Source organism: Polaromonas vacuolata, assembly GCF_012584515.1.
Taxonomy (GTDB): Bacteria; Pseudomonadota; Gammaproteobacteria; order Burkholderiales; family Burkholderiaceae_C; genus Polaromonas; species Polaromonas vacuolata.
The window spans coordinates 1,282,598-1,340,268 of the sequence record NZ_CP051461.1; the positions used below are offsets into that span (position 1 = coordinate 1,282,598).

The window sequence follows — 57,671 nt, forward strand, 5'->3', positions numbered from 1 at the left end:
AAAGCGCCTGATTTACTGTTGGGCGCAGCATCTAACGTGGTTGTGACTGACGGCGCTAATGGTGCTTTCGCTTATTTAAATGGTCGCCATGTCAGCTGCTCTGGCGTGCCGGTTATGGCGCGAGATTTCACCGGCGCCGGTGACGCTTTTTGTGCTGGTTTACTAAATTATTTAATCCGCCACCCGCTGGGTGATAACGCCTTGGCTTACGCCTGCGCGGTTGCCAGTAGGCTGCTCACGCAGGCCGGCGGTGTGGTGGAAAACCCGGCTGTTTTAGCCGGGCTGGAAATGAAATAAAACTAGGAAAGGTATTTATAAATGGTTACTTCAATTAACGACAAGAAGCCGGCGACACCAAGACCTGCTGTTAAAGAATTTGTAATTTTGGGCGGCGCTAGCGCCTATGCACCGGGCTTGCTGCAAGCGCTGATTGCACAGGGCAATGAACTGGGTTTAAAGCGCGTGCGTTTATATGACACGCATGCAGAAAACCTCGAACTAGTCGGACGTTTAGGCCAAGCCATGGCTAAAAGCGCTGGTGCCAGTTTTAACGTTGAAACTTGCAGCACACTGGCTTTGGCTTTGGCCGGCGCAGATGTGGTTCTCAATAGCACTCGCCCTGGTGGTTTTGAAGCTCGCCGAATCGATGAGACGTTACCCTTAGCGCTTGAAATCCCGGGCCAAGAAACCGTTGGACCAGGCGGATTTTTCTTTGCGTTGCGTTCTGTTCCCGAAGCTCTACGTGTGGCCCAAACATTGGCCAGCGTCGCGCCCGATGCACTGCTTTTAAATTACACCAACCCGAGCAATATCGTGACCCAAGCGCTGACTGACCGCGGCAACGTGCGCTTGCTAGGTTTGTGCGACCAGTCGGATGAAGACTTGGAATCTCTGGCGCACGCTTTAGGGCGAGAGGGTGAAAAAATCTCCTTCACCTGTAACGGCCTGAACCATGCCACTTGGTATAGCGACTTGCAGATTGACGGCGAGGCTTTGCCTCTGCCACTGACGCGCCATTTGGCTACGCCTGAAGGAATGAACCGCGAGCATCAGTTGCGCTTTGAGCTGTCGCAGGAAATGGCATTGGAGACGCCGGGTTATTGGCCAAATTCTTATTTGCCTTACTACACCGCACCGGATAAATTTGTCCGCCTGGCCAGAGAGCAGGGGCCGCGCAGCGACACCATAGTTGCCAAGTTGCCTAGCTACTACGCACACTTTCGCGAGGAAGCTGCCAAGGAAACGCCTAATTTGCAGCACCACCGCGGCACAGCAGGCTTTGGTGATCTTGCGGTGATGGTGATTCAAGCGCTCAAGACGACGGCGGGTAAGTCGCTGGTGCTCAATGTTGCTAACCGGGGTACGACAGATTTATTTGCAGAAAATACCGTGATGGAAGCGTACGGCCAACTCAGCGCCAATGGCTGGCAACGTCAGGCAGCGCCGGCTATTCCCAAGGCTAGATTGGCACTGCTCAAACAACTTGAAAGCTATCAACATCTGGCCGCATTGGCTGGCCGTACTGGTCAAACAAATGACATTCTTGATGCGCTTGAGGCCAACCCATTGGTCGCAAGCAGAGCAAAAGCACAGACGCTGTGGAAGCTAGCGCAAACGCAATACGGTGCGTTATTGCCGCAATTGGCGTGAAGCCCGTCAGAGCCGTGAAGAACGCAATGACCGCCAAGGCCTTATCCCTAAAGGATGCCTATGCGTGGGATGACATTGAGCGGGTGGTGATTTTGTCCCCCCACCTTGATGACGCGGCACTGAGCTGTGGCGGCTTGCTTAATTTTCTCAATGGGCGTGAGGCCTCACCTTTGGTGATTAGTATTTATGGTGGCAATCCAACGCCTATCAAGGCCAAGGACGGCAGCTTGCGCGTGCCGCAGCGCAAAGGCCATGTAAACCCGCGCCTGCGGCGCCGCGAAGATGTGGCCGCCATGCGGGCTGCGAATGCTGACTTTGTGCATCTGGGCTTTGCCGACGGTATTTATCGCCGCAGTCCGCTGAGTAATGCGTTTATTTATCGCCATGCACGAGAGCGTTGGGAGTCCCCGCGTATTGATGATCTCGGTCATGTGGAGGAGTTATTCCTCGTGCTTAGCCGCTTGTGCCTTGGCTTGGGCCGCATTTTGCTGGTCAGCCCCATGAGCATAGGCCGGCATGTCGATCACCACATAGTGGCCCTTGTCGCGCTGCGGCTGGCTGAGCAAGGCGTGTCCTTGATCTTCTACGAAGACTTTCCTTATGTAGTGGACCAAGACGTAGGCAACGGCACAAAAGATGATCCCTCTGGTGCGCTCAAACGGCTTGGACTAGAGCCAGCCGCAAGCCTGTTTATGCCGGTAGACGTTATCGCCAAAGCCAGCTTGATCAGCAAATACCATTCACAAATACCCGCACTGTTCGACGACGCGCAGGGCTTGCTTACCGCCTTACAAGGGCGTCGGCACGAAGGAGAGCCCTGCGAGTTTTACTGGAAGGCCCGTAAGCCCACCACCAACACTGAAAAGGAATAAATCAATGAATCAAACCCATATGTTGCGCGAGATACTGGAGATTCCGGCCATGCTGCGCCGTGAAGCTGGCAACTGGCAAGCGCAAGCAAAAGAGATTCAAACACTGCGCAGCAATCGTCCGAATGTGACCTTGTTAGGCCGCGGTAGTTCTGGCAATGCCTGCACTTTCGGCAGCTACCTCTTTACTTTGCAAACCGGCCGGCAACCGGTTGAATTTCGGCCATGGCTCACCACGCAAGCATTGCCCGATGCCGATTGGAGCGATAACGTTGCCATGGCGTTTTCTGCCTCTGGTCACAGCACCGATGTCACCGAAGCCTTGCGCTGGTTAAAACAGCGCGGCGCTTTAACGGTAGCGGTGACTGGTGCTGACGGTGCTTCGCCGCTAGCCGATTTGGCCGATAAGGTGTTTCGACTACGCTGCGGACCCGAGCTAGCCGTGCCTGCCACCAAAAGCTTCGTGGCCCAATTGTTTGCCGTCGCAGCACTGGCAAATTACCCAGTTATCGAGGCCGCAGAGCAGACCGCTACCGCCATGGAAAGTTTGCTCAAAAGCGATACTGTGGATAAGTTGGCGACTTTTTTACACGGCGCGCAAACCACCGCTTGGGTGGCACGCGGCCCATCGTATGCAGGCGCTTTAGACGCTGCGCTGAAAACCCAAGAAAGCTTGGGTAAAACAACCGTGGCTTATTCCAGTGCAGAGTTTTTGCACGGCCCCATCGCCATGTTTCATCCCCAAGATCGGGTGGTGATTTTCTCTGATGCCGATGAAACCATGGCCAGCAAGCAAGCCGTCGTCACCACGCTGCTGGCGCGAAAAGTGCCTTTCATCACAATAGGCAGTGATGCCACGCATGAAGCTGGCCTACCGTTGGAGTTGCCTAAGCAGCGCTGGGCACGCACGGCGATATTAGCCATATTGTCAGAACTCGTATGCGAAGAGTTAGCCAAGCGCATGGGCTTGGATGCAGATGCTCCGGCTGACTTAAACAAAGTGACTCTGACGATGTAGTAGTCGCCACTGCGGTGCTTTGGCCGCACCGCAGTGCGTGATTTTGGAATTTAAAACTTTACGAGTGTTTGTCACAGCACTGACACCTTGGCTGCATAAGATCACTTTTTTTAGTTGTCTAGCCCAAAGGATTGTCCGTGCGTAAATTACTTGTGAATAGTTTGCTAGCCGCCGCCATCAGCGCGTGCGTGAGTCCTGTCATTGCTCAAGACATGACAACTTTGATCGCTGCGGCGAAAAAAGAGGGCACGGTTAACAGTCTCGGTATGCCTAACGACTGGGCAAACTGGAAAGACACTTGGGCGCAGATCACCCAGAAGTACGGCATTACCCACATGGATAACGACATGAGCTCGGCCCAAGAAGTGGCCAAGTTTGAAGCCGAGAAAACCAATGCGTCGGGCGATATCGGTGATGTTGGCCAAGCCTTCGGCCCCATCGCCAAGAAAAAGGGTTTGACACTGGCCTATAAGCCCACGACTTGGAAAGACATACCCGCTTGGGCCAAGGACGAAGAAGGTCATTGGGCCGTGGCTTACACCGGCACCATGGCTTTTATCAGCAACAATAAATTGGTGAAAAATCCACCCAAAAATTGGGACGATTTGCTCAAGGGCACGTACAAGGTTAGCGTAGGTGAAGTCGGCGTTGCGGCCCAAGCCAATAGCGCTTTATTAGCCGTTGCCATTGCCAAAGGTGGCAGCGAGAAAAACTTAGAACCAGCGTATAAATTTTTCGCCGAGTTGGCCAAGCAAGGCCGTCTGGCAAATATTGATCCAACCACTGCATTGTTAGAAAAAGGCGAAGTTGAAGTCGGTCTGATGTGGGACTTTAATGCGCTCGGTAAGCGAGCCATCATTGACCAAAAAATGTTCACTGTATCTATTCCACTCGACGGCAGCGTCAGCGCAGGTTACGCCACCATCATCAATAAATTCGCAAAGAACCCAAATGCCGCCAAGCTCACGCGTGAATATATTTTTAGCGATGCAGGTCAGATCAACTTAGCCCGTGGTTACGCCCGTCCTATACGCAGCAATGTGGTGTTGCCGCAAGACGCGAAAGACAAAATGCTGCCAGTCGCTGAATATAAAAACGCCAAACCGATTGAGGACTTTGCCGCTTGGGAGGCAACAACCAAGACCATAGCGCGTCAGTGGCAAGAACAAGTGATGGTCTACAAGAAGTAAACCCGGCGTGAATGTGATCAGTGCGACGGTGTTTGCGGACGCTGTGGTTTCAGTTAAAGCAAAGGGGCAGCGGTTTCGCCATTGGCGCGCCGTGTTGATACTGCTGCCATTTGTTTTACTGCTCACTGTGTTTTCTCTGGCGCCTAGCGCATGGCTAATTGTTAACAGTTTGAAAGTCGACGGCGACTGGTCGCTGGCAAACTTTTCTGATATTTTGGGTTCCGTTTTTTACCGCCAAGCCTTTGGCAATAGTTTGTGGATTTCAGTTTGTTCCAGCCTTGCTGGTTTGGCTTTGGCGCTGGTGACAGCTGCTAGCTTGCGCCGCGTTGACTGCACGCTGCGCGACATCACGGTTGCCTTTACCAATATGACGGCCAACTTAAGCGGCGTGCCGCTGGCTTTTGCTTTCATCATTGTTATGGGTACCAACGGCGCGGTGACACTGCTGCTGCGAAAAGCTGGATGGCTGGGTGGGTTTGATCTTTACTCGCAAACTGGCTTGATTCTTATCTACACGTATTTTCAAATTCCTTTGGCGTTGCTACTGCTTTATCCGGCGTTTGACGCACTAGAAGACGACTGGCAAGACTCTGCAGCCCTGTTGGGCGCGAGTCGAATGACTTACTGGCGCTGTGTTGGTCTGCCCGTATTAATGCCGGCTTTGTTAGGCACTTTTGTCTTGTTGCTGGCGAATGCCTTGGGTGCTTACGCCACGGCTTATGCGCTGATGTCGTCTAACTACAACTTGGTGACGATTCGAATTTCTAGTCTGGTGGTGGGTGATATTTCACTCGAACCCAATCTTGCCGCAGCGCTGTCTTTAATGCTCACTGCCATGCTGGTATTAGTGGTGTTGGTGAATCAATATTTGCTGGGGAAAAACCATGCAAAATAAGCCGCAAAAAAATCTAAACACTACGCAGCGCTATCACCGCTCAGTGGTTTTTACTTTTATGACGGTAATGATTTTTCCGGTGTTGGCAACGCTGCTGTATTCCTTGTCGCAGCGTTGGGGCGCAACTGTCTTGCCAGACAGTTTGACCTTTGATTGGTATTTGCAGCTTTGGCAAGATGCGCGTTTTCTGCATGCGTTTGGAAATTCTTTGCTCTTGGTACTAGGCACTTTGGTACTTTGCACAGTCGTGATTGTGCCGACAGCTTTTGTGGTGTTTTATTATTTTCCCAAGCTTGATCGGTGGATGAATATTCTTATCCTTATGCAGTTTGCCGTGCCGCCTGTGGTCTCGTCCGTAGGCTTATTACAACTTTATGCCGATGGCCCAATCCCTATGGTGGGCACGCCTTGGGTATTGGTGGGTTGCTATTTCACGATTGCTTTGCCGTTTATTTACCGTGCGCTGGCCACTGGTTTGCAAGGCTTGAATGTGCGGGACTTGATGGATGCTGCGCATTTGTTGGGCGCGAGTACACCGGCAGCTTTCTTGGCTATTATTTTGCCGAATATTCGTAAAGGTTTAATGGCTGCGCTGTTCTTGTCCATGTCATTTTTACTTGGTGAATTCGTGTTTGCCAACATGTTGGTAGGCAGTCGATTTGAAACTCTCAACGTTTATTTGTACTCGGTACGCGGCACCAGCGGACATTTCACCAGCGCTATTGTGATGAGTTACTTTTTGTTCACTTTGTTCGTGACATGGCTGGCCAGCCGTTTGAGTCGTTAGGTTTAAGGAGGATTTTAAATGGGTTTTCTTGAAGTCTCAGGCTTGGCTAAAAGTTATGGCCAAACACGCGTTTTCTCAAACATTAATTTAAATATTAAGGAAGGCGAGTTGGTGACTTTGCTCGGGCCCAGTGGCTGCGGTAAATCAACTTTGCTGCGCTGTATTGCCGGGCTGACAGATTTAGACCAAGGCAGTATTTCAGTCTTGGGCCAAGACATTACAAGCTTGGTGCCGCAAAAACGCGGTATCGGTATGGTGTTTCAGAGTTACGCGCTTTTCCCCAACTTAACGGTAGCGGGCAATATTGCTTTTGGTTTGAAGATGCAAGGCTTGCCGGCTCAAGAGTGCGAGCAGCGCGTGGCCGATGCAGTAGCACTAGTCGAGTTGCAAGGTCAGGAAAATAAACCTGTGCAGCAACTCTCCGGTGGTCAACGCCAACGTGTAGCGCTGGCGCGAGCTTTGGTCGTCAGACCGCGTATTTTGCTGCTCGACGAGCCGCTCTCGGCGTTGGACGCACGGATACGAAAAAACTTGCAAGAGGAAATTCGACGGATTCAATTACAACTCAAACTGACCACTATCTTTGTCACCCACGACCAAGAAGAAGCCATGCTTTTATCTGACCGGATTTTTTTAATGCATGGTGGCCACATCGTGCAACACGGCAGTGCTGAGTCCGTCTATACCCGTCCGGCCAGCGCTTTTGTTGCGGGTTTCATGGGCAGCTATAACCTTTTAGGTGTTAGCCAAAGCCGCGCATTGTTAGGCCTTGAAATCAAAGGCCAACTGGCGATACGACCAGAGTCGATTTATCTAGTCCGTTCGGGTCAACTTGGTTTGCCAGAGCTCGGTCAGCAATATCCGGCGACGGTGCGGCATCACCAATTGCTGGGTAATGTGATTCGCTATCACCTCGACGTAGAAGGCAGTAGCGAGCGCTTGATGGTCGATGAGCTAAACCGTAGTTCAGCTTATTTATTGCCTGCTGGCGCAGCAGTTTCATTGCAGTTCAACAGGCAAGAGTTGCAAGAAGTTCAATGATGAAATTGACGACTTCAATCAGTGCTGAAAATTAAATTGTCTATCGGCAACACAGCTTCACAAAAGGGAAAAATTGAGAATGAATCAAAGCGCGCAAAACAAAGTTATTTTGGTCTTGATTGATGGTCTGGCTTGGCAGACGGCCCACGACGGTATGGGTTTTTTGCAAGGACTTTGCGAGGCGGGGCGGGCCACGCTTTATAAACTCAATTGCGCATTGCCTTCCATGTCTAGGCCGCTTTATGAATGTGTGCTGACCGGTGCTGCGCCGGTTGATAGCGGCATTGTTCACAACAATGTGAGTCGCTTATCGAATCAACAAAGTATTTTTCATCTGGCGCGCGATGCGGGTTTAAGCACAGCGGCTGCGGCCTACCACTGGGTGAGTGAGTTATATAACCGCAGTCCTTACGAAGCCCAGCGCGACCGTTTTACTAATGACCAGAATTTACCGATTCAACACGGTATGTTTTATCACGTCGATGACTACCCAGATTCTCATTTGCTGTTAGATGCAGAAACTTTGCGGTTACGCCATGACCCAGACTTTTTATTAATTCACCCTATGAATACAGACGACACTGGTCACCGCTTTGGCTACGACAGTCCGCAGTACCGAAACTCTGGGCGGCGTATAGATGGCTTGCTGTCTATGCTGCTACCGACTTGGATGGCGGCCGGATACCAAATCATAGTCACCAGTGATCACGGTATGAATAATGACAAAAGCCATGGCGGTGTTTTGCCAGAAGAACGGCAAGTGCCGCTGTTTACTATTGGAGACGGCTTTTCACACGAGAAAGCTGTGCCCTTAGAACAAACGCAAATTTGCGGCATCGTCGCCGACTTACTCGGCATACAGCATCAAAAAGCTAGGCAAGCAACTTTACTGGCATAAAAAAAAGACGCTGCCTTTTGCATATTGCAATTGGCAGCGTCTTTTTTAAGACGTGGCGATTAACGGAGTTAATCGCTAAGACTTTTACGTTTTACGTTTTACTTTTTACTTTTTACCAGCCAGCATGGCTTGTGCAATCCAGCCGTCAAAAGTGGCTTGGTGGGCTTTGATCCAACCATTGGTGTGGCGTTCGATGTCGGCAGCTTTGTTCTCGCCATCATTCATGCGTGAGTTCTGAGCGTTCACGTCAGCCACTGGCAATTGCATGATTTCAAAAAGTTTGCCGGCAGCTGGATTTGCCTCTACGAATTTTTTGTTGGCAATAATTTGCTGCTTGTTAATCACGAAACCATAGTTCTTTCCGTTTGGCAGTTTGGTGTCGAGTTTAGATTGCTCGCCTGGCAGTGAGCTAAATGGCACTTCGAGCCACACCACGTCAATACCGGGGCGCATCACAGTGCTAACCCAGTACGGAGTCCAGGTGTAGTACAGAACCGGCTTGCCGGCTTTAAAGCGGCTGATGGTGTCTGCAATGATGGCTGCGTAGCTGCCCTGATTATGGGTAACAGTTGCGCGCAGTTTGTAGGCGGTGAGCTGATGCTCGATAACCGCTTCACAGCCCCAGCCTGGGTTGCATCCAGATAAGTTGGCCTTGCCGTCACCGTTGGAGTCAAACAACTTGGCGATCTTCGGATCGGCGAGTTGGCTGATGTTGGTGATTTTGTATTTGTCGGCAGTTTTCTTGTCGATCAAATAACCCTGTGCTGCGTTGGCAACATAAGTGCCAGTGCGCGAGATTTTCTCTGCACCGCCAGCGCTGGTGTAAAAATCAGCGTGCAGTGGATTCCAGTGGTCCGCCATGAAAGTAGCGTCGCCGTTAGCAATCGCAATATGCGCTGCAGCGTAGTCGATTTCCTTAATGCCTTCGACCTTATAGCCTAGCTTGCGCAGTGCTTTAGACACCAGCAAGGTTTGAAATGTTTCTTCTGCAATCGGTGTTTGCAGTGGGCTGACGGTTACGCCTTTGCCTGGCAGTGTTGCGGCCGATGCCATCATGCCTAGGCTTAATAGTCCGCTTACCAATAGGCTTCGAGTTAGGGTTTTTACACTTGTCTTCATTGGTTTAAATCCTTGATGAATGAGAAAAAAATGGGTGTGATGACATTCGCTGTTCTGGCTTTTATGGAAGCCGTCGCAATATGTTTTTTAGTTTGTCGCTAGCAGCGCGGCTGCGCCGGACTTGAGTCTGGGATTCTTGACAAGCTGCCGGCTGTTTTAACAGCGGCGCTGCAATGTGCAGTTTCTTGCACAGTGGTTGAAACACGCCGCGAAGTTCGCTGGGTTTTGACTATTGTTAACTTTTTTGCAAGCCGCAAGTCTATCAATGTGTAACTTGTAAGTCAACAGTAATCTTTATTGCTGCTTCTTTGTTACTTTGTCTTACAGCGCATTTGTAGAGAGCCTCACGGCTAGTCTTTTCGGCTTTTAAAGCTTTTTATAAATATTTTTTGGCGCTTTTTTTGCGTTTACCAACCGCTTAGCAGTCCCTCAAAATCTTCTAAATCGTTTTGATCATTGAGACAAAAAATGAGGGACTGATATTTTTAAAACGGTGCAGCGGGAATTACTGGCTTTGCATTGTTTGCATCATCAGCATCGGTCGATGATTCTGTGATCGGTGCATCAGTTGGAGTTGCTACAACAGGTGCGGCAACAGGCTTAGCACCGGCTTTTATGCGTGTCGACTTGAGCGTGGTCTTGGTCGCTGGTGCTGCTTGAACGGCATTTGTCGCGACGTCGCCATCGGATTTTTCTTGTGCTTGCTCGTTCGCTGCAATACGCACTTTTGCTTTATCGCCAGCATCTGCAAACTTACTGTATTTGCCCAATGTGCTAATCATTTGACCGTAGATGCGCGGGTTGCCGGCTACGCATTCGCCTTGGTGTAAAAATTCGCTTTGACCGGTGAAGTTGCCGACCAAGCCACCCGCTTCTGTGACCAGTAATGAGCCGGCGGCTACGTCCCATGGTTGTAGGCCGGCTTCAAAAAAGCCGTCGCTAAAACCAGCTGCCACATAGGCCAAATCTAAAGCGGCTGCGCCCGGGCGACGCACGCCAGCGCATTGACCAATGATTTCGCCCAACATGTTGAGATGGCTTTTGAGCTTATCGCCCGGACGGTACGGAAAGCCGGTGGAGATCAAGCATTCCTGCATGCGGGTGCGCTTGGCGACGCGAATGCGTCTGTCATTCATGTAAGCACCGCGGCCACGTGTGGCGCAGAAAATATCGTTACGGGTCGGGTCATAGACCACGGCTTGCTCTACCTTGCCTTTGTAGGCCATTGCAATGCTGACGCAGTAAACCGGAAAGCCGTGTATGAAATTGGTGGTGCCGTCCAGCGGATCGATGATCCAGACAAAGTCTGAATCTTGCGCGCCATGCTCGCTGCCCGACTCTTCGGCAAGAATACCGTGAGTAGGAAAGGCGGTGGTGAGGATTTCTATGATCGCCGCTTCGGCAGCTTGGTCGACCTCGGTGACGAAATCATTGGTCTGCTTGACCGAGACGCGCACGGCCTCAACATCAAGGGCTGCGCGGTTGATGATGGCGCCGGCGGCGCGTGCAGCCTTGATGGCCACGTTGAGCATGGGGTGTAGATTGCTGGACATAAATTTTTAAAACAGGAGCAAAGTAGGCCGCACGATCACGGTTGAATCTTCGCATTTTCTCACGAATCTTAGACTTGCCGACTTCTGCCATTAAGCAAGTGACAATCAAGCCCATGAAAACCCGTTTTGTATTGATCAATACCAGCCACGCCGGCAATGTAGGCGCTACTGCGCGCGCCATGAAGGTCATGGGCTTTGACGACTTGGTGCTGGTCGCGCCGCGCTGGCCCAACGTTTTGCGGCGTGAGGAAACCATTCAGCGGGCCAGTGGTGCGCTGGATATTTTAAAAAATGCACGCATTGTCGAAACCTTAGATGAAGCACTGGACGGTATGACGCATCTGTGTGCGACTGCCATGACGCCGCGCGATTTTGGTCCGCCCACTTTGTCACCACGAGAACACTTTAAGCAGCTTTTAAACGCTGCGCCTGCGGCTGCGCCGCCACCCGAGGGCGTGGCATTTTTGTTTGGTTGTGAGCGTTTTGGTATGAGTAATGAAGATGTTTACCGTTGCCATGCGGCGCTCTGCATTCCGACTGACCCGCATTTCAGCTCACTCAATTTAGCCGCTGCCGTGCAGTTGATTGCCTACGATTGGCGCGAAGCTTTGGGTGGTTACCCAGCGCCTGTCGCGAATGCTGAGCGTGGTTTGGCCGATGCGGCTCAAATCGCTGGCATGTTGGGTCATTGGGAGCAAGCGCTGACGGCAACTGGTTTTCTCGACCCCGCTGCACCTAAAAAACTCATGCCGCGGTTAAACCAATTATTTAACCGTGCAAATTTAAGCACAGAAGAAATTCACATCTTGCGCGGTATCGCCAAGGCCATGCAACACAACATGCCAAGCCAGCCTGCTCTAGCAGTGCCGGCGGCTCAGCAGTAGACTTATTTATGTTTTCTAGAATCCGTTCCGACATTCAATGCATTCTCGACCGCGACCCGGCCGCCCGCACCAGCTGGGAAGTACTCACTTGCTACCCCGGCCTGCATGCGGTGGTGATGCACCGCCGCGCCCACTGGTGCTGGAATAACGGCTTTAAATGGCTGGGTCGGTTTATCTCGCAGTTCACGCGCTTTTTTACCGGTATCGAAATTCATCCCGGCGCTGTCATTGGTGAACGGGTTTTTTTCGACCATGCTATGGGCGTTGTGGTTGGCGAGACCGCTGAAGTTGGTGATGACTGCACGATTTACCAAGGCGTCACGCTGGGCGGCACCTCGCTCTACAAAGGCTCTAAGCGGCACCCGACATTGGGCCGCGGTGTAGTCGTCGGTGCAGGCGCCCAAGTACTGGGTGGTTTTGCGGTGGGTGACGGTGCACGTATTGGCTCTAACGCGGTGGTGGTTAAACCGGTGCCAGCGGGGGCGACGGCGGTGGGAAACCCGGCCCGCATTATTCAGGCCGATACTGACGTGCGGCGCGAGGAAGCCGCCAGCCAGATGGGTTTTTCTGCCTACGGCGTGACCCAAAACGATGACCCGGTATCTCAAGCCATGCGCGGCTTGATAGACAACGCGGCGGCGCAAGAAAAGCAAGTTGCGTTGCTGTGGGCGGCGATTGAAATCTTGTCTGACTCTGCGGCCGAGATTCGCAAGAAATGCGTGCCGGCGGATGCGGCACGCAAGCAGACTTTTGCAGCCGATAAGCTCAACGAGTTAATCGGAAAATAATTAATATCAGTGCGGCAGACCGACGCATGAGTCGGCTTGCAGTTTAAAGTTGTTGGTTGGTTTTATGCCGGCTGAACTCGCCGCGCTGATTTAGGCCTAAAGGCCGTGCAGACCTCGTCCCGGGTCTCTAGGTAAGGCCCGCCTATCAAGTCAATGCAATACGGCACGGCGGCAAAAATACCGTTGACTAGCTGCGTTCCTTGCGCATCTTTTAAGCCTTCTAGCGTTTCTGCAATTGCCTTGGGTTGACCGGGTAGGTTGATGATCAAGCTTTTGTCCCGTAGCACAGCACATTGACGCGAGAGTATGGCGGTGGGCACAAACTGCAAGCTAATCTGGCGCATTTGCTCGCCAAACCCCGGCATGTCTCGGTGCGCCACCGCCTGAGTTGCCTCAGGCGTGACGTCACGCAGAGACGGGCCAGTACCGCCTGTGGTCAGCACCAACGAGCAGCCAGCGTCAACCAAGGCTATCAAAGCGGCACTGATGCCGTCCTGCTCGTCGGGGATCAAGCGCTCATCAAAACTGATCGGGTTGAGCAGAGCGCGTGTGAGCCAGTCTTTCAAGGCCGGCAGGCCTTGATCGACATACACCCCAGCAGAGGCCCGGTCGCTGACCGAGACTATGCCGATGCGGACCGCCTCATAGCGGACGGTGTCCTGACTCACTCTTGGCTTTCCTGGTTAGCGTTTTTCATGGTCTCTTTGACCAGTTGAAATACTTCGCGATAAGCCTTACCGTGACGCGGCGCTTCGCCTGGATTCTCAGGTTTGTAGTCTTTGCGGGTTTGCCGAATCAGCGCACGCAATTGTTGTGAGTCGGTCGCCGGGTAGGCGGTTAGCCAGTCCTGCAAGGCCAAGTCATCGGCCACCAGCTTGTCACGCCACTGCTCAGCTAAATGCAAAGCTAGCGTGAGCTGGGCAGAGCCGTTTAGCTGTTCATCTATGGCTTCGCGAATTGGATCACAGTCAAGCGGGCGCATTAGCTTGCCGATGAACTGCATCTGCCTGCGTCTGCCCTCGAAGTTAGTGATTTTTTTGGCGCTGGCGATAGCGTCACGTAATTTGTCAGGCAAGTCTAGGCGCGCCATTAAATCGGCGCGCAGGGTCAGCAGGGCTTCACCTAATGCCTGTTTTTCATCAGCTTCGGCTTTGAGCTGGGTTTTACTGGGCGGACCGACCTCTTCGGCAGCGATTTCTTCGGGTTTGACGAATCGGCCGTTGGACCAGTAGCCTTTGATAGCCTTGGGAGTCTTATTGTTCATAGCAGTCAGTATCATAGCTACCCATATGACCACAAAGACATCCCACAATACTTCTTCTCGCAAATCAATCGCTCCAGCCACCGCTATGCCTGAAAAAGGTTTTAGTTATAGCCGTGGTTTTTTTGAGGATCTGGTTGACAGCGCGATTGCACATGCCACCAAGCTAGGCGCTACCGATGCGGCAGCTGAGGCTTCTGAGGGCTGCGGTCTGTCCGTCAGTGTGCGCAAGGGCGAGCTAGAAAATGTTGAGCGTAACCGTGACAAGTCATTAGGCATAACGGTCTATGTCGGTAAAAAACGCGGTAACGCGGCAACCAGTGACTTTTCCCAAGGCGCCATTGAGCGCACGGTGCAGGCAGCTTTCGATATCGCGCGCTTTACCGCGGAAGATAAATTTGCTGGTTTGCCGGCAGCCCGCGACATTGCCAAGACGCACCCGGATTTGGATTTATTCCATCCTTGGTCAATTAATTCAGAAGATGCAGCACTGCTAGCACTGCGCTGCGAAGCTGCCGCCTTATCCACCTCGCGCCGCATCACGAATAGCGAAGGTGCTGGCGTATCAGCCCAGCAAAGCCATTTCTTTAGCGCCCATACAGCGGGTTTTCGCGGCGGCTATGCGAGCTCTAGGCACAGCATGTCAGTTGCACCGATCGCGTCTTCGCCCGGCAAAAAAGGTGATATGCAGCGCGATGCTTGGTATAGCTCTATGCGGGATGCGGCCGATCTGGCCAGCCCAGAGAGCGTCGGTCGCTACGCGGCTGAACGTGCACTCTCGCGTTTGAAAAGTCGCAAAATCAAGACCTGCCACTGCCCGGTTCTGTTTGAGTCGCCGCTAGCCGCAGGCCTTTTAGGCGGCTTTGTGCAGGCCATTAGCGGCGGTGCGCTTTATCGCAAGAGCACTTTTTTATTAGACAGTTTAGGTAAACCAGTTTTCCCCGATCACATTGACATCAGCGAAGATCCTTTCACGGCAAAAGGCAAAGGCAGCTCACCGTTTGATAGTGAGGGCGTTAAGGTCAAGGCGCGTCAAGTCGTCGATGCCGGCATAGTCCAAGGTTATTTTTTAAGCACTTACACAGCCCGCAAACTAGGCATGCGCACCACCGGCAATGCCGGCGGATCGCACAACTTAGTGATGAGCAGCCGTCAAACCGCCGCCGAAGATGATCTCGACGAAATGCTGCGCAAGCTAGGCACGGGTTTGTTCGTGACCGAGTTAATGGGCCAAGGCGTCAACTACGTGACGGGCGACTACTCGCGTGGCGCTTCCGGCTTTTGGGTAGAAAAAGGTGAGATCGCTTTCCCGGTCGAAGAAATCACCATTGCCGGAAACCTCAAAGACATGTTGATGGACATTCAAGCCGTGGGCTCAGATGTTTACAACTACGGTGCTAAATCTGTGGGGTCAATTTTGCTAAAGCGTATGAAAATTGCGGGGAGTTGAGCGCCAATAGTTAATCACTCAGCGATTTTTCAGTTTTGAAGAGTTGCTGATTTTTTGGACTCTTTAGCCTCAAACCACCCGACTCCTCGCCATAGGCGGATTACGCGCAAAGTACAGCTTAATGCCGCGCATCAAAGCATCAGCCAACTGCACTTGATAAGCTTCGCTGCGCAGTTTGGCTTCTTCGTCTGGGTTGCTGATGAAGGCTGTCTCGACTAACACGCTAGGAATATCGGGGGCTTTAAGCACTGCAAAACCGGCTTGTTCTACTTGGGCCTTGTGCAGCTTGCCGACGTTTCCAATCTCGCCCAGCATGGCGTTGCCTAGGCGCATGCTGTCGCGTATTTGTGCAGAGGTACTCATGTCCAGCATGGCTTTTTGGACTTGCTCATCTTTGGCTTGTACGTTGAGTCCGCCAACTGAATCAGCTGAATTTTCTTTGTTCGCCATCCAGCGCGCGGCGCTGCTTGATGCGCCTTTGTCGCTGAGTGCAAAAACGCTTGCGCCTTGCGGTCTGGCGGTGAAAAAGGCGTCTGCGTGAATGCTGACAAATAAATCGGCTTGAACTCGGCGGGCTTTTTGCACGCGTTGACCGAGTGGCACAAAAAAATCTGCGTCACGGGTTAGGAAGGCGCGCATATTTGGTTGCAGATTGATGCGGTCGCGTAGTCTTAGGGCAATTTGCAGCACCACATCTTTTTCTTGCGTGCCGCCCGGACCGATTGCGCCTGGGTCTTCGCCGCCATGTCCTGGGTCTAATGCCACGATGACTAAGCGGTCAGTTTTACTTGCAGCTTGGCTTGCAGTTAGTGGCTCTGCTGGTGTCTTGGTAATCGCTATTAGAGGTGCTAGAGGTGCCGCGATTGGTGCTGGCAACAGCGCCGGGCTTTTACCCGAGTGCTTAGCCATTAATTCATCGAGCATGTCGATGGGCGCTTTTCTTGCGGCCGATGCGGCGGCAACTGGTGCGGTTTGGGCTGGCTGGCTTTGCGCCAAATGCGCAGCAATCAACACATCTAGCGGATCCGGCGCTTGGGCTGGGTAGAGGTCTAACACCAACCTGTATTGATAACTTGCGACCGGTGTAAGAGTGAAGACCTGGGGCAATATGGCTTGCTTGAGATCAATCACTAGGCGCACCACGCCGGGTGAATTTTGACCTACCCGCATGCCCAAAATATTTGGATCGTCCGGTTTGACTTTGGCGACCAATTCTCGCAGCGCTGGTATCAAGTCTATGCCTTCCATATCAACTGCTAGGCGCGGTGGGTCGGCTAGAAAAAACTGGCGTGGCTTGATTTCGACGTCGGACTCAATCGTCAGTCGGGTGTATTCTTTTGACGGCCATGCGCGCACGGCGACTATCGATGCGCCATAGGCCAGATGTTGAGTGCCCAGCATCAACACCAGCGCACTTGAGCGCGCCAACAACTCGCGCCGGCTGAGTCGCTTGCCTGGGATTGGATTTGTCAGCGAATCTTGCATGCGCTTCATGACAGCAACGCTTGGCCGGTTGCGGTCAGGGCGCTTAAGGTCACGCTTCTCGATTCGTCATCATTGGTTTGGATTTTGATTTGCATGTCTGCGCGGGGTAAGTAAGGGCCCGCATTTTCAGGCCACTCTACCAGTTTGAGTCCGGTGCTGGCGAATATCTCGCGAAAGCCGGCGTCTTCCCATTCGTCTGGGTCGTTAAAACGGTAAAAATCAAAGTGCCAGATGTTTAAATCACGGCCACTGCTGATGCTCTCTAGCGAATAAGGCTCGACCACCGCATAGGTTGGACTTTTGATGCGGCCTTGCACCCCTAAAGCCTTGAGCAGATAGCGTACAAAGGTGGTTTTGCCCGCGCCTAAGTCACCGTGTAATTCCAGCATGGCTTGGCCTAATACGGGCTTGAGTGCCAGAGACTGCGCAAAGGCTTCGCAACCGGTTTCATCCGGCCACACAATAGTTTTTACAATCAGCGGGTGGTCCATATCAGTCATCATCTCAATTATCAGTTGGTCAGCCAAATTCAGCTCTGGGGGCGTGAGCTTGGATTTTCTCAAATCGGTATTGCCGATGTCGATTTGTCTTCCGCCGAATCCGGATTATCAGCTTGGTTAGAAGCGGGCTTTCATGGCGAGATGAATTACATGGCCGCGCATGGACTCAAACGTGCAAGGCCGGCTGAACTAGTGCCCGGTACTGTCAGCGTGATCACTGCGCGCATGAATTATCTTCCAGCGTCCACAGACACAGACGCCGGCCAGTGGCAGGCCACGGAATTAAATCGCTTGCAAAAACCGCAAGAAGCGATTGTCTCTGTTTATGCACGCGGGCGGGACTATCACAAGATTATGCGTAAGCGTTTGCAAAAACTGTCTGAGCGTATTGCACTCGAAGTCGGGCCGCTGGGTCACCGCGCTTTTACTGATTCTGCCCCGGTGTTAGAGGCTGAGTTAGCGTCCCGCAGCGGTCAGGGCTGGCGCGGTAAACACACGCTAATCCTCAATCGTGAGGCGGGGTCTATGTTTTTCCTTGGTGAGATTTATCTCGACTTGGCTTTGCCTGCGAGTGCGCCTGTCACGCCGCATTGCGGCAGTTGCACTTCTTGCATAGACATTTGCCCGACACAGGCGATCGTTGCGCCGTATCGGCTCGATGCACGGCGTTGCATCTCTTACCTCACTATCGAACATAGTGGCCCGATTCCACTGGACTTGCGCGCACTCATTGGCAACCGAATTTATGGCTGCGATGACTGCCAATTGGTTTGCCCGTGGAATAAGTTTGCAAAGCGCAGTGCTTTGCCTGATTTTGATGAACGCAAAGGTTTGAGTGGTCAGCAATTAATCAGTTTGTGGAGTTGGAGTGAAGCGGATTTTTTGCGTTTTACTGAAGGCAGCGCAATTCGCCGCATAGGCCATGAGCGCTGGCTGCGCAACATCGCTTTGGCCATGGGTAATGCCTTGCGCTCACTGAGTTTGCAAGCCCAAGATGAGGCGGTAGCGACGGCGATCAGAGCCTTGCGTCAAGCCCTAGCGCAACAGACGGCGCACGCTAGCGGCGTGGTTCAAGAGCAGGTGGCTTGGTCGCTGGCGCAGTCATCGCTTTAGTCTTAGCATAGGCCTGTCACCCCAGCAATGACAAGGCAAACGGCAAACTGAGTAGACCTAGTAGCGTCGATAAGGTGACCAGACCAGCGACATAGCCGCCGTTGTAGCCCATGCGCGCTGCTAGCACATAGGCGCTTGAAGACGTTGGCATGGCAGAAAACGCTAGCAATATGCTGGCCTGAGGCAGAGTTAGTTCAAATATTTTTGACAGTCCTAGGGCTACTAGCGGTATAAAAAAGTGGCGTATGGATAGCAACGAGACGCTCAGACTTTTGCTGCGCGCCATATCACCAAACTGCATGCCTGCACCGGCCGCCATCAGGCCTAATGCCAACGCCGCTGCGCCTATGCGCGAGACGGCCGGCTCTAACCAAGGCGTTATTGAAAAGCCCAGCAGATTGGCCAGCAGTCCCGAGAGGGTCGCAATGATTAAGGGATTGCGCACGAGCTCACGCATAAATCCACGCTCACCATTTTTAGCCATAGGCCACACCGCCGCAATATTAAACATCGGTACGCAGACGCCCATTAACACCGCCATCATGAGTAAACCTTGGCTACCAGCTAAGCGCTCCGACAAAGCCAAGGCGATAAATGAGTTAAAGCGAAACCCCACTTGGGCGCCAGCTGCATGATCGCGCTTATCGATGTGTTTACCCAGCCAAGGCAGGTAAGGCAGGCTGTAGGCCATGGCAATGCCGCAAAGCCCCGTCAGCAAACCCGCACCGATCAAGTTGGAGGTGGCCACGAAGTCGAATGGACTTTTGACGATTGAGTGAAACAGCAGCACCGGGAAAAGTAAGAAATAAACCAGGCTGTCTACCTGCTGCCAAACGCTACGGTCTAGCGCGCTATAACGGCAAACTAGGAAGCCGCAGGTGATGAGGGCGAAGTCGGAAAAAAGAAGTTGCAGGTAATTCACCCGCTAGAGATTAACCTCAATTTATAAGCGGGCTAAGAATTTACGCCGGTCTCAGCAAAACAGTCTGCGCCAGCTGGCGTTACGAGTAATATCGGTTTGCTTTTTTTTTAATTTTGTCCACCGAGAACTTCTAGATGAAAAATTTCTACCTGCGTGCAGTCTTGCCAGCTTTTGCCACCATCACGTCCCTTGGTGCTGTGGCGCTGATGCTGTCTGCGATGCCTGCGCTTGCTCAGACCTACCCGAGCAAACCGGTCAAGCTAGTCGTGCCGTTTGCACCGGGCGGCACCACTGATATTGTGGCCCGCGTGATCTCTGAGCCACTTGGCCGAGCGCTGGGTCAGCCAGTTATTGTGGACAACCGCGCTGGCGGCGGCGGCATTGTGGGCGCTACCGAGACCTCGCGCGCTAATCCCGATGGCTACTCTCTGGGTATGGCGACTGTGTCGACGGTGGCCGCCAATCCAGCCATTAATCCGCGTATGCCGTACAACTCTTTGACGGATTTCACGCCCATCATCAACATTGCAGCTACGCCCAACATCATCGCGGTTCACCCGAGTTTTCCGGCGCGTAACTACAAAGAGTTTGTCGCAGAGTTAAAGCGCCATCCGGGCAAATATTCTTATTCCTCGTCGGGCACTGGCGGCATTGGTCACTTGCAAATGGAGCTTTACAAAAATTTGACCGGAACCTTTCTGACCCATATTCCTTACCGCGGCGCCGGCCCAGCGCTTAACGATACCGTGGGGGGTCAAGTCAATATGATTTTTGACAACCTGCCGTCGACATTACCTTTTATCAAGCAAAAGTTACTCATTCCAATCGTCGTGGCTGCGCCTGAGCGCTTAGCAGCTTTACCTGATGTCCCAACCTTTAAAGAAGTTGGTTTGGAGCCGGTCAACCGAATGGCTTTCTACGGCATTGTTGGCCCCAAAGGTTTGCCCAAAGATGTGGTGGAAAAAATCGCTGCTGGCGTGAAGAAGTCGCTGCTAGATCCGGTGATTCGAAAGCGCATTGAAGACACCGGCTCGCTGGTGATTGGCAACACACCAGAGCAGTTTGCGGTGCAGATAAAGGCCGAGTACGAGGTGTATAAAAAAGTCGTTGAGACGGCCAAGCTCAAGCTCGAGTAAGCCAACAGCGTCGACCTAGGTCGACGTTTATTGGTGCAGTAAGCGCATCACTGGTACAAATTTCTCGCAGTGAACGAGACGATTTAGCAAAGTTTTTTTTGTTATGGTTACGCCATGAACACAAACAGCCAAGCCAGCATAGACCGCTTTATAGACGCGCTGTGGCTGGAAGACGGCTTATCCAAAAACACTCTCGAAGCCTATCGCCGTGACCTCGCCATGTATGCCTTGTGGCTAGGGCTTGAGGCGCAGGGAGAAAAAGCGCTGGACCAGACTGAGCAAGCTCATTTGAGCGCTTATTTTTCTAGCCGCCACGACGTGACCAAGGCCACCTCTGCGAATCGCAGATTAACTGTTTTTAAACGCTATTTTCGTTGGGCTTTGCGGGAAGGTTTGCTGCTGGTCGACCCGACGTTAAAACTGCTCTCGGCGCGTCAGGCTTTGCGTGTGCCCCATTTGATGAGTGAGAACCAGGTCGATGCCTTGCTCGCCGCGCCTAGCGACACCAGTACCTTGGGGCAGCGGGACCGGGCGATGTTAGAGCTGATGTATGCCAGCGGTCTGCGCGTGAGCGAGTTAATTGCGCTCAAAACCTTTCACGTCAGCCAAAACGACGGCGTGCTGCGTGTGACCGGCAAGGGCAGCAAGGAAAGACTGGTGCCGTTCGGGCAAGTCGCGCGCGAGGCCTTAGTGCTGTATCTGGCCGAGTCCAGGCCGGTAATTTTAGGCGGTCAGCAGACTGAAGACTTGTTTGTCACGCAGCGCGGCTGTGCCATGAGCCGGGTCATGTTTTGGATGATAGTGAAAAAGTACGCGCTGCAAGCGGGTATTCATTCACCGCTCTCGCCGCACACTTTGCGCCACGCGTTTGCGACGCATTTGCTCAATCACGGCGCTGATTTGCGGGCGGTGCAGTTGCTGCTCGGTCATGCAGATATTTCAACCACCACGATTTATACCCACGTGGCGCGGGAGCGGCTCAAGGCTTTGCACGCCGAGCATCACCCCAGAGGCTAAACAGCGCGGGCAATTTTTAGCGGTGTTGGCGTGGAGTTATTTAAGTGGCGTCAAGTTGTCACAAGGTTGGGGCTGGCAGCATGCAAACTCAGCAGTGCCAGCTCAGCCTCGTCAAAGCCAGCGTGGCGACGCGCCTCTAAGTTGAGCGGGCCGCGCATGCGTGGCGCGCCATATTGCAGCGCTAACGCCGCATAAGTGGCTATCGGCTCAAGTTCACGCTGATCGCACAGCACACGGTACCAGTGGTTGCCAATCGCGACATGGGTTATTTCATCTCTCAAAATAATGTCGAGAATCTCGACCGCCCGCAGTGCATGGGGTGTGGCGACTTTGCGCAACTTGGCCTGCATAGGCGGTGTGGCGTCAAGTCCGCGGGCTTCTAGCGTGCGCGGTACCAGCGCCATACGCGCCAGTACATCGGCGCTGGTTTTGTCCGTCATATCCCATAAACCGGTGTGGGCGGCGAAGTCGCCGTAGTCATGCTTCATGGTTTGTAGCAGCGCGCGCAGCAAGCTAAAGTGCTGCGCTTCTTCAGCCGCGACTTGCAGCCAGTCTAGGTAATAAGCGCTGGGCATGCCGCCAAAGCGCCAGACTGCGTCTAGCGCTAGGTTGATGGCGTTGAACTCTATGTGCGTGACAGCATGCAGCAAAGCCGCCAAGCCTTCGGGCGTGAAGGGTGAGCGCTTAGGTACATCGAGATGCGAATGCAGCTCTGGTCGCTCTGGGCAGCCGGGCAGGCTGCCAGCCGATAGCTGGTCGGTATTGAGTTCTGCATACGGGTCAACTAGCAGGCTGGCGCGATTCGCGTGCAGGGCCAGTGTGGCATTAACTTTGGCGGTCGGATCGGTCAGCAGCAGGGCAGCCAATGCGAGCGCTCTGAGCTCTGGCGGTGAGGACTTGGTATTCATGTGATGATTGTCCTCTGATTGAACAGAAGGGCTTGAGCGGTGCTACTTACAATCAACGTAAAGTACTTACTCAATCTGCATGACCCGAGGACTGCCATGGCGACCTATCAACTTGAGACATTTATTCCCAGTATTGACGCATCCGCATGGATTGCTGAGAGCGCCCAAGTGATTGGCAAGGTCAGCTTGGCCGAGAACACCAGCGTTTGGTTTGGCGCTGTGCTGCGCGGCGATATGGATCTCATCAGCATTGGCCGCAACTCTAATATTCAAGACGGCAGCGTTTTGCACACCGACAGCGGTATGCCTTTGACGCTAGGCGAGGGTGTGACGGTCGGCCACCAGGTGATGCTGCACGGCTGCAGCATAGGCGATAACTCCTTGATTGGAATCGGCGCAATAGTGCTTAACGGCGCGAAGATTGGTAAAAATTGTCTGGTCGGCGCGGGCTCTTTGGTGACAGAGGGGAAAGAGTTTCCCGATGGCAGCATGATCTTTGGCAGTCCGGCAAAAGCCGTGCGTCAACTCACGCCCGAGCAGATAGAGGGTTTAAAAATGAGCGCTAGCCACTATGTAGCCAATGCCAACCGCTATAAGCGCGGTCTCAAGAAGCTGGGTTAACGCCATGTTAGCGCCATGGTTTGCTGGTGCTTTAGCCATCAGACCCAGTCTTTATCTGTTTAATTTTTTTGTTTAATTTTTAGTCCCTTATGTCCGAACTCCATAAATTTCTTTTTGACGGCCTGCCTGTGCGCGGCATGCTGGTGCGCCTGACCGGCTCTTGGCAGGAAGTTCTCAAACGCCGTGAAACTTCCGGTGGCTACCCCGTCGAAGTCACCCATTTACTCGGCGAAATGACGGCTGCCGCCACCTTGATGCAGGCCAGTATTAACTTTAACGGCGCGCTGGTGCTGCAAATATTTGGCGATGGCCCGCTCAAGCTAGCGGTGGCCGAAGTCCAAGCTGATTTAAGCTTGCGCGCCACGGCCACGGTGACGGGTGATATACCCAGCGACAGCACACTCAGCGAGCTAGTTAATGTCAATAACAAGGGCCGCTGCGCCATCACGCTAGACCCTAAAGATAAGTTTCCAGGTCAACAGGCCTATCAAGGGGTTGTGCCCTTGTTTGGTGACGAGCATGAAAAAATCGAAAAGCTATCCGAGGTGCTAGAGCACTACATGCTTCAGAGCGAGCAGTTGGACACCAAGCTGATACTCGCGGCCGACGGAAATATGGCGGCGGGTCTTTTGATTCAGCGCCTGCCGGTGACGGGCAAAGGAAATTTGGAAGGCCAGCGCGACAGCCAAGCCAATGAAGACCAGATTGGCGAGAACGAGGATTACAAACGCATCGCCATGCTGGCTTCTACGCTCAAGCGAGAAGAATTGCTCACGCTGGATGCAGACTTGATTTTGCGCCGCCTGTTTTGGGAAGAGCCGCACACCCGTTTCGAGCCTTTGGCACCTAGCTTTTCTTGCAGCTGCTCACGCGAGCGGGTCGAAGGTATGTTGCTCAGCTTAGGTGCTGAAGAGGTCGAAAGCATCATCGAAGAAAAAGGCTTTGTTGATGTGACCTGCGAGTTTTGCGGCTCTAGGTATGAGTTCGATCCTATCGATTCAGCGCAAATTTTTACCCACCCCGTCAGTCAGCTTCCCCCTAACGACACCGTTCAGTAAAGCCCTTCTATGACTGCCCAGGCCACATCCCCAACGCCATCTACCGCACCCGCCAGTGCTTTTGCCATTGCTATGGCGGGTCTGCTGGCTTTGGCCACAGCCATGGGGATTGGCCGTTTTGCCTTCACCCCTTTGCTGCCCATGATGCTGGCCGATGGAGTGATAGACCTGCACAGCGCCAGCTGGCTGGCCAGTGCCAATTACTTGGGTTATCTGGTGGGCGCATTAATGTGCACTTTCCAGCCTTGGCTTTGGCGGCGGTTGCCGTTTATATCGGCTATGCCATTTGTGCCGGCTAACTGGGTTTGTGCTGGTTTGGCGGCCACAACTTTGCTCACGCTGGGCATGTCTATGCACCTGCCTGTACTCTGGCCTTTGCTGCGTTTTGCCGCCGGTGTGGCCAGCTCGCTGGTGTTTGTTTATGGCTCGGGCTGGTGTTTGGGACAACTCGCACTGCGCCACCGCAGCCCACTAGGCGGAGTAATGTTTGCCGGGCCGGGCGTGGGTATTGCGCTCAGCGGTTTGATGGCCAGCGGCATGGTGGCCCTGCATATGAGCGCAGCCTTGGGCTGGTTTGTTTTGGCAGTGCTGGCGGCAACCCTCAGCGCGATCGTCTGGCCGACTTTTAAGGCCAAGCAACTTAGCGTGCCGCCTTTGTCAACAGCCTCACCTAGCGGTCAGCCGGTAGCGACGGTTTCAGCTGGTCGCAATCAAGTGTTGCTGCTGGCACTGGCTTACGGTATTGCCGGTTTTGGCTACATCATCACCGCCACTTTTTTGCCGGTGATAGCGCGCCAAGCCCTGCCTGGCTCGGCCTATCTGGATTTGTTTTGGCCGCTGTTTGGCTTTGGCATCATTGTTGGCGCGCTGCTGGCTAGCCGCATGCCGGCTGGCAAAGACTTGCGTTACTTGCTGGCGGCTTGTTATTTTGTTCAAGCCTTGGGCATAGCGGTGAGTATTGTGCTGCCCACATTGGGCGGCTTCGCTCTGGGTAGCTTGCTGCTGGGCATACCGTTTACTGCGATCACATTTTTTGCCATGCAAGAAGTGCGCAGGTTGCGTCCGATTAACCCAGCTAGCTACATCGGCCTACTCACCGCCATCTACGGTTTGGGTCAGATCGCCGGCCCGCCACTGGTGGCGCAGTTGCTAAAGCGCAGTGACTCACTGGGCGCGGGTTTTACCGTTTCTCTAGAAATTGCCGCCGCCACTTTGATTGCCGGCGCGATTCTTTATGTGTGGATGGCCAAAACTTATCCCATGCCGGCTAAGAATGCGCGAGCCACTGGCTAGCCGGCTGACTTGGTCCGTGTGGACGGGGAAGCGCTTCTAACAATTGATTAGAATCTTCCCTCCGCCAAAATTTAGATTTCCTGACTTGGCCTGCCAAAGCCTTACCCGAGCCACCCATTGCTAGAGACCAACTCCCCACCAGACCTTCACGCCAGTAGCACTAAAGAGCCACGCTTGTGGTGCGACGACGGTTGGACCGCCAAGGTTTTGAAGAACGAAGACGATGACGGTTGGGCGGTTGCCATGACGCAAAACGGTCAGGCCGAGCCAGCGCTAATTGGCCCCTGGACCATGGGTCGGGACAAGAAAAATCCCAAACCCTTGGACGTCAATGCTTTTCACACTTTGGTCAAAACCGCGAGCGAGTTTGTGCTCCGTCAGCAGCAGCAGCAGCACGCTGCCTTGCACCAAAGCATAGAGGTCACGGCGAATACTGAGCGTGTCACGGTCAAGCTCGACATAGTCCCAGATGAGGATAACCCGCAAGCTGTGCTGAGTGCGTTTGATGCGTCTGGCGAGCCCTTGGCGAGTCTTAGCGTGTCACCGGCTTTTAAATTAAGCCGTGCCAGCGCCACCGCTTGGGTAGAAGGCGGCTTTGTCAAGCCGGTGCAGCGATGAGCGAGTCCGGTATGGCCGCCAAAGCTTGCGGTATTGACTTCGGCACTTCAAACTCCACAGCCGGTTGGATGGGGCCTGGCAGTAGCGCCGGCACTTCACTATTGCTGCCGCTCGAAGGCGATAAGCTGACCCTGCCTTCGGTGATTTTTTTCAATGCCGAGGACGCGCAAGCTAGCTTTGGCCGCGCTGCGATGGCCAACTACTTGGCAGGTAATGAGGGCCGCATGATGCGATCTCTGAAAAGCTTGCTGGGCACTGCCATGATGGACGAGCACACCGAAGTCGCTGGCAGACCGCTGGCTTTTCGGGATTTATTAGCTAGTTTTATTGGCGAACTCAAGCACCGCGCTGAGGTTTCTGCCGGGCGTGAATTCACCTCCGCAGTGTTAGGTCGACCGGTATTTTTTGTTGACGACGACGCCAAAGCCGACCAGCGCGCACAAGACACTTTGCAGGAAGTAGCAACCCAAGCTGGCTTGAAGGAAATTGCTTTTCAGTACGAACCGATTGCCGCAGCTTTCGATTACGAAGCGACTTTGTCGCGAGAGGAATTGGTATTGGTTGTCGACATAGGTGGTGGAACATCTGACTTCACCTTGATTCGTCTGTCTCCCGAGCGTGCCAAAAGTAGCGATAGAAAAAGCGATATTTTGTCTAACGGCGGCGTCCATATTGGCGGTACCGATTTTGACCGCGCACTCAGCTTGGCTTGCGTGATGCCGTCCTTTGGCTTGGGCGGTCTGCTAAAGACTGGCTTGCAAGTGCCCTCGGCGCAATACTTCAATTTGGCAACTTGGCACACCATCAATATGGCCTATACCCGAAAGGCCAGCGCGCAGATTGATAATTTGTACCGCGAAGCGAGTGACAAACCGGCGCTTGAACGTTTACGCAGTTTGGTAAGCCAGCGCGAAGGCCATTGGCTAGCACTGCAGGTTGAAGAAGCCAAAATTGAGTTGTCGGATGCGCCAAGCAGTCAAATCAATATGGGCCGCATTGAGTCTGGCCAAATGTTGGCGCTAGAGCGCGATCAGCTCGATCGTGCGATTTCGCCTCTGGTGTTAATGGTCGAGCAGACCGTCAGCCGCTTGTTACTCGACGCCGGTGTCACAGCACAAGCGATAGACACGGTATTTTTTACCGGTGGTTCCAGCGGCGTGCCGCTGTTGCGCCAGAAAATACTCGCGCTCGCACCCGGCGCGCGCAGCGTAGAGGGCGATTTGTTTGGCAGTATTGGTACCGGTTTGGCGCTAGACGCAGTGCGAAAATTCGGTCACGCCTAAAGCTTTGGCGAGCAGTAATACTTTTTTGCCAGCGTCCCGCGATTTCACTGAGCGTGAGAAGATAACTGTCTAGCCACTCATGATTGACTATTCAATATGAACTTTGCACCCGATTTGGCAACCGTCACTCACGGCATTCAACTGGCCGTGGCGCCGGTTTTTTTACTCACCGCTGTCTCTGGCCTGATTGCGGCTGTCGCCGGGCGTTTGGCGCGCATCATTGACCGCGCAAGAGCGCTCGAGACGCGGCTTGAAGATGGCCATGTCGAAACCAGCAAAGCCGTCAAAATGTATGCCGAACTCAAAGCCCTGCGCAAACGCGGTTGGCTGGTCAATAACTGCTTGGCGCTGCTGACTTTTTGCGCCATGTTTATTGGCTTGACCATCATCTTGCTGTTCCTCGGCGAGACGGCTGAATTTCAGATACCCAGAATCGCCACGATTAGCTTTTTGTCCGGTGTTGCCTGCTTTATATCTGCGCTAGTTTGCTTTTTAGCCGAAACTATTTTGGCCACCCGCTTACTTCGCTTTGCCCGCATGCCGGACCTGTCGGCGATTTCTGCAGCAGAAGAATCCCGTCGCACGCGCGACAAAATTCTTTAGATCTCTGCCAGCTACCAGCTGGGAATTTAATTTTTTAATTTGAAGGAAAACAACTATGTTGCTAGACGCAGATGACGCTCAACTTGTATTGGTCGATTACCAAGTTCGCTTAATGCCGGTTATTTTTGAAAACCAGCTAGTCATTGCCAACGCTGTGCGCTTGGCACAAATGGCAAAAATCATGCAAGTGCCGGTCTGGGCCAGTGTTCAAACGCCGGATAAGCTTGGCTACAACGTGCCAGAACTTGACGCTGCAATTAAGGCCGCAGGCGGTAGCACCTTAGAGAAAATGTACTTTAGCGCAGCCGACGATTTGATTGACTTGCTGCGTCCGCCAGTGCGCAAAGCACCCATGGGCGGCAATGCGCGCAGTCTTCCAAAGCATATGCAAAAGCCAGCAGAACCAGAAGAAGAGGGCCGTAGCACCATCATCATCGCTGGTTGCGAAGCCCATGTTTGCTTAATGCAGACAGCACTGGAATTACTCGAGCAAGAGTTCGATGTTTGGGTGGTAACAGACGCTTGTAGTTCGCGCAGCGAACGCAACCGCGATGCCGCTTTTGATCGACTGGCCGGTAACGGTGCCGAGCTGGTCACTACGGAGATGGTGGCTTTTGAGTGGCTGCGTTCAGCCGAGCATCCGGCCTTTAAAGAAGTGCACAAGCTGATTAAATAAGGTCTAGGTCTAAGTTGGCTGCAAAAGATATTTTTTTGTCGTGGCTGGCTTAATCCAAGGGCTGATCACTGGCGTTTGGGATTTTAAAGTTCAGTGATCCATGGCGGATAAATGCTTGCAGTTCGCGCCTAGAATCTTGTGGAAACTGAGCTTGTGTGGCATTAGCTAATGCCTCGCAATATACCGCTTGAATATTTTTTGTGTCGGATGAAAAGTTCTTAAAGTGCCATTTAAAGTTGATGCTTAAAGCTTTTATTTTCAAGTGCTGCGGTATGTCGGCGCCTAGGATTGCACGTGTTAGTACCGCCACCGTGGCACTGAATCTAAAGCAGCTTGCACGCTGCAAAGGTGAGTAGTCTTCCATCTTGATTAGACTCAATATTTTCGCCACCTCAGCCCGCCCAGTGATTGACTGCAAACGACTGCTGAGCGCTTGATGGTGATCGCCGTTTACCAGTATTGCCACTTCATTAGCCGTGACCTCTGGACTGGTTTCTTGTCGCCAGTTTCTAAGTGTTCTTAATTGACTGACTGACTGTATTTTTTGGCCTAATTCAATCGGATTGAGTGCTGTGATTTTAAAAATTGAGTTTTTAATCGACTGTTTTAAATAATGTCTGATTACTGCTCTGGGTAGCCAATTTTCTAGAGTGAGGTGCGCTGCATCTTCGGGTTGTAGCAAAACTAGCCGTAAATGTGATGCGGTCATGTTTGGGTCGTAAAAATTAATCACGTAATACGGCGCGCTATGCGGTGCGCTATACGGATCTAATTTTTTGCGTATCTCCAAAGCCATGGCGTGCTCGAGAGACACCATAAAAAAATATTGATTCTCGCCTGTTGCCATGGCTGCGATGCGCTGCGCAAGAAACTGTCCAAAGCAAGAAACTTCAACTAAATGGTTGTCTGGTAGTACCGATGTAATCGGATAAAAAAAGTGGTCAGTGCTGGGTAGTGTGTGTTTGGCGATCGACTCTTTCGTGTGGTAGTTTTCGTAGGTAAATGGCTTGGTAGAAGGCTGGGAAGGCGTTTGGGAAGATGTCTGGAAAGATGACTCGGTTAAAGGCTGGGTTAAATGGCTTAAGCCTGACGGCGATTGGGTTGGCGCAAGATGCCTTTGCGATCTGTCAATTAACCATTGCAGGCTTAGGTGACGACATTTGATGGGACTTATGCCTGGTGCGCTAAATATTGAAAAATTTGCCTCGGCATTCAAACTCAATGATGATTGCTCTACCTTTAAATCATTTTTTTTATCGCTTTGCGTAAACTTATCGACGTGAATATAAATGTGATTATTTAATGTTCTGGTGATGAGTTGACCTGACTTTAGCTGGCTTTGAAGCGTCACTTTTTTCTTATGGTCTGCAGTAATAAACAGTGATGTACCTGAGTTTGCAATAACGTTTGTGATGCGACTCGCTTGAGTCAAATCTAGGCGCATTTTGCTGCCTTTTAAAATTTTCCTAACATCTAGACTTTCACCAGAAAACGCTGGTAGTGATAAACGCTGAAGTCCGATAATTTGCGTAAATCCATCTGGTATTTCCCACATTTTTTCGGGAAATGTTATGTGACTGAGCGTTATATTTTTGCTTTTAATTAAGTCAGAAATAGCGCTGCAAAGTGCAGGCGAGAAACGATCTATGCCTTGTGATCGCAAATGGGATAAATCAAGGTGAGCGTCCTTTAAGTGCTTTAAATACTGCTCTGCCAATTCAAAATTTTGTGCGTCAGCATTGAAGAAATCTTTTTCAATAATTGAAGACTCAAAGTCTTTTTTCTCGGTTTTTGTTTCGGTTTTTGTTTCGGTTTTTGTTTCGGTTTTAGTTTCTGCTTTTATATCTATAGGCAGATTGGTTTTTATATTATTTTTTTCTTGCTTGACTATCGCCGTGGAAAATTTATCTTTGTCTTTTACCCTGATACGGCAGCAGCAGCAAATACGTGCAAGCAGCGATTTTGGCGCTTGCACTGGAATGGCCGGCAAACTTGAATAGCGCGGTTTTGCACTCTGGGTGGTCGTTGGTGGTGGCGGTGCCGACTTAGGCTCCTGCTTGGTCGTCTCGTAGTGAGTGCGGTTTAAGTGAGTTGGAAGTAGTCGATTACTCGTTTGCATAGCATTTACTTTTTGATGGCAAGTCAATCTGTTGCTGTTACTGGCGTGTCGAATAATTTTGCACTATTTTTTTGTGTGCTCAAAAAACTACTCTTATTTGGCGTTTCTATATGGCTTTAAAAAGGCTATTGCAAGACCTGACTTTATGAGCTTATGGGTTTGATGCGTCTCATCCTTGCTGTGTCAGCCGTGTTTGCGTCTAGGGACGTTCGGGTTTTTGAGACTAAAAAACGTGTTGTCAGTTCGCTGACAGTGCAGTGCGCATAATCGAAATGGCACTACGCCCTTGTTTGGCAATGACTAACTGCAAAAAATGCAGCATCACGAAAGCTACTACCTTGTTTAAATCACTTCAACTGAATAAAAACGACGCCGGTTTTTCTAGCGTAATTCTTGATACCGACGAATCCCAGCTGCCCGATGGCGATACGCTGGTGCAAGTGGAGTTCTCGACGCTTAACTACAAGGATGGTTTGGCCATCACCAATGCAGCACCGGTTGTGCGCAGCTGGCCCATGGTGGCTGGCATTGACGGCGCCGGTACGGTCATCGAATCAAGTCATCCCGACTGGTCAGTCGGTCAGCGCTTTGTGCATAACGGTTGGGGCTTGGGTGAGACACGTTGGGGCTTGATGAGTCAACGTGCACGCCTTCAGGGCCAATGGTTGGTGCATTTGCCAGAGGCGTTTACAACCCGTCAAGCGATGGCGATTGGCACGGCAGGTTACACCGCCATGCTGTGTGTGTTGGCGCTGGAGCGCCACGGTCTTAAGCCTGGTGATGGTGAAATTTTGGTTACCGGGGCGACTGGCGGCGTGGGCAGTGTGGCGGTGGCTTTGTTATCAAAACTTGGTTTCACGGTAGTGGCTGCAACCGGTAAAGTCGATGAATCAGACTATTTAATGCAACTAGGCGCTAGCAGCGTGATTGACCGTGCGGTTTTATCAGCACCGGGTAAACCCCTGCAAAAAGAGCGTTGGGCGGGAGTGGTTGATGCCGTTGGCTCACACACCTTAGCCAATGCTTGTGCGCAGATGCGCTACGGTGGTGTAGTCGCGGCTTGCGGTCTTGCACAAGGCGCAGACTTTGTAGCCACTGTGATGCCGTTTATTTTGCGCAGCGTCACGCTCGTAGGTATTGACAGCGTGATGGCGCCGTTAGCTCTACGCCAGCAGGCGTGGGAACGCTTGGCGCAAGACCTTGATCCGGCCAAACTTGAATCTATGGTTCAGCAGGTCACGCTAAACCAAACAGTAGAAAAAGCGCATGAACTTATGGCCGGAAAAATACGCGGGCGTGTCATCGTCAAACTCTAAAACCCATAAAAATTTTAAAAAATAAGTGATACCCGACTATGACTAACCTTGAGACGTACGCCGACTTTTACCGCCAGTCTATTGATCAGCCCGATGCTTTTTGGACCGAGCAAGCAAAACTCATTGAATGGAAACGTCCTTTTGACCGCGTTTGCAACTACGACAATCCGCCCTTTGTTCAGTGGTTTGAAGGTGGGCAAACTAATCTTTGCCACAACGCAGTGGACCGCCATTTAACAGACGGTGCTGACCGGGCCGCATTAATTCATATCTCTAGCGAGACCGGTGTTGAAAAAACCTATAGCTTTCGTGAACTCCATGTCGAAGTCGTTCGTATGGCAGCGAGTTTGCTGGCCTTGGGTGTAGGGCAGGGCGACAGAGTTTTGATTTACATGCCCATGTTGGCAGAAGCTGCCTTTGCCATGCTGGCCTGCGCGCGTATCGGTGCGATTCATGTGGTGGTGTTTGGCGGCTTTGCCAGTGGCTCGTTGGCAACCCGCATTGAAGATGCGGAGCCCAAAGCGATTGTCAGTGCCGACGCTGGTTCGCGTAGCGGCAAGGTCACGGCTTATAAGCCGCTGCTAGACGAGGCCATACGTCTGTCAAGCCACAAGCCCGCAGCGGTTTTGCTGGTTGACCGTGGTCTTGCGCCCATGACCTTGCTCGCGGGGCGCGATCATTTATGGCATGAGATGCGTGAACAAAACCTGACTGCCGATGTGCCCTGCGTGTGGCTGGACTCCAGTGCCATTAGCTACACGATTTACACCAGCGGCACCACCGGCAAACCCAAGGGGGTGCAGCGCGACACCGGCGGCTATACCGTAGCACTGACGGCGAGCATGAAGCATATCTTTGATGGTCACGCGGGCGAAACATTTTTTGCCACCAGCGATATCGGCTGGGTCGTGGGTCACAGCTACATTATTTATGGCCCGTTACTCGCCGGTATGGCGACCATCATGTATGAAGGTTTGCCAACCCAAGGCATGGACGGAAAACCGGATGGCGGCGTTTGGTGGAGTCTGGTTGAGAAATACAAAGTTAGCATCATGTTTAGCGCACCGACAGCGGTGCGGGTGCTGAAAAAACAAGATCCCGCACTACTTTCTAAATACGATTTAAGCAGCCTACGTGCCTTATTTTTAGCTGGTGAGCCACTTGATGAGCCGACCGCACGCTGGATTAGTGAAGGCTTAAAAGTGCCCATCATCGATAACTACTGGCAGACTGAGACCGGTTGGCCTTTGCTGACAGTGGCCAATGGCGTGACGCCTATGCAGAGTAAGTTTGGCAGTCCTGGTGTGCCTATGTATGGTTACCGGGTCAAGTTATTGCATGAAGTCACGGGTGAGGAATTGACTGCGCCGAATCAAAAAGGTGTGGTCGTGGTCGAAGGACCGACGCCGCCTGGATTCATGCAAACCGTCTGGAAAGACGATGCACGGTTTGTCAAAACCTATTGGACCAGCATCCCCGGAAAAATGGTCTACAACACTTTTGACTGGGGCATTCGCGATGATGACGGTTACTATTTTATTCTGGGTCGTACTGACGACGTCATCAATGTCGCGGGCCATCGATTGGGCACGCGAGAGATAGAAGAAAGTATTTCTGGCCATGCGCAGGTTGCTGAAGTTGCGGTGGTCGGTGTGGCCGATGCGCTCAAGGGTCAGGCGGCTATGGCTTTTGTGGTGTTGAGAGACACGTCTTTGGCGGCGGACAGCGCCAACGCTTTGAAGATGGCGGGCGAAATCATGAAGCGGGTCGACGGCGACCTGGGCGCAGTCGCAAGGCCGTCTCGCGTATTGTTCGTCACAGCTTTGCCCAAGACGCGCAGCGGCAAGATGCTGCGTCGGGCTATTCAGGCGGTGTGTGAGGGGCGGGATGCGGGGGACTTGACCATGCTTGATGACCCGACAAGTCTGGCGCAAATTAGCCGTGCGTTGAACCACTGACCCGCCAATTCGCTGATTTAATTAAGTGCTGATGGGTTAATACTCATCAGCACTTTTTACTTTAGGCTTGGTTTTTCGTCTTGTTAAGGTCAGGAACAAGGTGCAAAAAAGATGCCGGCCACATTTTCGATGGAGGAAAATTTAAATTTAAAAACAAATTACAACTTGAGAAAAGCGAAATATTCTTGTTTGAAATCCCAAGATGTCGGTCAGCTTTTCTTTGATTAGGACCAAGTCTAGGATGTATTTTTTATGTAAAAAGCGTATCAAAAGAATTTTTCCCGTCTCTTGTTTCGTTTTTTTTATGAATTTGATTGCAATGGGCTATGTATTTTTGAATTTATATTCAAGGTAAAAAATTTTAATTCAAGCAGGTTTGTATAGTTAAAAATAACTAGTTTTAAGTAAAAAAAGTTTGAAACCAATTTTTTCAGATCAATTTTAATTAATTATCCGATTTGCCTAATGCTTAATTGATACGTGTGCATATAAATTTTCGGTTTGAAAATAACCAAGGTCTTAGGGTTTTACGCTAGAGCTTGTGTTGGTTAGTACTCCACAATCTATTTGATACTCGTTTTGCGCTTGAGCTCATGCAAACTCATTTGCCATCTGGTGCGAAATAAATTTCTCGATATACGGCGGCCTGGCCGTGACGTAACCCGACTAAATCAAAAAAAGGATAAAACCCATGACCACCCAACTCAATCTCAACGGCCGTTTGCTAAACGTCAAAGCCGAAACCGATACGCCCTTGCTGTGGGTTATTCGCGATGAAATCGGTATGACGGGTACCAAGTTCGGCTGTGGTGTTGCGCTCTGCGGTGCTTGCACCGTGCACATGGATGGCGTGCCTATTCGCTCGTGTGTTACGCCGTTGTCAGTTGCCCTAGGTAAGAAGATAACCACTATTGAGAGCCTTTCTCAGGATAATTCCCACCCTTTACAAGTGGCGTGGATTAAGCACGATGTGCCGCAATGTGGTTACTGCCAGTCCGGCCAGCTAATGAGCGCAGCAGCACTTTTAAGCAGCAATAAAAATCCAAGCGATGCTGAGATCGACTCAGCCATGAGCGGCAATATCTGCCGCTGCGGAACCTATCCGCGTATCAAGGCCGCCATCAAGGATGCCGCTTCCACAATGCGTAAAGCCTGAAGGACACATCATGCAAGACAACCATAAATCCACAGGTCTGAACCGCCGTAACTTTTTAGCCAGCACGGGTGCCGTATCGGGCAGTTTGATGCTAGGTTTTGCCGTTGGCATGCCACTGATTAGTCAGGCGGCAGGAACAGCAAGCGCGAGCCACGCGCCCAATGCATGGGTGCGCATTACTGATGACAACGTCATCACGCTGTTAACTGCACGCTCAGAAATGGGCCAAGGCGTCTACACCGCTATGCCGATGTTGATTGCAGAAGAATTGCAAGTCGATATTCGCAAAATCAAGGTCGAGGTAGCACCGGCCAACAAGGTCTACACCAACGCCTTGTTGGGCGCGCAAATTACGGGTGGATCAACCTCCACCCGCGACGCTTGGGTGCCACTGCGCACGGCTGGCGCTCAGGTCCGCATGATGCTGATTTCTGCTGCCGCTGCCCAGTGGAAGGTAGATGCTTCTACATTGCGTGCAGAAGACGGCATGGTGCTAGGCCCCAAAGGTCAAAAAGCCAGTTACGGCTCACTTGCTGCCGCTGCTTCCAAGCTGCCAGTGCCGACAAAAGTAGTGCTCAAAGACCCTAAAGACTTCACCCTTATCGGCAAGGCAACGCCGCGTCTGGACACCCCGTCCAAGGTCAACGGAACGGCTGAATTTGGTATAGACGTAAAGCTACCGGGCATGGTTTACGCCAGCTTGCAGCAGTGCGCAGTGATTGGCGGCAAGGTCAAGAGTTTTGACGCGGCCAAAGCTAAGACCATGCCAGGCGTTATTGCCGTGGTGCAAATTCCTGACGGTATTGCTGTGGTGGCTGAAAGCTACTGGCAGGCTTACAAGGCGCGCCAAGCGGTGACTATTGTGTGGGACGAGGGCGCTCTGGTGAACACGACGCACGAGAACATGCTTGCAGGCATACGCAACGCCTCCATCACTGGCAAAGCGCTTTCCATCGTTGCCCCTAAAGGTGATGTATCTGAAGCCATGAAGGGCGCTACAAAAATCATCAAGGCCGAGTACGTCTCGCAACTGCTGGCTCATGCCACCATGGAGCCGCAAAACTTTACCGCCGACTTTAAAAATGGCAAATGCATGCTGATTGGCCCGACTCAGTTCCAGACCGGCGCTGTTGGTGGTGTGGCTGCAGCACTCGGCATTAAGCCAGAAGACGTGACAGTTAAAACCACCTTTTTGGGTGGTGGCTTTGGTCGTCGTTTGGAAGTTGACTTCATTGTTCAAGCGGCGCAAATATCCAAGGCTGTTGGCCGTCCAGTCAAAATGCTGTGGAGTCGCGAGGACGATACAGCGCATGACTTTTATCGCCCGATGGCGGTCAATCAATTGCTCGCTGCGATTGGCCCAGACGGCAAACCCGTGGCGTTTGATTTCCGCTTGACTTCACAGTCGATTACTCAGCGCGCTTTTGGTCTGCCAAAAGATACGGTTGATGATTTCATGACCGAAGCTGCGGTGGTCGGTTACGACATACCCAATACCCGCTACGACTTGGTTATTCATCACACCGGTTTGCGTGCGGGTTACTGGCGTTCTGTTAGCCATGCCATCAATGCGTTTGCTAACGAGAGCTTTGTCGACGAGATGGCTGCTGCCGCTGGTCAAGACCCTTACGCGTTTCGTATGTCCATGCTGGCTAAGCAGCCGCGTTATGCGCATGTGCTAAAGCTCGCTGCTGAAAAAGCGGGTTGGGGTACTGCTGCACCGGCCGGCCGCACACGCGGTATGGCGTTGATGAGTGGCTACAACAGCTATATGGCGCAAATCGTTGAGATCTCTGTCAAAGACAACCGTGTCACAGTGCACAAGGTCACTGTGGTGGCTGACGTTGGCATGATGATTAATCCTGACACTGTGTTGGCGCAGATTCAGTCCAGCATTATCTTTGGTATGACAGCGGCCTTGAACAACGAAATCACGCTGGCAGCTGGCCGCGTTCAGCAGACTAACTTTGGTGACTATCCAGTGCCGCGTATGAACGAAACACCGGAGATGGACATCACCTTGGTGACCAGCACTGAAGCGCCTGGTGGAATCGGCGAGCCGGTCACGGCCTTGGTTGCACCTGCCATTGCCAATGCACTGTTCACCGCCACTGGTAAACGCGTGCGTCAGTTACCAATTCATCATTACATCGACAAGGCTTGATAGAAGGGGGTTTCCCCCTCAAATAACTAGCTGGGCTCTGTCCCCCGTCTGCGGCTAAACGCTGTGAAATGGGGACAGAGCCTGTTTTTTTAGAGGGACGGCTTTTGAAATTAATTGCGCTTTCAACGCCTCAATTTCAAGCGTCGATTCAAAACGTCGATTCAAAGCGTTGATTCAAAGCCTAGGCATAGTCTGCTGCCTAGCCTACGCATCCATTTAAGGCAATTGTTAGCATGGACAACATAGATTTAGAGGTTCTTAAAACCTGCGCTCAGTGGTTAGATTCAGGTTTGCGCTGCGAGCTAGTCACCGTTCTCAAGACTTGGGGCTCTAGCCCAAGACCGGTGGGCTCAATGCTAGCGATCTGCGAGGATGGTCGCGTGGTCGGCTCGGTATCGGGCGGCTGTATTGAGGACGACATGATCGCTTTGGCGCGCAGCGAAGGTTTGACTCGCTTGCTGCCAGCTATTGTCACGTACGGCATCAGCGCAGATGAAGCGCACCGCTTTGGCTTGCCCTGTGGCGGCACCATAGAATTAGCGATAGAACCACTGACTGGAGACAGCCAAATTCGTACGCTGATGAATCGCCTGACGGCTGGTGAGTTGGTGGCGCGCCGGCTTGATCTGCAGACTGGCGTGGTGACGCTTAGTGGCGCGATACCGAGCGAGTCAATGCAGGTTTCTGAGTCTGCATTAGTGACACTGCATGGTCCGCGGTGGCGCTTACTTATTATTGGCGCCGGGCAACTGTCGCGGTTTGTTGCACAGATAGCCCAAGGCATGGATTACGCTGTGACCGTTTGTGATCCGCGCGAAGAATACCAAGCCAGTTGGAGTGTGACCGGTGTAGATCTGTCTACCAGCATGCCAGACGATCAAGTGATAGCGATGCATCTCGATAGCCGCTCAGCAGTGATTGCACTCACGCATGACCCAAAATTAGATGACTTGGCATTGATGGAGGCTTTGCGGTCTGAGGCTTTTTATGTCGGAGCGATTGGCTCTCGCCTGAATAATCAGCGCCGGCGGGAGCGTCTAGCGGAACACTTTGATATGACGGTTGAACAACTGGCTAAGCTGCATGGCCCGATTGGACTTTATATCGGCAGCAAGACACCCGCGGAAATAGCTATTTCAATTTTGGCGCAACTCACGGCGGTAAAAAATGGTGTGATGGTGCAGGCTGGATTAGGCATAGCCGATGCCAAAGTCTTGGCTGGGTTGGCGGCAACTGGCGAAGTCTGCGATATTCACAGTCCTTTGTAAGCCATGACTTATGTAGTCGGCCTCAGCTCAAGAGAAGATGTGCTGTCGACTTTAATTTTTTTAGCTTGTGAGCCCGCATGTTGGGCTTATAGGCTTGATCTTTTCTAAGTTCAATTTTTTCGCAGACACACGTATGCGTAGGTAAAAGAGTTGTCTTGTCCTGACAACTCTTTTAGTTTGTGTCGATCAAATTCTTGAAGCGACTAAGTTGTCCTTAAGGCCAACTAGTTTGATTGCTATGGCTTTTCGGTAAGTGTTGAGCGTTAAGCGTTAAGCGTTAAGGCATCGCTAAGACTGACTTCCTACTGCTTAAGCGTGCTATTTTCAGCTCGCCATTTCAAGCCTGTCAGCTGACTCGAGCTAGATGCACAGCGCTTAATAGATCAAACCAATACTTCTCCAGATCATTGCCAGCGGCATGTAATGACCATTGTTTATTCGTCTTGATTTGGTTGAAATGTTCCATATAAATACTAAATAGTCATTTTTGTTACATTTATTTTGCGCGAGTAATAAGTAAGAATGCTGTAAAGTATGTCTCTTATTAATACATAAATAAAACAAATGCTTTTTATGACGAATCCATAAAGAGCTATCAAATCAGGAGTGAGAAGCTATTTTTGGTTTGTGTTTTGAGACGTTTTTCTGCATTTTCACTTTGCTTTTATTGAAGCAACAGCGCCGAGAGTAATAGTCGTCACGCCAAGAACACCCATGCTTGGCTGACTTTGTCAGCACAAATCCCGTTTCAAAGCCACGTAGAAAGCTTGAGCCGTTTTAAGTATCTTTCTTTTAAACCATTAAAAATCATACGAAGTAAAACTTATGCTGAACATCACTACGCCCAGCCACGGCCACTTCGCCTGCGATTCAGTTATAGAAAATTCTTTGTCCAGTAGTGTTGGCGCACGGCACCAAACTAACGCGAAACATTCTCAAACCAATGCAAAACAGAAGATTTTGAAGGTGGACAAAACGCTCAAAGCTAAGGCCACTGCTAGACCTTTGAGCAGTATTGAGATTGATCTTTTGAACGCTTTGCACACAGGTGCGAGTAATCGAAAAATTGCGCTGGAGCGTGGAAAAAGTACCTACACCGTGCGCAATCAACTTAGTACTCTTTACGCCAAGATTGGAGTGACTAATCGAATACAAGCTTTGGTTTGGCTGCAAACCAGTACGGCCTCTTTGGTGCCGATTGACGAGAGAGCCTGTAACGCGTTGGAGAAAAAAGAAGAGGATTGCGCTTTTAATTGCCTGACTTTTGATCTACTCAATCTTCATAATATTTTTGGTAAGCCAATCGTTGTACTGCCTCTTAGTTGCGGGCGCGATAGCTCCTAAATTTCTGATCGTGGTGTCGAGATTTATGCGTTGAATGACGTTCAAGATAATGACTGCTTTAGCCTCAGAAATTAAAGGGCGGATTCAAGCTTGAAGTGCAACCGTATGCTGATAGGACTCTAACTGTTCCATAAAAACCTGATGCGGCGTTCGATACCCTAAACATTTTCTAGGACGATGATTGAGCCTGTGCATCGCTAAAGCAATGTCATCGTCGGTGATGCAATTAAAGCGCATCCCCTTTGGGAAAAACTGGCGAATCAAACCGTTCATATTCTCGTTCGCCCCACGCTCCCACGAGGCGTATGGATGGGCGAAAAAGAAATCTGCACTCAGCGCAGAAGCTATTCGTTCATGCTGGGCAAATTCCTTGCCGTTATCAGTCGTGAGAGTGTGCACGCAATGAGCGAACGGTTTGAGTAAAGTGATTAACGCGTCCCCTACGGCTTGCGCTGTTTTGAATGGCACGTGGAAAATTATTGAATAGCGAGAGACACGCTCATTAATCGTCACTAGTGCTTGCTTCTGCCCGGCACCAATCACCAGATCAGCCTCCCAGTCGCCAAAGCGCGCACGCTCAAGCACGATGTCGGGTCGCAGTTCTATTGAGACCTGGTGAGAGATGGTGCCGCGCCGTTCACGGCCACTGCTGCGTTTTTTTCGCGTCTTCTGGCAACGCAGTGTTTTATGCAAGGTGCCGCCCGCGCGTTTGTCAGCGTAGATGTACTGGTAAATGCTCTCATAGCTAACACCGGGTTGGTGGCTAGCTTCGAGGTGGCCGCTGATTTGCTCGGGGCTCCAAGCCTCAGCCAACTTTTCCTCCACTACAGCCCATGTCGAGTCAGCAACTCTAGGACTATTGGCGCAGGCAAGTCTACGTTCTTGGGCTTTGTCATTTGCCTGCTTAGGGCGATAGCCTCGTAGACCGCGGTTACGACGCAACTCACGGCTGATGCTCGATTTATCACGGTCCATCATTTTTGCAATTTCACTTTGATTGAAGTTTGCTTTGACGAGGATTGCAATCTGGTAACGTTCGTCACGGGTGAGGTGTGTGTAAATCATTCTGGGCAACTTTGACTTGGTAGTCGGGAAGCTTGGATGCTCTCACATCTCACCCACCCGTACGGTTAATTTCAAAGTTGCACTTCAGACTTGAATCCGCGAAGTTTATAAATTGAACATAACAGTTAGCGCTCAACTTGAAGCCATCGTCATTATCTAAAAAATGAAGATTGTGGACGGAAGTTTTTTACCTGAACTAGACGCTAATTGTTTTTTACGCAGGCTTCTTAATTAGATTTAATAAATTTTATTAAGAACCAAAAACACAGTAAAAATTTGTGATGATAGTGATTAGTTATCGAGCTTAAAAAACTTTTAATGACTAAAGAAATCTCTAGTTCTCTTTTTTCGCTGAGTAGATTTTGCAGTTTTATTTTTAGTGCTTGCGGCCTTGGCTACAAGCCTTTTTTTTGTGCAAAAGCGTAGGGTGCTGAGCAAGCATTTTTATTGACCAATTCAAGCGCAATTTGATTCGGGCGATAAAACGTAATAAACAACTGCGAGATGTTGTTTCGGTAATCACCTGATTGCGCGACTGGCGACTGGCGACTGGTAACTGTCAATTCGCTTTGTAAATTCATATTTTCAACCTACTTAAAAAGGATTCATTTTTACAAAAATACTGCAAAAGTTTAAGTTAAATATTGAATTCATGTGGATCGAAAAAAGACATATTTATTTGCTAACATGTATCAACAGCTACATATTGGATCTGACAATGAGCAAGTTAATTCTCTCGGCCAGACCGGCCGATCAAGCAGACATTTTTGAGCGCGCTGCAGAGCTGTTTTCTGTTCTGTCAACGCCCATGCGGTTGCATATTCTCAATGCCCTGTCTTCTCAGCCTAAGTCGGTGACGGAACTGCTCCATGAGATTGAAACTACTCAACCCAATTTATCCCAGCATTTAGGTGTTCTGTACCGCAGCGGCATTCTCAATCGACGCAAAGACGGCGCTCAAGTTATCTACAGCGTCCAAAGTCAAAAAGCTATGGCTTTATGCCGCAGCGTATGCACGCAGATAGCGATTGAAATCGACGAGCCAGGTAACGTTTCATCTGACCAACGCCTTTCGACTAGAGCGCAACAAGGTAAATAAAACGTTTTAGGGACTGCAAAGTGCCCCATCCAAGCGCATACAAAAACGTATTGACACGGTGAAGTTGCATTCGGACAGAATTCTTAATAGCTAAATTTCATGCTTAAGCATTGGCTGGGTTGCTGTGAGCCTTGCTTTTTGCTTTCAAAAAAATGTTTGTTCTGACGGTGGTGTGCATGATTTCTCCCGTGCCTTCTGTCATGGTTTGGACAAGCAGCGGGTGCGTCGGCAGAAGTTGCCTGATTTGACGTCTCAGCCGGATGTGCGTAACGGCTTTGCTGGCTAACTGCTAACTGCTAACTGCTAATCGCTTAATGAGAGGCGAGCGGCGAGTGCTAAAGCATTCAGCGCCGTTTGAATAATTGTTCGCTTCAATATTGCTTTTCCCTTCCAGCCTAGAAGAAGCTTTTACGCAACTGGGTCGAGGTAAGAAAATCGTAAAAAACGGCTGCAGCCTGACTCGATCGGACAGGCCCGACGAGATTAATGGCTGCAGCTGCCAGCAAATGTGTACGACAAAGTTGTTTTATGGCTCGATAAGCGCCAAGCTTTATAACTACCGTAAGTTGCCCGGTCGTGGTTGACCCAAGCGCGTTAGAAAGCACGAGCGTGGTCGGCTACTCATGGTCAAAGCGCAGGAGTGCCAAAGCTTTTAATGAATGCTATGTACCGTCGGGATTTCTCTAAACTGCTGGCGACCGTATTGCCATATTTTTTTTAGCGACATAAGCCTGTGGCTCATGCATAAGCACACGCAGTAATTGACTTGTCGCTTACCAACAGTGCGTAATTGCCGCATGTGGCTGATTTCAGTGCATGACACATGCCGTGTTATTTTCTAAGACTTCTGGGCAATTTAGGCGCGGGCACTGTGCGTGACCAATCGCCACTTTGGGTGGGTAAGCATTTGCTCAAGGCTGCGGGTTTAATATCCGAAACACCGAAAGCACATGCTTTTACTCATCTTGATTTCGTATACGCCAATACCGCTAGGTCGGCGGTTTCGTTCACCATGCGGCCTTGGATTAAAAGCTTAAGGCCGCTTGATTCGGCGCATTACTGCTCGACTAGGCGCATTCCTGCTTGACGGTGGTGACGCTTACCAAGACAGTACGACGGCGTTCTGCCTTAAAGTCTGATCGCAGGATTTTATTAAGCCGGTTTTCAAACCCTTTGAGCGGCGCGAGATGAGCCGCTCTCGCGCTGTCATCAGTGACCAGGCTTTCCTTCACTCCCATAAGCCAGCTCGGTATGCGCAATGCCGTATCGGGGTTTTGGCATTCGTCAACTCGAGATGCAGCAAAGCGTTAACCAAGCTGGTGAGCAAGGCGTGTAGGTTGTGGTGCTACTGAGCCACAACGGCATAGACGCGGATTTGAAGATAGCTGCTCGCTTGAGCGGTATTGGTGTGACTTTGTGCGCTCACACGCATGACAGCCCGTCGCAGCCGGTTACTGTCAAAAACCTCGGCGGCCAAACCATAGTCACGAAGGCTTGCTGCCACAGAAAATTTCTTGGTGTGCTGGATCTTGATGTCAAGCTTGGCAGAGTTGCCGGTTTTAACTATCGCTTGCTGCCAGAGTGTTTTGATTTGCTGGCTGCTGATACTTGGATGGTGACGACAAATAAAAAGTCGGGCGTGCCTCTTGTTTCCACTCTAAACCAGCCTTGGCCTTGACGGATGACTACTTATACGGACGACTACTTATACGGACGCGGTAACTTCAACGTCAACTCGGAGTAACTCATGCTCGTCGCGTTAACGGATGTGGATGGCGCAAAAATTACTTTCTCACCCGGCTTTAGATGGGTTACCTCGCTGCTGGCAGGTCAAGCCGTCATGCGTCATCAGTTAATGAATCAGACCGCAGTCACTTATTTCTTGGCTAGCTTTACTGATAAAAGTCATTAAACGATTGAGACGATGTTTGAAGACGAGGCGATCTGTCCAGAGTGAGCGGCATGACTTATAGCGGCGAGCCAACTGCCTAAATATGTGATCACATCCAAGGCCGTTGCTGGTAATTTTGGGTCAACGTAGATTCTTTCGTCGTCTGGTTTTGTCCTTTATTTCAATTCTTCGGGTGATCAGTGGCACAATCGCTTCAGTTCTGAAGGCCCTTCCTGCCACAGTCGCATCCGCCATTCGGTCAAGCCGTGACGCGGAAGGTTAGTCAACCAGTCATAACAGTACGCTTTCAAAACTGTTGTGGCCTACTTATGTTTCCCCAAGGGAAATGGAGGTCAGCGGATATGAGTTCAAACGCCCCGACATCGTCGGTCTATGCAGCCTATCAAGGCAATACCTATCTCTTCGGTGGCAATGCGCCTTATGTTGAAGAGATGTATGAAAACTACCTCGCCAACCCCGGCAGCGTGACCGACAGCTGGCGCGAATACTTCGATGCCTTACAAAATGTACCCGCATCTGATGGTAGCGACACCAAAGACGTGCCACATCTCCCCGTCGTCAATGCTTTTGCTGAGCGTGCCAAGCTAGGACAGACCAAGGTAGTGGTTGCCAGCGGTGCTGATTCTGAAATGGGCCGCAAGCGTACCTCGGTGCAGCAGCTAATTGCCGCTTACCGTAACGTCGGCGCACGTTGGGCAGACCTCGATCCTCTTAAACGCGCTGAGCGTGACAATATTCCTGAACTAGATCCGTCTTTCTACGGTTTTGGTGATGCTGACCAAGAAATCGTGTTCAACACCAGCAACACTTTCTTCGGCAAAGACACAATGAGTCTGCGTGAGCTGATGAATGCTTTGCGCGAGACGTATTGCGGCACGATTGGTGCTGAGTACATGTACGCCACAGACCAAAATCAAAAGCGTTGGTGGCAGCAAAAACTCGAATCGATTCGCAGCAAACCCAATCTGAGCAAAGAAAAGAAAATCCATTTGCTAGACCGCTTGAGTGCAGCCGAAGGCCTAGAGCGCTTTTTGCACACCAAATATGTGGGCCAAAAGCGCTTCTCGCTCGAAGGCAGTGAGAGCTTTATCGCCAGCATGGATGAACTCATTCAACGCGGCGGCGAAGTCGGCGTGCAGGAAATTGTCATCGGTATGGCTCACCGTGGCCGCCTCAATGTGCTGGTCAATTCGCTGGGTAAAGTACCGGCCGATTTGTTTGCTGAGTTCGATCACACGGCCCCAGAAAATTTGCCAAGTGGTGACGTTAAATATCACCAAGGTTTTAGCTCTGACGTCTCCACCCCAGGCGGCCCGGTTCACTTGTCGCTGGCCTTTAACCCGTCCCACCTTGAGATCGTCAACCCAGTGGTTGAAGGCTCGGTACGCGCCCGCATGGACAGACGCGCTGACCCTAAAGGTTTGCAGGTCTTGCCTGTGCTGGTTCATGGTGATGCCGCCTTCGCTGGTCAAGGCGTGGTGATGGAAACCTTGGCTTTGGCTGAGACCCGTGGCTACTTCACTGGCGGCACGGTGCATATCGTGATTAACAATCAAATTGGCTTTACCACCAGCGATCCGCGCGATAGTCGCTCAACGCTTTACTGCACCGACGTCGTCAAGATGATTGAGGCACCGGTGCTACACGTGAACGGCGACGACCCTGAAGCGGTGGTGTTGGCGACGCAGTTGGCACTTGAGTTCCGCATGGAATTCCAAAAAGACGTGGTGGTTGACATCATTTGTTTCCGCAAGCTCGGACACAACGAGCAGGACACACCAGCGCTGACCCAGCCGTTGATGTATAAAAAAATTGCCCAGCATCCAGGCACCCGCAAGCTTTACGCCGACAAGCTCACCGCTCAAGGTTTCGGTGAGACGCTGGGTGACGACATGGTCAAAGCGACGCGCGCCGCTTTGGACGCTGGCAAAAGCACTTTCGATCCGGTGCTGACTAACTTTAAGAGCAATTACGCGGTCGACTGGTCACCTTATATTGGTAAAAAGTGGACTGATGCTGGTGATACTTCGGTTCCGATGTCTGAGTGGAAGCGTTTGGCTGAAGCCATCACCACCATTCCTGCCAGTGTCACCCCGCACAACTTAGTTAAGAAGGTTTATGACGACCGCGCAGCCATGGGCCGCGGTGAGATTCCGGTCGATTGGGGCATGGGCGAGCACATGGCTTTTGCCTCACTTGTGGCCAGTGGCTACCCCGTGCGTCTGTCTGGCGAAGATTGCGGCCGCGGTACCTTTACCCACCGTCACGCCGTCATTCATGACCAAAATCGTGAGAAGTTTGACACTGGCACTTATGTGCCGCTGCAAAATGTCACCGACAAGCAAGCGCCTTTCGTCGTCATCGATTCGATATTGTCCGAAGAAGCGGTGCTGGCCTTCGAATACGGTTATGCGTCGAATGACCCCAACACCTTGGTCATTTGGGAAGCCCAGTTCGGTGATTTCGCCAATGGCGCACAAGTCGTGATCGACCAGTTCATTGCCTCTGGTGAAGTCAAGTGGGGCCGTGTCAACGGGATTACCTTGATGCTGCCGCACGGCTATGAAGGCCAGGGTCCTGAGCACAGCTCGGCACGTTTAGAGCGCTTCATGCAGTTGTCTGCAGACACCAATATGCAAGTGGTGCAACCGACTACTGCCAGCCAGATTTTCCACGTGTTGCGCCGTCAGCAAGTGCGTCATCTGCGCAAGCCGCTGATTATCATGACGCCTAAGTCGCTGCTACGTAACAAGGATGCGACTTCGCCGCTGTCCGAATTCACCAATGGCAGCTTCCAGACCGTGATTCCAGAGAACGACGAAGCCATCATCAAAAAGGCTGACAAGGTCAAACGGGTGGTGGCTTGCTCCGGCAAGGTTTACTACGACTTGGTTAAAAAGCGCGCTGAAAAAGAGATTGAAGATGTGGTTTTGCTGCGCGTTGAGCAGCTCTATCCCTTCCCACATAAAGCGTTTGCCGCTGAGCTCAAAAAATATCCGAACGTCACCGATCTTGTTTGGTGTCAAGACGAGCCACAAAACCAAGGCGCTTGGTTCTTCGTGCAGCACTACATTCACGAAAGCATGTTTGTGGGTCAGAAGCTGGGTTACTCCGGCCGAGCGGCATCCGCCTCGCCGGCAGTCGGTTATTCGCACCTACACCAAGAGCAGCAAAAAGCACTGGTTGAAGGCGCGTTTGCCAAGCTCAAAGGATTCATGTTGACCAAGTAAGGTCGCATGCCTATTCCTGCTTAAGAACATCTCATCAAGAATGAACACGAAAGAATTAAATGGCCATCGTTGAAGTTAAAGTCCCGCAATTGTCCGAGTCCGTAGCTGAAGCCACCATGCTGCAATGGAAGAAGAAAGTCGGCGATGCAATCGCTATTGATGAAACGCTGATTGAAATCGAAACCGACAAGGTGGTGTTGGAAGTTCCCGCACCCTCAGCTGGCGTGCTGATTGAAATACTGGTTGCTGATGGTGGAACCGTGATTGCCGAGCAGTTGATTGCGCGTATCGATACCGAGGCGACAGCCGGTGTGACTGCGCCTGCAGCAGCTCCAGCAGCACCGGCTGCTGCACCCGCCGCCGCACCTGCAAGCGCTTCCACCAGCGCACCTGCGGCCAATGGCGGCGCCATGGCTGGCGTGCCTATGCCTTCGGCTGCCAAGTTGATGGCCGACGGCAATATGCCTGCTGGCTCGGTCCCCGGCACCGGTAAAGATGGCCGTGTCACCAAGGGTGATGTGTTGGCCGCGCCTAGCGCGACCAAACTGGTCACTGCCAGTGCCATGCCGGCTGCGGCCGCACCAGTGGCTTTGTTGCCGCAAGTCGCAGCCTCTAAAAAGCCCGATGACTTGGGCAACCGCCCAGAGCAACGCGTGCCTATGAGTCGTCTGCGTGCGCGTATCGCTGAGCGTTTGCTGCAGTCCCAATCCACCAACGCTATCTTGACCACTTTCAACGAAGTGAATATGGCCCCGGTGATGGAAATGCGTAAGCGCTTCCAAGAACGCTTTGAAAAAGAGCATGGCGTCAAGCTTGGCTTTATGAGCTTTTTCGTCAAAGCGGCAGTCCATGCGCTGAAGAAATTTCCGCTCATCAATGCCTCTATCGACGGCAATGACATCGTCTACCACGGTTACTTTGACATCGGTATCGCCGTCGGTTCACCGCGCGGTTTGGTCGTGCCAATCTTGCGTAATGCTGACCAAATGTCTTTTGCTGAAATCGAAAAGAAGATTGCCGAATACGGCGCTAAAGCACGTGACGGCAAACTCGGCATTGAAGAGATGACGGGCGGCACTTTCTCGATTAGCAATGGCGGCACCTTCGGCTCCATGCTGTCGACGCCCATCATCAACCCACCCCAGTCAGCAATTCTTGGCGTGCATGCGACCAAGGACCGCGCCGTGGTTGAAAACGGCCAAGTCGTGGTGAGACCCATGAATTACTTTGCACTGAGCTATGACCACCGCATCATCGACGGCCGCGAAGCCGTGCTGGGTCTGGTGGCCATGAAGGAAGCGTTGGAAGATCCATCGCGCCTGCTGTTTGATATCTAAGGACAATTTTTCATGAGTAAACAATTTGATGTCGTCGTCATAGGCGGCGGCCCCGGTGGCTATATTGCTGCTATTCGCGCGGCCCAGTTAGGCTTTAATGTCGCTTGCATAGACGAGTGGAAAAACGCCAAAGGCGGTCCTGCACTGGGTGGTACTTGCACCAATGTTGGCTGCATTCCTTCCAAAGCTTTGCTGCAGTCTTCTGAGCATTTTGATATGGCTAGCCACCACTTTGCCGACCACGGCATTGAGGTCAAAGGCTTGAGCGTTGACTTAGACAAAATGATTAGCCGCAAAGACACTGTTGTGAAGCAAAACAACGATGGCGTGCAATACCTGTTTAAGAAAAATAAGGTCACTTTTTTCCACGGTCGCGGCTCTTTTGTCGCCGCCAAGGATGGTCTCTATGAGATCAAAGTCGCTGGCGCCAAGGAGGAGGAAACTATCTCCGGTAAACACATCATCGTGGCCACCGGTTCTAGCGCACGTCAACTCAAAGGTGCAGAGTTTGATGAGAAAAATATCTTGTCTAACGATGGCGCATTGCGTTTGACCAAATTACCAGCGCGCTTAGGCCTGATTGGCTCTGGCGTGATTGGTCTGGAAATGGGTTCAGTCTGGCGCCGTTTGGGCTCAGAAGTCACAGTGCTTGAAGGTCTACCCGTGTTTCTGGGCGCGGTCGACCAACAAATTGCCAAGGAAGCCCACAAGGCTTTCGTCAAGCAAGGCTTGAAAATTGAGCTGGGTGCAACCGTCGGCGAAATTAAGTCTTCCAAGACTGGCGTGTCGGTCGCTTACGTCAATGCCAAAGGCGAATCACTCAGTCTGGAAGTTGACAAACTGATTGTCTCGATTGGCCGTGTCGCCAATACCGTGGGCTTGACGCCTGAAGCGGTGGGCCTGTCACTCGACGAGCGCGGTGCTATCGTGGTCGATGGCGACTGCAAAACCAATCTCGCCAATGTTTGGGCGATTGGGGACGTGGTGCGCGGTCCAATGCTGGCACACAAGGCTGAAGAAGAGGGCGTTGCCGTCGCTGAACGTATTGCCGGCCAACACGGTCACGTCAATTTCAACACCATTCCGTGGGTGATCTACACCAACCCAGAAATCGCATGGGTGGGTCAGACCGAAGAGCAGTTAAAAGCCGAAGGTCGTGCTTATAAAGCCGGTACTTTCCCGTTTTTGGCCAACGGCCGAGCACGTGCTATGGGTGACACCACCGGTATGGTCAAGATGCTCGCTGATGCGGTGACTGACGAGATTTTGGGCGTTCACATCGTCGGCCCAATGGCCAGCGAGCTGATTGCTGAATGCGTAGTAGCGATGGAATTCAGAGCCAGCAGTGAAGACATAGCGCGTATCTGTCACGCCCATCCATCCCTGAGCGAAGCGACCAAAGAAGCGGCCTTGGCGATCGACAAACGCACGCTGAATTTCTAAGGTTTGCCGTGTCTGTGAAGTATCAAGGTGAGGCCCGTTGAGGCAGACAGTTCATGCCGCTTATGCTGCCGAACTAACGATTCGTGGCTACGTCAGCGACCCGGCGCAGCTGCGCGCGGTCGCTGAGCTAGAGCGTTGCGCCAGCCAATGGGCTGCGTTTCGCGAGCAGCGCTCTAACGCATTTAAAAAGCTGATTAACCGTCCCGCGATTCCGCGTGGCGTTTACATGTTTGGTGGCGTTGGACGCGGCAAGAGTTTTTTGATGGATTGTTTTTACAACGCCGTCCCACTCAAGCGTAAAACCCGTTTGCATTTTCACGAATTTATGCGGGAAGTGCATCGTGAACTGCGTGAGTTGCAAGGCACGGTCAATCCCCTAGATGAGCTTGGTAAGCGCATTGCCAAACGTTATCGCCTGATTTGCTTTGACGAGTTTCATGTGGCCGACATCACCGATGCCATGATTTTGCACCGCTTGCTCGCCGCCTTGTTCGACAACGGTGTGGGTTTTGTGACCACGTCTAATTTTCAGCCCGACGGCCTCTACCCGGGCGGCATGCACCGTGACCGAATTTTGCCGGCGATTGACTTGCTCAATACCCATTTAGTTGTGCTCAGCGTTGACAACGGCACAGACTACCGTCGCCGCACGCTAGAGTTGTTAAAGCTCTATCACACACCACTTGGGATTCAAGCCGACACTGAGATGCTGGACGCTTTCAAACGCTTGGCGGAGTCGCCGGATGAGGAGCCAGTGCTACACATTGAGTCGCGCTTAATTGATGCGAGACGCAAGGCCGGCGGTGTGGTTTGGTTTGATTTCAAAGTGTTGTGTGGCGGGCCGCGCTCACAAAACGATTACCTTGAAATTGCTAGCCAATTTCACACTATTTTGCTCAGCGGTGTGCCGGCTATGCCAGTGCGCATGTCGTCTGAAGCTAGGCGCTTTACTTGGCTGATAGACGTGCTTTACGACCGACGTGTCAAACTCATACTATCGGCTGAAGTAGAGCCGGACAAGCTCTACACCAGTGGACCTTTAGCGCATGAGTTTCCGCGCACGGTTTCTCGATTAGAAGAGATGCAGTCAGCAGAGTATTTATCGCTAGAGCGTCGGGATGTGGATACCCGCCTGACCTAGAACCGCCGGGTGTCAACCGGCTCTTAATGAGGTGATAGTTGTGATTAAAAAAATGTCCTTGGCCTCAACGCTTAGGCTCGCTAGCTTGGCCCTTTTCAGCGGTTTGACCGTTTTGAGCAGTGTGTCTGTTTTGGCTCAATCCAGTGTGGGTGAGGCCGGCGCCCAAGCCATAGATATTGGCGCAGAAAGACTCCGGATTCAAACTGAACGAGCCCGCATCGATCAGACATTTACTGCCCAAGACCGAACTTGTTATGACAAGTTTTTGGTTAACCGTTGTCTGAACGAATTTAAGGCTCAGCGCCGCGAGGCCATGTCTGACCTCAAACGTCAGGAAAACGCGATTAACGATCAAGAGCGAAAAGATAAGGGTCAGCAAGCTCTACTTAAGATTGCTGAACGCTCATCGCCCGAGGCGCTGCAAGCGGCTGCCGACAAGCGCAGTGCATCAGTTAAAGAATTCAATGACCGCATGGCGCGCGAGAAAGAAAAGTTTAGCAATCGGGCGGGAACTGCCGTTGATACAAAAAAATCTATGGCTGAGCAGGCCGAACGGATTGAGAAAAATAAAGCCAAATTAGCGGCGCGAAGCACCCGTAAAGTTGAGGCCGCTGCGGAATTAAAAAAATCTCAAGAGCGCTTACAACAAGCGCAACAGCGTCAAGATGCGAACGCTAAAAGGCAACAAGAAAATAAGTCGCCAGCTGCCTCCTTGCCAACGCCACCTTAATTAACGCGGCGACGCTATGACCTCGCCCCACATGCGCCGCCAAAGCCAAGGCAGGGCGGTGTCAAGGTTTGGACGCTGACTCATGAGCTGCGGCACCGTGTTGGGTAAATTTTCGGGCTTGCCCAGATTAAAGTTAAAGGTGTAAGCCGGCTCTTGTCCCATACGTAAATCAGTCACAAACAAGTTGCCATCAGTTTGCGAGAGGCGATAAAAGCCGTGAGTAAAGGCTTTTATACGCGCGACTGAAACCTCTTTGTCATACTGACTGATAAGTTCCGCGCCTTTATCGTGTGATGTCCAGATGATTTTTTTTGTCGGGTCAAGTAACGAGTAGTGACCTTCAAAATACTGAGTCGGTGTGACTGCCAGCACACGCCATAGCAAAGTGTTGAATGGCGCTGGAGTAACCAGTAGCGCCGCTTCTGCCAAGCCTTTGGACTCCAGTGAAGTGCGCGCTAGGGTGGTCGTGTGCTGCTGCGCTGCAAAGCTCCACATCAGATAGACCGTACTAAATATTAAACCGGTCGCGTTGTAGTGAATGCCTCTGTCATCTTTGAGCCGCAGTGCTAAGACCACACCCACTATTAAGGGCACGGTGTAGAGCGGATCAATAATGAAAATACTGCCAATTTGAAACGGGTAATTGCTAAACGGCATGAGTAGCTGAGTGCCGTATACCGTCATGGTGTCTAGCAGTGGATGAGTAATCAGCACCAACCACAGCGCCAACCACCAGCGCTTGAAAAGCGTCATTTCGCCGTGTAGTTTTGCCACGCCCCAAGCCAGCAGTGGCGCGGCTAATGTGAGGTAGAAAAAAGAATGCGTCTCGGCCCGGTGCCGCGTCATATTTAAGATCGCGTCGCCGTGGTCTATCAACGCATCAAGGTCGGGCAGGGTGCCGGCAATAGCCCCCCAAAGCGCGGCTTTCCAGAGGGCAGTTTTGCGGCCCATAACGGCGACGCTAACGGCCGAGCCGAGTGCAATTTGTGTCAGTGAATCCATGCGCTGCAGCTTAATCGCAAATGCTCTTTATCTGCGCTTGTTTGGGCTATGTACTTCATGCGCACTGTGGATTTGTTAGGGCAAAAAATACTTAAAAATAGTTATAAAACGGTTTGCTTTTACCGCCTTAAACGCTGGTCTACGGTAAGGCTTAGTGATAACTCAAATACTTTTTTTGAGCTGATAGTCACAATCAAAATATGTATTTTAGATTCACGAGACATTTTTTTCGTGTCATCTATTTCGCACCTCACAAATAGCAAAGGTATAAATCATGTCTAACGCAGTTTTAATTCATCCCCAAGTCGACGCCGGTATCAAAGCAGAAGTTACAGGTTTTGCGGGCGGCACTTTGACTTGCGCTTGCACGTCTGATGCAGTCACGGTTGCAGTTGCAGCGCAAAGCGCGCACAACCATGTTTGCGGTTGCAGCAAGTGCTGGAAACCTGCGGATTCATTGTTCGCGCAAATCGCTGTTGTCTCACGCGATAAAGTCAGCATCACGGCTAACGCAGACAAGCTTCACATCATTGACACCAACACATTGATTCAGCGCCATGCTTGCAAAGCCTGCGGCGTGCACATGATTGGTCGCATCGAGAATAAGGCACATGCGTTCTTCGGCCTTGACTTTATACACACCGAGTTGTCTAGCGAAACCGGTTGGGCTGCACCTACATTTGCAGCTTTCGTCTCGTCAATCATTGAAACTGGCACCAAGCCTGAAGACATGGCCGCAGTGCGCGCAAAACTCACAGACATCGGTCTGACACCTTATGACTGCCTGGCCCCAGCACTGATGGACGTTATCGCCACTGGTACTGCAAAAGCCTCTGGCATTTTGAAGTAAAAACGCCAAGCCTAGTGGTCTAGGCTTAACGCCAGTCGCCAGAGTTGTGAGACTTAGTAAGTATGCTTATTAACTTTTACACATGGCGGCTTTTTTTTGACTTGCTGTTAGCCGGTCTGACCCAAGATATAACTATGATTCCAATTTCAGTACTAGACCTCTCTCCCATCGTTGAAGGCGGCAACGCCAGCGACTCTTTTAAAAGCACCTTGGATTTAGCGCAACATGCAGAACGCTGGGGCTACCAGCGCTACTGGCTCGCCGAGCATCACGGCATGCCAGGCATTGCCAGCGCTGCGACTGCTGTTTTGATTGGCCACGTGGCTGGCGGCACTAGCAGTATCCGTGTGGGTGCTGGCGGCATTATGTTGCCCAACCATTCCCCGCTAGCTATTGCTGAGCAGTTTGGCACGCTCGCTTCGCTGTATCCGGGCCGTATAGATCTTGGCTTGGGCCGCGCGCCGGGCTCTGATCAAGTCACCGCACGGGCTTTACGTAGAACATTGTCCTCGGATGCCAATGACTTTCCGCGTGATGTGATTGAGTTGCAAGAGCATTTCTCAGCTGACTCAAAAAATCCCGTTACAGCCGTACCTGGTCGCGGCTTAGACGTGCCTTTGTGGATTCTCGGCTCCAGTCTTTTCGGCGCCCAGCTTGCGGCAGCGCTGGGTTTGCCGTATGCATTCGCTTCCCATTTCGCACCGCAGCAAATGATGCAGGCGATAGAAATTTACCGTGCGACTTTTAAGCCATCTGCACAGTTGGCCAAGCCTTATGTGATGCTCGGCTTTAATGTATTTGCGGCCGATACTGATGAAGAAGCGCAATTTCAAGCGACCTCTATGCAGCAAGCTTTTCTAAATATGCGAATCGGTAAAATGTCGACTTTACCGCCACCAGTCGCTGGTTTGGCTGACGGCTTTGATAGGCAAGAGCGGGCCTTTTTGGACAGCATGCTGTCGTGCGCAGCGATAGGCTCGCTCGACACGGTGCGTGAACAAATGCATGCTTTTATTGAGCAAACCGGTGCTGATGAATTAATGGTGACTTCACAAATTTTTGATCATGCAGCGCGACTTCGTTCATACGAGTTAACCGCTGAAATCATGGCTGAAGAAGAAGTCATGGCCTGAGTCTGGCAGCCCAGTCGTTAAGGTTTTGCAATAGCTACGGCAAGCTGCAAAGTTCTGGGTGAGCTTTGCGGCCAGCCATAAATATGCATATCAATCGCCGTCTTCGCCAGTCCTTGTGTGTTTAGACGAGATGGCTCGCTGCGAGCGATAAATGCCGCCATGTCCAGAAAACAAATAACTCACGGCGCAAGCAATGGCCGCAAAAACACCTATCTCAGAGCCAAATATTTCCATCGCCATGAGCGTCGATGCAATCGGCGTGTTGGCGGCTCCGGCAAATACCGCTACGAAACCAATGGCGGCGAGCATTGAAAAAGGCAGGTTAAGCAATGGCGCTAAAGCATTGCCTAGCGTCGCGCCTATGTAAAACAGTGGCGTGACTTCACCGCCCTTAAAACCGCTGCCCAGAGAGGCAACCGTAAACGCCATTTTGGCTAAGAAATCATAGGGCGGCAGGGGCTGCTCAAAGGCTTGAACAATGGTCGGTATGCCCAAGCCTATGTAGCGGTCCGCGCCAAAATAAAATACGCTAGCTGCAATTAGCGCGCCGCCAACTAAAGGCCGCAGTGGTGCCCAAGTCAACCACTTTTTCATCCAGCCGCTCAGCGTGTGGGTGGCCAGTGCAAACAGCTTGCCAGTCAGACCAAAGATAGCGCCGGCAATCACCATTGCCAGCAAGCTCCAAGCGGCAATTGGCGGCATAGTGCTGACGCCATAGTGTGTGTGCTGCACGCCCCAGAGCAGTCCGACTTGGTCGGCCACAATCGCGGCTATGACACAGGGCATGAGCGCGTCATAGCGCAAACGTCCAACAGCCAACACTTCCAAACCGAAAATTGCGCCTGCCAGAGGTGTGCCAAATACCGATGCAAAGCCAGCACTAATACCGGCCATCAGTATGATGCGTCGGTCTTGCGGCTGCATGTTGAACATACGCGTGATTTGATCGGCTAGCGCTGCACCCATTTGCACTGCAGTGCCTTCTCGGCCCACAGATGCGCCGAATAAGTGGGAGACAGTCGTGCCCAGCAATACCAGCGGCGCCATACGAAGCGGAATAATTTTTTTCGGATCGGCAATTTCGTCCAACAATAAATTGTTGCCGGCTTCGACTTGCTGGCCAAAGCGCAGATATATCCAGCCTATGACAAAACCAGCCACTGGCAGTAACCAGATTAGCCAGCGATGCGTGATGCGGGTTTGCGTCGCCCAGTCGAGTGCAAATAATAAAAACGCCGAGGCAGTGCCAGCCATGATGGCGATGACTGTGGCGAGTAAAAGCCACTTGAGCATATAAGGCAGTAGCGCGAACTGCCCGGGCAGAGAAGGGAGTTTCATTCAAGTCCTGAGAGGTTCCAAAAATCTAATCTAAGTGAGTTGCTCAATGCCCTAAGCGCTACGTCAAATGTTAAACGCCGACCAGCAGAGGCTAATTTTGGCTTCGGTTTGTACAGTGAGTGGCATTTTTTTTCGATCTGTTGACGGCTTAAGTCAGTGCGTGATTTGTAAGGCTTAGCTGAAAACTTGGCAACGCTTTGGCCGGATTTTTTTAAATAGGGTTCACGTATTATGGGTTTAGCTGATCGCTCATATTTCTTTTTCAAATAACTACTTTGCACCTCAATTTACATTCCCCCGAGCGCCGTCTCATAGAGCTACGCATAGAGCATGCCGATCTCAATGCACTGGTTGATCTGGCCTGCGTTTCTATGCCGCTAGACCAACTCATGATTCAGCGCTTAAAAAAACGTCGCCTAGCACTGCGCGATCAAATCGTGCAGTACGAACTCTCAAGCTTGCCGCAAGAGCCGGCGTGAGATGTTTTGATGGATCTTGAAATTGTTGTCCAAGAAGCTTTCTCAGCAGAAGGTGTTCTGTCTCGTGCGGTTGATCATTTCGTGCCGCGCAGCGGTCAGGCCGAGATGGCCGTGGCCGTGGCCCACGCCATAGAAAATGCCGAGGTCTTGGTGGTTGAAGCCAGTACCGGCGTGGGCAAGACATTTTCTTATTTGGTGCCGGCTCTTTTAAGTGGCGAGCGCGTGCTGGTTTCAACCGCCACCAAAGCTTTGCAAGACCAGTTGTTTGGCCGCGACCTGCCACGGCTGATATCGGCCTTAGGTGTGCCCGTGAGCACAGCGCTGCTCAAGGGTAGGGCTAGTTATTTATGTCTTCACCGGATGGAGTTGGCGTTTCACGATGCCAATTTGTCGGACGTCACTTCGACCCGCGCTTTGTCTCGAATACAAGGTTGGTCGCACACTACCCGCACCGGTGATATGGCGGAGTTATCCGGCCTAGATGAGCGCTCGCCCTTGCTGCCTTTCGTCACCTCAACGCGGGACAATTGCTTGGGCGCGCAATGCCCTAAGGTGAGCGCTTGTCACGTTAATTTAGCCAGACGCGAGGCCTTGGCTGCCGATGTAGTAGTAGTCAACCATCATCTGTTTTTTGCTGATCTGGCGGTGCGAGAGTCCGGTGTAGCCGAGTTGTTACCTACAGTACGAATTGCCATTTTTGATGAAGCCCATCAGCTCAACGAAACCGGCGTGCAGTTTCTGGGTAAAAACCTTAGCACCGGTCAGTTACTAGAATTTTGCCGCGATTTGTTAGCCGCTGGCTTGCAGCTTGCGCGGGGTTTGGTCGACTGGCTGGCAGTGGTTGGCTATTGCGAGCAGGCCGCGCGCGAACTGAGGTTGTGTGCCGGCCAACAAGCGCCGGGCGCCAAGCTGCTTTGGACGGCGACTGCACCTGAGCAGTTGGACCCACTG

Annotated in this window: 53 protein-coding genes (2 of these 53 running past the window's edge); 40 read left to right on the forward strand and 13 right to left on the reverse strand. The window is 51.7% G+C overall.

Annotated features, from left to right (window positions below; all coding sequences use genetic code 11):
- The 9 genes from HC248_RS05995 to HC248_RS06035 all read left to right on the forward strand — a co-directional run.
- Window positions 1–297 carry the end of a carbohydrate kinase family protein gene (locus HC248_RS05995; RefSeq protein WP_168921709.1) on the forward strand. The gene continues 582 nt to the left of window position 1, outside the view, so only the last 297 of its 879 coding nucleotides appear in the window; its start codon lies off the left edge, out of view; it ends in the stop codon at window positions 295–297.
- A 21-nt stretch (window positions 298–318) separates the two neighbouring features.
- Window positions 319–1,650: a family 4 glycosyl hydrolase gene (locus HC248_RS06000; protein WP_168921710.1), complete on the forward strand. Its 1,332-nt coding sequence runs from the start codon at window positions 319–321 to the stop codon at window positions 1,648–1,650.
- Window positions 1,651–1,664: 14 nt separating this feature from the next.
- The gene (locus HC248_RS06005; protein ID WP_238342737.1) at window positions 1,665–2,522 is read left to right on the forward strand and encodes a PIG-L deacetylase family protein; all 858 of its coding nucleotides are present in this window, start codon (window positions 1,665–1,667) and stop codon (window positions 2,520–2,522) included.
- 4 nt (window positions 2,523–2,526) lie between these two features.
- Complete coding sequence (locus tag HC248_RS06010; protein WP_168921711.1) at window positions 2,527–3,537, forward strand: SIS domain-containing protein; 1,011 nt, start codon at window positions 2,527–2,529, stop codon at window positions 3,535–3,537.
- A gap of 137 nt (window positions 3,538–3,674) precedes the next feature.
- Window positions 3,675–4,727: an ABC transporter substrate-binding protein gene (locus tag HC248_RS06015; RefSeq protein WP_238342738.1), complete on the forward strand. Its 1,053-nt coding sequence runs from the start codon at window positions 3,675–3,677 to the stop codon at window positions 4,725–4,727.
- Window positions 4,728–4,734: 7 nt separating this feature from the next.
- Window positions 4,735–5,622 carry an ABC transporter permease gene (locus tag HC248_RS06020; RefSeq protein WP_168921712.1) on the forward strand — a complete coding sequence of 296 codons (888 nt, stop codon included), beginning with the start codon at window positions 4,735–4,737 and terminating at the stop codon, window positions 5,620–5,622.
- Complete coding sequence (locus tag HC248_RS06025) at window positions 5,612–6,409, forward strand: ABC transporter permease (protein WP_168921713.1); 798 nt, start codon at window positions 5,612–5,614, stop codon at window positions 6,407–6,409. The genes HC248_RS06020 and HC248_RS06025 overlap by 11 nt, the downstream gene beginning before the upstream one ends.
- Before the next feature lie 18 nt (window positions 6,410–6,427).
- Complete coding sequence (locus tag HC248_RS06030) at window positions 6,428–7,450, forward strand: ABC transporter ATP-binding protein (RefSeq protein WP_168921714.1); 1,023 nt, start codon at window positions 6,428–6,430, stop codon at window positions 7,448–7,450.
- 79 nt (window positions 7,451–7,529) lie between these two features.
- Window positions 7,530–8,348 carry an alkaline phosphatase family protein gene (locus tag HC248_RS06035; protein ID WP_168921715.1) on the forward strand — a complete coding sequence of 273 codons (819 nt, stop codon included), beginning with the start codon at window positions 7,530–7,532 and terminating at the stop codon, window positions 8,346–8,348.
- Between the two features lie 105 nt (window positions 8,349–8,453).
- Here HC248_RS06035 and proX read toward each other — a convergent pair whose 3' ends face one another.
- Together proX and HC248_RS06045 are read right to left on the reverse strand one after the other, a co-directional pair.
- Entirely contained in the window at window positions 8,454–9,404 is a 951-nt protein-coding gene (gene proX, locus HC248_RS06040; protein WP_238342784.1) for a glycine betaine/L-proline ABC transporter substrate-binding protein ProX, read from the reverse strand.
- 548 nt (window positions 9,405–9,952) lie between these two features.
- On the reverse strand, window positions 9,953–11,020 hold the full coding sequence (locus tag HC248_RS06045; protein ID WP_168921717.1) for an inositol monophosphatase family protein: 1,068 nt from the start codon (window positions 11,018–11,020) through the stop codon (window positions 9,953–9,955).
- Window positions 11,021–11,133: 113 nt separating this feature from the next.
- Here HC248_RS06045 and HC248_RS06050 point away from each other — a divergent pair, with 113 nt between their 5' ends.
- Both HC248_RS06050 and cysE read left to right on the forward strand, forming a co-directional pair.
- A complete protein-coding gene (locus tag HC248_RS06050) occupies window positions 11,134–11,904 on the forward strand; it encodes an RNA methyltransferase (protein WP_168921718.1) in 771 nt (256 codons plus the stop codon).
- A gap of 8 nt (window positions 11,905–11,912) precedes the next feature.
- Window positions 11,913–12,692 carry a serine O-acetyltransferase gene (gene cysE, locus HC248_RS06055; RefSeq protein WP_168921719.1) on the forward strand — a complete coding sequence of 260 codons (780 nt, stop codon included), beginning with the start codon at window positions 11,913–11,915 and terminating at the stop codon, window positions 12,690–12,692.
- Between the two features lie 62 nt (window positions 12,693–12,754).
- Here the strand turns inward: cysE and mog are convergent, their stop codons facing one another.
- Complete coding sequence (mog, locus tag HC248_RS06060) at window positions 12,755–13,360, reverse strand: molybdopterin adenylyltransferase (RefSeq protein WP_168921720.1); 606 nt, start codon at window positions 13,358–13,360, stop codon at window positions 12,755–12,757.
- A complete protein-coding gene (yjgA, locus tag HC248_RS06065) occupies window positions 13,357–13,956 on the reverse strand; it encodes a ribosome biogenesis factor YjgA (RefSeq protein ID WP_238342739.1) in 600 nt (199 codons plus the stop codon). Before yjgA ends, mog begins: the two co-directional genes overlap by 4 nt.
- Window positions 13,957–13,981: 25 nt before the next feature.
- Between yjgA and pmbA the strand changes: the two genes are divergently transcribed.
- Window positions 13,982–15,403, forward strand: a complete 1,422-nt coding sequence (gene pmbA, locus HC248_RS06070) for a metalloprotease PmbA (RefSeq protein WP_168921722.1) — start codon at window positions 13,982–13,984, stop codon at window positions 15,401–15,403.
- Window positions 15,404–15,472: 69 nt separating this feature from the next.
- On the opposite strand, the gene HC248_RS06075 is transcribed toward pmbA, so the two are convergent.
- The gene (locus HC248_RS06075; RefSeq protein ID WP_420371999.1) at window positions 15,473–16,897 is read right to left on the reverse strand and encodes an N-acetylmuramoyl-L-alanine amidase; all 1,425 of its coding nucleotides are present in this window, start codon (window positions 16,895–16,897) and stop codon (window positions 15,473–15,475) included.
- Window positions 16,894–17,391 carry a tRNA (adenosine(37)-N6)-threonylcarbamoyltransferase complex ATPase subunit type 1 TsaE gene (gene tsaE, locus HC248_RS06080; RefSeq protein WP_168921723.1) on the reverse strand — a complete coding sequence of 166 codons (498 nt, stop codon included), beginning with the start codon at window positions 17,389–17,391 and terminating at the stop codon, window positions 16,894–16,896. The genes HC248_RS06075 and tsaE overlap by 4 nt, the downstream gene beginning before the upstream one ends.
- 24 nt (window positions 17,392–17,415) lie before the next feature.
- Here tsaE and queG point away from each other — a divergent pair, with 24 nt between their 5' ends.
- Entirely contained in the window at window positions 17,416–18,501 is a 1,086-nt protein-coding gene (gene queG, locus HC248_RS06085; RefSeq protein WP_168923702.1) for a tRNA epoxyqueuosine(34) reductase QueG, read from the forward strand.
- Between the two features lie 16 nt (window positions 18,502–18,517).
- On the opposite strand, the gene HC248_RS06090 is transcribed toward queG, so the two are convergent.
- Complete coding sequence (locus HC248_RS06090; protein WP_168921724.1) at window positions 18,518–19,423, reverse strand: AEC family transporter; 906 nt, start codon at window positions 19,421–19,423, stop codon at window positions 18,518–18,520.
- A gap of 206 nt (window positions 19,424–19,629) precedes the next feature.
- Here HC248_RS06090 and HC248_RS06095 point away from each other — a divergent pair, with 206 nt between their 5' ends.
- Complete coding sequence (locus HC248_RS06095; RefSeq protein ID WP_238342785.1) at window positions 19,630–20,559, forward strand: tripartite tricarboxylate transporter substrate binding protein BugE; 930 nt, start codon at window positions 19,630–19,632, stop codon at window positions 20,557–20,559.
- A 114-nt stretch (window positions 20,560–20,673) separates the two neighbouring features.
- Window positions 20,674–21,576 carry a site-specific tyrosine recombinase XerD gene (gene xerD, locus HC248_RS06100; RefSeq protein ID WP_168921726.1) on the forward strand — a complete coding sequence of 301 codons (903 nt, stop codon included), beginning with the start codon at window positions 20,674–20,676 and terminating at the stop codon, window positions 21,574–21,576.
- Window positions 21,577–21,626: 50 nt separating this feature from the next.
- Here xerD and HC248_RS06105 read toward each other — a convergent pair whose 3' ends face one another.
- Window positions 21,627–22,484 (reverse strand): ferritin-like domain-containing protein, encoded by an 858-nt coding sequence (locus HC248_RS06105; protein ID WP_168921727.1) that lies wholly within the window; start codon window positions 22,482–22,484, stop codon window positions 21,627–21,629.
- A gap of 96 nt (window positions 22,485–22,580) precedes the next feature.
- Between HC248_RS06105 and HC248_RS06110 the strand changes: the two genes are divergently transcribed.
- From HC248_RS06110 to HC248_RS06140, 7 genes are all read left to right on the forward strand, one after another.
- Window positions 22,581–23,105, forward strand: a complete 525-nt coding sequence (locus tag HC248_RS06110) for a gamma carbonic anhydrase family protein (protein ID WP_168921728.1) — start codon at window positions 22,581–22,583, stop codon at window positions 23,103–23,105.
- An 89-nt stretch (window positions 23,106–23,194) separates the two neighbouring features.
- Window positions 23,195–24,163, forward strand: coding sequence for an Hsp33 family molecular chaperone HslO (gene hslO / locus HC248_RS06115; RefSeq protein ID WP_168921729.1), 969 nt, complete (start codon window positions 23,195–23,197; stop codon window positions 24,161–24,163).
- Window positions 24,164–24,172: 9 nt separating this feature from the next.
- Window positions 24,173–25,456, forward strand: a complete 1,284-nt coding sequence (locus HC248_RS06120) for a YbfB/YjiJ family MFS transporter (RefSeq protein WP_168921730.1) — start codon at window positions 24,173–24,175, stop codon at window positions 25,454–25,456.
- Between the two features lie 117 nt (window positions 25,457–25,573).
- Complete coding sequence (locus tag HC248_RS06125) at window positions 25,574–26,074, forward strand: hypothetical protein (protein ID WP_168921731.1); 501 nt, start codon at window positions 25,574–25,576, stop codon at window positions 26,072–26,074.
- Complete coding sequence (locus HC248_RS06130) at window positions 26,071–27,357, forward strand: Hsp70 family protein (protein ID WP_238342740.1); 1,287 nt, start codon at window positions 26,071–26,073, stop codon at window positions 27,355–27,357. Before HC248_RS06125 ends, HC248_RS06130 begins: the two co-directional genes overlap by 4 nt.
- Window positions 27,358–27,453: 96 nt before the next feature.
- Window positions 27,454–27,960: a DUF2721 domain-containing protein gene (locus HC248_RS06135; protein ID WP_168921732.1), complete on the forward strand. Its 507-nt coding sequence runs from the start codon at window positions 27,454–27,456 to the stop codon at window positions 27,958–27,960.
- Window positions 27,961–28,015: 55 nt separating this feature from the next.
- On the forward strand, window positions 28,016–28,636 hold the full coding sequence (locus HC248_RS06140; protein ID WP_168921733.1) for an isochorismatase family protein: 621 nt from the start codon (window positions 28,016–28,018) through the stop codon (window positions 28,634–28,636).
- Window positions 28,637–28,685: 49 nt separating this feature from the next.
- On the opposite strand, the gene HC248_RS06145 is transcribed toward HC248_RS06140, so the two are convergent.
- A complete protein-coding gene (locus HC248_RS06145) occupies window positions 28,686–30,755 on the reverse strand; it encodes a ShET2/EspL2 family type III secretion system effector toxin (protein ID WP_168921734.1) in 2,070 nt (689 codons plus the stop codon).
- Between the two features lie 296 nt (window positions 30,756–31,051).
- On the opposite strand from HC248_RS06145, the gene acuI reads away from it, so the two are divergent.
- The 6 genes from acuI to HC248_RS06175 all read left to right on the forward strand — a co-directional run bounded on the left by acuI (window position 31,052) and on the right by HC248_RS06175 (window position 39,961).
- Window positions 31,052–32,071, forward strand: coding sequence for an acrylyl-CoA reductase (NADPH) (gene acuI, locus HC248_RS06150; RefSeq protein WP_202882454.1), 1,020 nt, complete (start codon window positions 31,052–31,054; stop codon window positions 32,069–32,071).
- A gap of 38 nt (window positions 32,072–32,109) precedes the next feature.
- Entirely contained in the window at window positions 32,110–34,029 is a 1,920-nt protein-coding gene (locus HC248_RS06155) for a propionate--CoA ligase (RefSeq protein WP_168921736.1), read from the forward strand.
- A 691-nt stretch (window positions 34,030–34,720) separates the two neighbouring features.
- Entirely contained in the window at window positions 34,721–35,185 is a 465-nt protein-coding gene (locus HC248_RS06160) for a (2Fe-2S)-binding protein (RefSeq protein WP_168921737.1), read from the forward strand.
- Between the two features lie 10 nt (window positions 35,186–35,195).
- Window positions 35,196–37,349, forward strand: coding sequence for a xanthine dehydrogenase family protein molybdopterin-binding subunit (locus HC248_RS06165; protein WP_168921738.1), 2,154 nt, complete (start codon window positions 35,196–35,198; stop codon window positions 37,347–37,349).
- A 233-nt stretch (window positions 37,350–37,582) separates the two neighbouring features.
- A complete protein-coding gene (locus HC248_RS06170; protein WP_168921739.1) occupies window positions 37,583–38,617 on the forward strand; it encodes an XdhC family protein in 1,035 nt (344 codons plus the stop codon).
- Window positions 38,618–39,442: 825 nt separating this feature from the next.
- Complete coding sequence (locus HC248_RS06175) at window positions 39,443–39,961, forward strand: response regulator transcription factor (protein ID WP_168921740.1); 519 nt, start codon at window positions 39,443–39,445, stop codon at window positions 39,959–39,961.
- A gap of 84 nt (window positions 39,962–40,045) precedes the next feature.
- Here the strand turns inward: HC248_RS06175 and HC248_RS06180 are convergent, their stop codons facing one another.
- Window positions 40,046–41,026 (reverse strand): IS30 family transposase, encoded by a 981-nt coding sequence (locus HC248_RS06180; protein ID WP_168920864.1) that lies wholly within the window; start codon window positions 41,024–41,026, stop codon window positions 40,046–40,048.
- A 395-nt stretch (window positions 41,027–41,421) separates the two neighbouring features.
- Window positions 41,422–41,607 (reverse strand): hypothetical protein, encoded by a 186-nt coding sequence (locus HC248_RS06185; RefSeq protein ID WP_168921741.1) that lies wholly within the window; start codon window positions 41,605–41,607, stop codon window positions 41,422–41,424.
- Between the two features lie 137 nt (window positions 41,608–41,744).
- Between HC248_RS06185 and HC248_RS06190 the strand changes: the two genes are divergently transcribed.
- From HC248_RS06190 to HC248_RS06225, 8 genes are all read left to right on the forward strand, one after another.
- Entirely contained in the window at window positions 41,745–42,125 is a 381-nt protein-coding gene (locus HC248_RS06190) for an ArsR/SmtB family transcription factor (RefSeq protein WP_168921742.1), read from the forward strand.
- Window positions 42,126–43,464: 1,339 nt separating this feature from the next.
- Window positions 43,465–43,803, forward strand: a complete 339-nt coding sequence (locus tag HC248_RS06195; protein ID WP_168921743.1) for a hypothetical protein — start codon at window positions 43,465–43,467, stop codon at window positions 43,801–43,803.
- A gap of 69 nt (window positions 43,804–43,872) precedes the next feature.
- Window positions 43,873–44,037 carry a hypothetical protein gene (locus HC248_RS06200; RefSeq protein WP_168921744.1) on the forward strand — a complete coding sequence of 55 codons (165 nt, stop codon included), beginning with the start codon at window positions 43,873–43,875 and terminating at the stop codon, window positions 44,035–44,037.
- Between the two features lie 341 nt (window positions 44,038–44,378).
- Complete coding sequence (locus HC248_RS06205; protein ID WP_168921745.1) at window positions 44,379–47,267, forward strand: 2-oxoglutarate dehydrogenase E1 component; 2,889 nt, start codon at window positions 44,379–44,381, stop codon at window positions 47,265–47,267.
- A gap of 59 nt (window positions 47,268–47,326) precedes the next feature.
- A complete protein-coding gene (odhB, locus tag HC248_RS06210; RefSeq protein WP_168921746.1) occupies window positions 47,327–48,604 on the forward strand; it encodes a 2-oxoglutarate dehydrogenase complex dihydrolipoyllysine-residue succinyltransferase in 1,278 nt (425 codons plus the stop codon).
- A 12-nt stretch (window positions 48,605–48,616) separates the two neighbouring features.
- Window positions 48,617–50,047, forward strand: coding sequence for a dihydrolipoyl dehydrogenase (lpdA, locus tag HC248_RS06215; protein WP_168921747.1), 1,431 nt, complete (start codon window positions 48,617–48,619; stop codon window positions 50,045–50,047).
- Between the two features lie 37 nt (window positions 50,048–50,084).
- The gene (gene zapE / locus HC248_RS06220; protein ID WP_168921748.1) at window positions 50,085–51,188 is read left to right on the forward strand and encodes a cell division protein ZapE; all 1,104 of its coding nucleotides are present in this window, start codon (window positions 50,085–50,087) and stop codon (window positions 51,186–51,188) included.
- 40 nt (window positions 51,189–51,228) lie between these two features.
- Window positions 51,229–51,918 (forward strand): hypothetical protein, encoded by a 690-nt coding sequence (locus HC248_RS06225; protein ID WP_168921749.1) that lies wholly within the window; start codon window positions 51,229–51,231, stop codon window positions 51,916–51,918.
- Here the strand turns inward: HC248_RS06225 and HC248_RS06230 are convergent, their stop codons facing one another.
- Window positions 51,919–52,920 (reverse strand): metal-dependent hydrolase, encoded by a 1,002-nt coding sequence (locus tag HC248_RS06230; RefSeq protein ID WP_168921750.1) that lies wholly within the window; start codon window positions 52,918–52,920, stop codon window positions 51,919–51,921. It abuts the gene before it with no gap.
- 274 nt (window positions 52,921–53,194) lie between these two features.
- Here HC248_RS06230 and gfa point away from each other — a divergent pair, with 274 nt between their 5' ends.
- Window positions 53,195–53,770 carry an S-(hydroxymethyl)glutathione synthase gene (gene gfa / locus HC248_RS06235; RefSeq protein ID WP_168921751.1) on the forward strand — a complete coding sequence of 192 codons (576 nt, stop codon included), beginning with the start codon at window positions 53,195–53,197 and terminating at the stop codon, window positions 53,768–53,770.
- A gap of 134 nt (window positions 53,771–53,904) precedes the next feature.
- The gene (locus HC248_RS06240; protein ID WP_168921752.1) at window positions 53,905–54,903 is read left to right on the forward strand and encodes an LLM class flavin-dependent oxidoreductase; all 999 of its coding nucleotides are present in this window, start codon (window positions 53,905–53,907) and stop codon (window positions 54,901–54,903) included.
- Window positions 54,904–54,993: 90 nt separating this feature from the next.
- Here HC248_RS06240 and HC248_RS06245 read toward each other — a convergent pair whose 3' ends face one another.
- Entirely contained in the window at window positions 54,994–56,241 is a 1,248-nt protein-coding gene (locus HC248_RS06245) for a voltage-gated chloride channel family protein (protein WP_168921753.1), read from the reverse strand.
- Window positions 56,242–56,516: 275 nt separating this feature from the next.
- On the opposite strand from HC248_RS06245, the gene HC248_RS06250 reads away from it, so the two are divergent.
- Together HC248_RS06250 and HC248_RS06255 are read left to right on the forward strand one after the other, a co-directional pair.
- Complete coding sequence (locus tag HC248_RS06250) at window positions 56,517–56,720, forward strand: YdcH family protein (protein WP_168921754.1); 204 nt, start codon at window positions 56,517–56,519, stop codon at window positions 56,718–56,720.
- Window positions 56,721–56,729: 9 nt separating this feature from the next.
- A protein-coding gene (locus tag HC248_RS06255; RefSeq protein WP_168921755.1) for a DNA repair helicase YoaA crosses the window boundary here: on the forward strand, window positions 56,730–57,671 show its 5' end (the start). 1,074 nt of this gene lie beyond the right edge of the window; the window shows 942 of its 2,016 coding nt (coding positions 1–942); its start codon is at window positions 56,730–56,732; its stop codon lies off the right edge, out of view.

Coding starts and splice junctions, on each gene's coding strand:
- HC248_RS06050 (WP_168921718.1), top strand. CDS start 11,134: ATGAAAACCCGTTTTGTATTGATCAATACCAGCCACGCCGGCAATGTA.
- HC248_RS06190 (WP_168921742.1), top strand. CDS start 41,745: ATGAGCAAGTTAATTCTCTCGGCCAGACCGGCCGATCAAGCAGACATT.
- acuI (WP_202882454.1), top strand. CDS start 31,052: ATGACTAACTGCAAAAAATGCAGCATCACGAAAGCTACTACCTTGTTT.
- HC248_RS06035 (WP_168921715.1), top strand. CDS start 7,530: ATGAATCAAAGCGCGCAAAACAAAGTTATTTTGGTCTTGATTGATGGT.
- HC248_RS06145 (WP_168921734.1), bottom strand. CDS start 30,755: ATGCAAACGAGTAATCGACTACTTCCAACTCACTTAAACCGCACTCAC.
- cysE (WP_168921719.1), top strand. CDS start 11,913: ATGTTTTCTAGAATCCGTTCCGACATTCAATGCATTCTCGACCGCGAC.
- HC248_RS06045 (WP_168921717.1), bottom strand. CDS start 11,020: ATGTCCAGCAATCTACACCCCATGCTCAACGTGGCCATCAAGGCTGCA.
- HC248_RS06205 (WP_168921745.1), top strand. CDS start 44,379: ATGAGTTCAAACGCCCCGACATCGTCGGTCTATGCAGCCTATCAAGGC.
- HC248_RS06230 (WP_168921750.1), bottom strand. CDS start 52,920: ATGGATTCACTGACACAAATTGCACTCGGCTCGGCCGTTAGCGTCGCC.
- HC248_RS06110 (WP_168921728.1), top strand. CDS start 22,581: ATGGCGACCTATCAACTTGAGACATTTATTCCCAGTATTGACGCATCC.
- HC248_RS06200 (WP_168921744.1), top strand. CDS start 43,873: ATGCTCGTCGCGTTAACGGATGTGGATGGCGCAAAAATTACTTTCTCA.
- xerD (WP_168921726.1), top strand. CDS start 20,674: ATGAACACAAACAGCCAAGCCAGCATAGACCGCTTTATAGACGCGCTG.
- yjgA (WP_238342739.1), bottom strand. CDS start 13,956: ATGAACAATAAGACTCCCAAGGCTATCAAAGGCTACTGGTCCAACGGC.
- pmbA (WP_168921722.1), top strand. CDS start 13,982: ATGACCACAAAGACATCCCACAATACTTCTTCTCGCAAATCAATCGCT.
- HC248_RS06155 (WP_168921736.1), top strand. CDS start 32,110: ATGACTAACCTTGAGACGTACGCCGACTTTTACCGCCAGTCTATTGAT.
- HC248_RS06175 (WP_168921740.1), top strand. CDS start 39,443: ATGCTGAACATCACTACGCCCAGCCACGGCCACTTCGCCTGCGATTCA.
- HC248_RS06140 (WP_168921733.1), top strand. CDS start 28,016: ATGTTGCTAGACGCAGATGACGCTCAACTTGTATTGGTCGATTACCAA.
- HC248_RS06030 (WP_168921714.1), top strand. CDS start 6,428: ATGGGTTTTCTTGAAGTCTCAGGCTTGGCTAAAAGTTATGGCCAAACA.
- HC248_RS06185 (WP_168921741.1), bottom strand. CDS start 41,607: ATGAATTTACAAAGCGAATTGACAGTTACCAGTCGCCAGTCGCCAGTC.
- HC248_RS06135 (WP_168921732.1), top strand. CDS start 27,454: ATGAACTTTGCACCCGATTTGGCAACCGTCACTCACGGCATTCAACTG.
- tsaE (WP_168921723.1), bottom strand. CDS start 17,391: ATGATGACTGATATGGACCACCCGCTGATTGTAAAAACTATTGTGTGG.
- HC248_RS06165 (WP_168921738.1), top strand. CDS start 35,196: ATGCAAGACAACCATAAATCCACAGGTCTGAACCGCCGTAACTTTTTA.
- HC248_RS06105 (WP_168921727.1), bottom strand. CDS start 22,484: ATGAATACCAAGTCCTCACCGCCAGAGCTCAGAGCGCTCGCATTGGCT.
- HC248_RS06160 (WP_168921737.1), top strand. CDS start 34,721: ATGACCACCCAACTCAATCTCAACGGCCGTTTGCTAAACGTCAAAGCC.
- HC248_RS06000 (WP_168921710.1), top strand. CDS start 319: ATGGTTACTTCAATTAACGACAAGAAGCCGGCGACACCAAGACCTGCT.
- HC248_RS06130 (WP_238342740.1), top strand. CDS start 26,071: ATGAGCGAGTCCGGTATGGCCGCCAAAGCTTGCGGTATTGACTTCGGC.
- HC248_RS06245 (WP_168921753.1), bottom strand. CDS start 56,241: ATGAAACTCCCTTCTCTGCCCGGGCAGTTCGCGCTACTGCCTTATATG.
- gfa (WP_168921751.1), top strand. CDS start 53,195: ATGTCTAACGCAGTTTTAATTCATCCCCAAGTCGACGCCGGTATCAAA.
- proX (WP_238342784.1), bottom strand. CDS start 9,404: ATGATGGCATCGGCCGCAACACTGCCAGGCAAAGGCGTAACCGTCAGC.
- hslO (WP_168921729.1), top strand. CDS start 23,195: ATGTCCGAACTCCATAAATTTCTTTTTGACGGCCTGCCTGTGCGCGGC.
- HC248_RS06170 (WP_168921739.1), top strand. CDS start 37,583: ATGGACAACATAGATTTAGAGGTTCTTAAAACCTGCGCTCAGTGGTTA.
- HC248_RS06095 (WP_238342785.1), top strand. CDS start 19,630: ATGCTGTCTGCGATGCCTGCGCTTGCTCAGACCTACCCGAGCAAACCG.
- HC248_RS06075 (WP_420371999.1), bottom strand. CDS start 16,897: ATGAAGCGCATGCAAGATTCGCTGACAAATCCAATCCCAGGCAAGCGA.
- HC248_RS06180 (WP_168920864.1), bottom strand. CDS start 41,026: ATGATTTACACACACCTCACCCGTGACGAACGTTACCAGATTGCAATC.
- HC248_RS06010 (WP_168921711.1), top strand. CDS start 2,527: ATGAATCAAACCCATATGTTGCGCGAGATACTGGAGATTCCGGCCATG.
- lpdA (WP_168921747.1), top strand. CDS start 48,617: ATGAGTAAACAATTTGATGTCGTCGTCATAGGCGGCGGCCCCGGTGGC.
- HC248_RS06025 (WP_168921713.1), top strand. CDS start 5,612: ATGCAAAATAAGCCGCAAAAAAATCTAAACACTACGCAGCGCTATCAC.
- HC248_RS06120 (WP_168921730.1), top strand. CDS start 24,173: ATGACTGCCCAGGCCACATCCCCAACGCCATCTACCGCACCCGCCAGT.
- HC248_RS06240 (WP_168921752.1), top strand. CDS start 53,905: ATGATTCCAATTTCAGTACTAGACCTCTCTCCCATCGTTGAAGGCGGC.
- odhB (WP_168921746.1), top strand. CDS start 47,327: ATGGCCATCGTTGAAGTTAAAGTCCCGCAATTGTCCGAGTCCGTAGCT.